This is a genomic window from Pseudomonas sp. efr-133-TYG-23 (assembly GCF_030209215.1).
GTDB lineage: Bacteria > Pseudomonadota > Gammaproteobacteria > Pseudomonadales > Pseudomonadaceae > Aquipseudomonas > Aquipseudomonas rhodesiae.
Genome location: NZ_JARVSL010000055.1, coordinates 1 through 47,221 on the forward strand (window position 1 = coordinate 1; position 47,221 = coordinate 47,221).

At 61.1% G+C, this 47,221-nt stretch carries 46 protein-coding genes; 24 read left to right on the forward strand and 22 right to left on the reverse strand.

Annotated elements, in window-relative coordinates; genetic code table 11:
• Window positions 1-200 precede the first annotated feature (200 nt).
• Genes QRN41_RS25860 through QRN41_RS25870 form a run of 3 tightly spaced genes read right to left on the reverse strand, consistent with a single transcriptional unit; the run spans window position 201 to window position 2,274 of the window.
• On the reverse strand, window positions 201-800 hold the full coding sequence (locus tag QRN41_RS25860) for an HAD family hydrolase (protein ID WP_167418210.1): 600 nt from the start codon (window positions 798-800) through the stop codon (window positions 201-203).
• Window positions 797-1,666: an acyl-CoA thioesterase II gene (tesB, locus tag QRN41_RS25865; RefSeq protein WP_034100868.1), complete on the reverse strand. Its 870-nt coding sequence runs from the start codon at window positions 1,664-1,666 to the stop codon at window positions 797-799. The genes QRN41_RS25860 and tesB overlap by 4 nt, the downstream gene beginning before the upstream one ends.
• Before the next feature lie 38 nt (window positions 1,667-1,704).
• Entirely contained in the window at window positions 1,705-2,274 is a 570-nt protein-coding gene (locus QRN41_RS25870) for a GNAT family N-acetyltransferase (protein WP_034100869.1), read from the reverse strand.
• A gap of 76 nt (window positions 2,275-2,350) precedes the next feature.
• Between QRN41_RS25870 and QRN41_RS25875 the strand changes: the two genes are divergently transcribed.
• Together QRN41_RS25875 and QRN41_RS25880 are read left to right on the forward strand one after the other, a co-directional pair.
• Window positions 2,351-3,271 carry a histone deacetylase family protein gene (locus QRN41_RS25875; RefSeq protein ID WP_167418209.1) on the forward strand — a complete coding sequence of 307 codons (921 nt, stop codon included), beginning with the start codon at window positions 2,351-2,353 and terminating at the stop codon, window positions 3,269-3,271.
• 173 nt (window positions 3,272-3,444) lie between these two features.
• Window positions 3,445-4,671 carry a TIGR03862 family flavoprotein gene (locus QRN41_RS25880; protein ID WP_167418208.1) on the forward strand — a complete coding sequence of 409 codons (1,227 nt, stop codon included), beginning with the start codon at window positions 3,445-3,447 and terminating at the stop codon, window positions 4,669-4,671.
• A gap of 122 nt (window positions 4,672-4,793) precedes the next feature.
• Here QRN41_RS25880 and rhlE1 read toward each other — a convergent pair whose 3' ends face one another.
• Window positions 4,794-6,128 carry an RNA helicase RhlE1 gene (gene rhlE1, locus QRN41_RS25885; protein WP_167418207.1) on the reverse strand — a complete coding sequence of 445 codons (1,335 nt, stop codon included), beginning with the start codon at window positions 6,126-6,128 and terminating at the stop codon, window positions 4,794-4,796.
• A 47-nt stretch (window positions 6,129-6,175) separates the two neighbouring features.
• On the reverse strand, window positions 6,176-7,072 hold the full coding sequence (gene yedA / locus QRN41_RS25890; protein WP_034100873.1) for a drug/metabolite exporter YedA: 897 nt from the start codon (window positions 7,070-7,072) through the stop codon (window positions 6,176-6,178).
• A 159-nt stretch (window positions 7,073-7,231) separates the two neighbouring features.
• Here yedA and QRN41_RS25895 point away from each other — a divergent pair, with 159 nt between their 5' ends.
• Window positions 7,232-7,693: an Lrp/AsnC family transcriptional regulator gene (locus QRN41_RS25895; protein ID WP_034100874.1), complete on the forward strand. Its 462-nt coding sequence runs from the start codon at window positions 7,232-7,234 to the stop codon at window positions 7,691-7,693.
• Window positions 7,694-7,878: 185 nt separating this feature from the next.
• On the opposite strand, the gene QRN41_RS25900 is transcribed toward QRN41_RS25895, so the two are convergent.
• Together QRN41_RS25900 and QRN41_RS25905 are read right to left on the reverse strand one after the other, a co-directional pair.
• Window positions 7,879-8,151 carry an acyl carrier protein gene (locus QRN41_RS25900; RefSeq protein WP_243269841.1) on the reverse strand — a complete coding sequence of 91 codons (273 nt, stop codon included), beginning with the start codon at window positions 8,149-8,151 and terminating at the stop codon, window positions 7,879-7,881.
• On the reverse strand, window positions 8,141-8,707 hold the full coding sequence (locus tag QRN41_RS25905) for a hypothetical protein (protein WP_285422285.1): 567 nt from the start codon (window positions 8,705-8,707) through the stop codon (window positions 8,141-8,143). Before QRN41_RS25905 ends, QRN41_RS25900 begins: the two co-directional genes overlap by 11 nt.
• Window positions 8,708-9,202: 495 nt before the next feature.
• Here QRN41_RS25905 and QRN41_RS25910 point away from each other — a divergent pair, with 495 nt between their 5' ends.
• Window positions 9,203-9,499 (forward strand): DUF6124 family protein, encoded by a 297-nt coding sequence (locus QRN41_RS25910; protein ID WP_123479405.1) that lies wholly within the window; start codon window positions 9,203-9,205, stop codon window positions 9,497-9,499.
• Between the two features lie 123 nt (window positions 9,500-9,622).
• Here the strand turns inward: QRN41_RS25910 and QRN41_RS25915 are convergent, their stop codons facing one another.
• From QRN41_RS25915 to QRN41_RS25925, 3 genes are all read right to left on the reverse strand, one after another.
• On the reverse strand, window positions 9,623-10,234 hold the full coding sequence (locus tag QRN41_RS25915) for a 3'-5' exonuclease (RefSeq protein WP_034139400.1): 612 nt from the start codon (window positions 10,232-10,234) through the stop codon (window positions 9,623-9,625).
• Window positions 10,235-10,259: 25 nt separating this feature from the next.
• On the reverse strand, window positions 10,260-10,736 hold the full coding sequence (locus tag QRN41_RS25920; protein ID WP_034100876.1) for a LabA-like NYN domain-containing protein: 477 nt from the start codon (window positions 10,734-10,736) through the stop codon (window positions 10,260-10,262).
• A 129-nt stretch (window positions 10,737-10,865) separates the two neighbouring features.
• Window positions 10,866-11,600: a DUF2076 domain-containing protein gene (locus QRN41_RS25925; protein WP_123479406.1), complete on the reverse strand. Its 735-nt coding sequence runs from the start codon at window positions 11,598-11,600 to the stop codon at window positions 10,866-10,868.
• 179 nt (window positions 11,601-11,779) lie between these two features.
• On the opposite strand from QRN41_RS25925, the gene QRN41_RS25930 reads away from it, so the two are divergent.
• Together QRN41_RS25930 and QRN41_RS25935 are read left to right on the forward strand one after the other, a co-directional pair.
• On the forward strand, window positions 11,780-12,439 hold the full coding sequence (locus tag QRN41_RS25930; protein ID WP_034139403.1) for a YciC family protein: 660 nt from the start codon (window positions 11,780-11,782) through the stop codon (window positions 12,437-12,439).
• Window positions 12,440-12,479: 40 nt separating this feature from the next.
• The gene (locus QRN41_RS25935; RefSeq protein ID WP_034100878.1) at window positions 12,480-13,568 is read left to right on the forward strand and encodes an endonuclease/exonuclease/phosphatase family protein; all 1,089 of its coding nucleotides are present in this window, start codon (window positions 12,480-12,482) and stop codon (window positions 13,566-13,568) included.
• A gap of 105 nt (window positions 13,569-13,673) precedes the next feature.
• On the opposite strand, the gene hrpB is transcribed toward QRN41_RS25935, so the two are convergent.
• Window positions 13,674-16,184, reverse strand: a complete 2,511-nt coding sequence (gene hrpB / locus QRN41_RS25940; protein WP_285422286.1) for an ATP-dependent helicase HrpB — start codon at window positions 16,182-16,184, stop codon at window positions 13,674-13,676.
• A gap of 110 nt (window positions 16,185-16,294) precedes the next feature.
• Here hrpB and pmcY point away from each other — a divergent pair, with 110 nt between their 5' ends.
• Entirely contained in the window at window positions 16,295-16,714 is a 420-nt protein-coding gene (pmcY, locus tag QRN41_RS25945; RefSeq protein WP_285422287.1) for a periplasmic Zn2+ metallochaperone PmcY, read from the forward strand.
• 9 nt (window positions 16,715-16,723) lie between these two features.
• Window positions 16,724-17,617 carry a cation diffusion facilitator family transporter gene (locus QRN41_RS25950; RefSeq protein WP_285422288.1) on the forward strand — a complete coding sequence of 298 codons (894 nt, stop codon included), beginning with the start codon at window positions 16,724-16,726 and terminating at the stop codon, window positions 17,615-17,617.
• Here the strand turns inward: QRN41_RS25950 and QRN41_RS25955 are convergent.
• Complete coding sequence (locus tag QRN41_RS25955; protein WP_285422289.1) at window positions 17,614-18,642, reverse strand: DUF6515 family protein; 1,029 nt, start codon at window positions 18,640-18,642, stop codon at window positions 17,614-17,616. The two genes, QRN41_RS25950 and QRN41_RS25955, sit on opposite strands and share 4 nt — an antisense overlap.
• A 416-nt stretch (window positions 18,643-19,058) precedes the next feature.
• On the opposite strand from QRN41_RS25955, the gene QRN41_RS25960 reads away from it, so the two are divergent.
• Complete coding sequence (locus tag QRN41_RS25960) at window positions 19,059-19,538, forward strand: Lrp/AsnC family transcriptional regulator (protein WP_003194418.1); 480 nt, start codon at window positions 19,059-19,061, stop codon at window positions 19,536-19,538.
• 174 nt (window positions 19,539-19,712) lie between these two features.
• Window positions 19,713-19,922 (forward strand): DUF2788 domain-containing protein, encoded by a 210-nt coding sequence (locus tag QRN41_RS25965; protein WP_025999909.1) that lies wholly within the window; start codon window positions 19,713-19,715, stop codon window positions 19,920-19,922.
• Here QRN41_RS25965 and QRN41_RS25970 read toward each other — a convergent pair.
• The 4 genes from QRN41_RS25970 to QRN41_RS25985 form a co-directional block, all read right to left on the reverse strand.
• Window positions 19,917-20,552, reverse strand: a complete 636-nt coding sequence (locus QRN41_RS25970) for a pseudouridine synthase (RefSeq protein WP_034100884.1) — start codon at window positions 20,550-20,552, stop codon at window positions 19,917-19,919. The two genes, QRN41_RS25965 and QRN41_RS25970, sit on opposite strands and share 6 nt — an antisense overlap.
• 71 nt (window positions 20,553-20,623) lie before the next feature.
• On the reverse strand, window positions 20,624-22,096 hold the full coding sequence (gene amn, locus QRN41_RS25975) for an AMP nucleosidase (protein WP_162276694.1): 1,473 nt from the start codon (window positions 22,094-22,096) through the stop codon (window positions 20,624-20,626).
• Between the two features lie 119 nt (window positions 22,097-22,215).
• Window positions 22,216-23,871: an acyl-CoA dehydrogenase family protein gene (locus QRN41_RS25980; RefSeq protein ID WP_285422290.1), complete on the reverse strand. Its 1,656-nt coding sequence runs from the start codon at window positions 23,869-23,871 to the stop codon at window positions 22,216-22,218.
• A 70-nt stretch (window positions 23,872-23,941) separates the two neighbouring features.
• Window positions 23,942-26,332 (reverse strand): hybrid sensor histidine kinase/response regulator, encoded by a 2,391-nt coding sequence (locus QRN41_RS25985; protein WP_285422291.1) that lies wholly within the window; start codon window positions 26,330-26,332, stop codon window positions 23,942-23,944.
• Between the two features lie 277 nt (window positions 26,333-26,609).
• Here QRN41_RS25985 and QRN41_RS25990 point away from each other — a divergent pair, with 277 nt between their 5' ends.
• From QRN41_RS25990 to QRN41_RS26005, 4 genes are all read left to right on the forward strand, one after another.
• Window positions 26,610-27,407 (forward strand): hydroxymethylpyrimidine/phosphomethylpyrimidine kinase, encoded by a 798-nt coding sequence (locus QRN41_RS25990; RefSeq protein WP_034100888.1) that lies wholly within the window; start codon window positions 26,610-26,612, stop codon window positions 27,405-27,407.
• Between the two features lie 32 nt (window positions 27,408-27,439).
• On the forward strand, window positions 27,440-28,069 hold the full coding sequence (gene thiE / locus QRN41_RS25995) for a thiamine phosphate synthase (RefSeq protein ID WP_167418197.1): 630 nt from the start codon (window positions 27,440-27,442) through the stop codon (window positions 28,067-28,069).
• Window positions 28,070-28,080: 11 nt separating this feature from the next.
• A complete protein-coding gene (hemL, locus tag QRN41_RS26000; RefSeq protein ID WP_285422292.1) occupies window positions 28,081-29,364 on the forward strand; it encodes a glutamate-1-semialdehyde 2,1-aminomutase in 1,284 nt (427 codons plus the stop codon).
• Between the two features lie 225 nt (window positions 29,365-29,589).
• The gene (locus tag QRN41_RS26005; RefSeq protein ID WP_034100891.1) at window positions 29,590-30,144 is read left to right on the forward strand and encodes a tetratricopeptide repeat protein; all 555 of its coding nucleotides are present in this window, start codon (window positions 29,590-29,592) and stop codon (window positions 30,142-30,144) included.
• Between the two features lie 44 nt (window positions 30,145-30,188).
• On the opposite strand, the gene QRN41_RS26010 is transcribed toward QRN41_RS26005, so the two are convergent.
• Window positions 30,189-30,515, reverse strand: coding sequence for a DUF1820 family protein (locus QRN41_RS26010; RefSeq protein ID WP_003215457.1), 327 nt, complete (start codon window positions 30,513-30,515; stop codon window positions 30,189-30,191).
• A 131-nt stretch (window positions 30,516-30,646) separates the two neighbouring features.
• Between QRN41_RS26010 and miaB the strand changes: the two genes are divergently transcribed.
• From miaB to lnt, 5 genes are all read left to right on the forward strand, one after another.
• On the forward strand, window positions 30,647-31,975 hold the full coding sequence (miaB, locus tag QRN41_RS26015) for a tRNA (N6-isopentenyl adenosine(37)-C2)-methylthiotransferase MiaB (RefSeq protein ID WP_034100897.1): 1,329 nt from the start codon (window positions 30,647-30,649) through the stop codon (window positions 31,973-31,975).
• 133 nt (window positions 31,976-32,108) lie between these two features.
• Complete coding sequence (locus QRN41_RS26020) at window positions 32,109-33,113, forward strand: PhoH family protein (protein WP_285422294.1); 1,005 nt, start codon at window positions 32,109-32,111, stop codon at window positions 33,111-33,113.
• Window positions 33,106-33,564 carry an rRNA maturation RNase YbeY gene (gene ybeY / locus QRN41_RS26025; RefSeq protein ID WP_034100899.1) on the forward strand — a complete coding sequence of 153 codons (459 nt, stop codon included), beginning with the start codon at window positions 33,106-33,108 and terminating at the stop codon, window positions 33,562-33,564. The genes QRN41_RS26020 and ybeY overlap by 8 nt, the downstream gene beginning before the upstream one ends.
• Window positions 33,565-33,606: 42 nt before the next feature.
• Entirely contained in the window at window positions 33,607-34,446 is an 840-nt protein-coding gene (locus QRN41_RS26030; protein WP_010206772.1) for a CorC family transporter, read from the forward strand.
• An 8-nt stretch (window positions 34,447-34,454) separates the two neighbouring features.
• A complete protein-coding gene (gene lnt, locus QRN41_RS26035; protein ID WP_285422295.1) occupies window positions 34,455-35,978 on the forward strand; it encodes an apolipoprotein N-acyltransferase in 1,524 nt (507 codons plus the stop codon).
• 51 nt (window positions 35,979-36,029) lie between these two features.
• Here the strand turns inward: lnt and QRN41_RS26040 are convergent, their stop codons facing one another.
• From QRN41_RS26040 to QRN41_RS26060, 5 genes are all read right to left on the reverse strand, one after another.
• A complete protein-coding gene (locus QRN41_RS26040) occupies window positions 36,030-36,812 on the reverse strand; it encodes a hypothetical protein (RefSeq protein ID WP_285422296.1) in 783 nt (260 codons plus the stop codon).
• A 29-nt stretch (window positions 36,813-36,841) separates the two neighbouring features.
• Window positions 36,842-37,831, reverse strand: coding sequence for a hypothetical protein (locus QRN41_RS26045; protein ID WP_285422297.1), 990 nt, complete (start codon window positions 37,829-37,831; stop codon window positions 36,842-36,844).
• A gap of 105 nt (window positions 37,832-37,936) precedes the next feature.
• Window positions 37,937-39,019, reverse strand: coding sequence for a hypothetical protein (locus QRN41_RS26050; protein ID WP_285422298.1), 1,083 nt, complete (start codon window positions 39,017-39,019; stop codon window positions 37,937-37,939).
• A 507-nt stretch (window positions 39,020-39,526) separates the two neighbouring features.
• A complete protein-coding gene (locus tag QRN41_RS26055; protein ID WP_285422299.1) occupies window positions 39,527-40,288 on the reverse strand; it encodes a YdcF family protein in 762 nt (253 codons plus the stop codon).
• 99 nt (window positions 40,289-40,387) lie between these two features.
• Entirely contained in the window at window positions 40,388-40,705 is a 318-nt protein-coding gene (locus QRN41_RS26060) for a hypothetical protein (RefSeq protein WP_094065985.1), read from the reverse strand.
• A 262-nt stretch (window positions 40,706-40,967) separates the two neighbouring features.
• On the opposite strand from QRN41_RS26060, the gene leuS reads away from it, so the two are divergent.
• The 5 genes from leuS to QRN41_RS26085 all read left to right on the forward strand — a co-directional run bounded on the left by leuS (window position 40,968) and on the right by QRN41_RS26085 (window position 47,015).
• Window positions 40,968-43,574, forward strand: coding sequence for a leucine--tRNA ligase (leuS, locus tag QRN41_RS26065; RefSeq protein ID WP_285422301.1), 2,607 nt, complete (start codon window positions 40,968-40,970; stop codon window positions 43,572-43,574).
• Between the two features lie 88 nt (window positions 43,575-43,662).
• A complete protein-coding gene (locus tag QRN41_RS26070) occupies window positions 43,663-44,274 on the forward strand; it encodes an LPS-assembly lipoprotein LptE (protein ID WP_094065983.1) in 612 nt (203 codons plus the stop codon).
• A 39-nt stretch (window positions 44,275-44,313) separates the two neighbouring features.
• On the forward strand, window positions 44,314-45,351 hold the full coding sequence (gene holA, locus QRN41_RS26075) for a DNA polymerase III subunit delta (RefSeq protein WP_034139418.1): 1,038 nt from the start codon (window positions 44,314-44,316) through the stop codon (window positions 45,349-45,351).
• A gap of 112 nt (window positions 45,352-45,463) precedes the next feature.
• Window positions 45,464-45,628: an alternative ribosome rescue factor ArfA gene (arfA, locus tag QRN41_RS26080; protein WP_003176285.1), complete on the forward strand. Its 165-nt coding sequence runs from the start codon at window positions 45,464-45,466 to the stop codon at window positions 45,626-45,628.
• 61 nt (window positions 45,629-45,689) lie between these two features.
• A complete protein-coding gene (locus QRN41_RS26085; protein WP_167418189.1) occupies window positions 45,690-47,015 on the forward strand; it encodes a lytic murein transglycosylase in 1,326 nt (441 codons plus the stop codon).
• The last annotated feature ends 206 nt before the right edge of the window (window positions 47,016-47,221 follow it).

A 47,221-nucleotide genomic window follows, 5' to 3' on the forward strand; every position in this document is an offset into this window, starting at 1 on the left:
TTAACTTTGGCACATAGATGCCGTTAGGAAGGGGGCGTCCATTCCATTACCACAAGAGCCGCATCTACTGAGGTGATGGTTCACTGAAGGTGGGTAGGGAGCCATGCCCCGTTAGCAGTGGGTCAGTCAACCCAGCTGTTGCTGACTTACCGTCATCGGGGCAAGTCGAATCGGCACACCGCCCCTCCCACCGTTGATAGTCATTGCCTGGGCTGGATCATCCGGTGCAGTGCCGCGCAGTCTGCGGCATGCCAGTCCGTCAACTCGGGCCACGGGTTCTCCGGCAGGTTTACCAACACGGTCCGCGTTCCCGCCGCACGGCCGCAATCGAGGTCGAAGCGGTAATCCCCAACCATCACCATCTCGTCCGGCGCTACCTGCCATGCCGCTGCCAGCTTCAGCAGGCCCCCCGGTTCCGGTTTGGGCGGTGCGTCTTCACGGCCCAGCACATCTTCGGCGGCGAAGCAGTCGGCCAGGCCGATGGCCTGCAACGTAACGTGGGCCAGTTCCCGTGCGTTGCGGGTCAGGATGCCCAGGCGATAACCGCGCGCAGCCAACTCGCGCACCAGTTCCACCGCACCGTCCGCTGCCACCGAGCCCAGCGCCAGTTCACGCTCATGCTCCAGTAACCAGGCATGTTTGGTCGCCGCCACCTCGGCGGGCAATGCCGCCAGGTGGGTGAGGATGTCGTCCTCGGGTGGAATCTCCAGGGCTACGCGGATGGCCGCGAAATCATGCACAGCCACCGTGAGGGTGCCGTCCATATCGAAGACCCAGTGCTTAACGTCCGTCAGGCTCATGCCCAATCCTTGCGATGGCGGATCAGCCCTTCCTGGGTCACCGACGCCACCAACTGCCCGGCGCGGTTGAACACGCTGCCACGGGAGAAGCCTCGGGAGTTGCCGGCCCACGGGCTATCCATGGCGTAGAGCAGCCAGTCGTCGGCGCGCAGATCGGCGTGGAACCACAGCGCATGATCGAGGCTGGCGACCTGCATGTCTTTCTGCCACACGGTCTTGCCGTGGGGCAGCAACGAGGTGGTCAACAGGCCGAAGTCCGACGCGTAGGCCAGCAGGTATTTATGCAGCGCCGGCGCATCGGCCAGGGCGCCGTCGGCACGAAACCACACGTACTTGACCGGGTCGGACGGCTGCGGGTTGTAGGGATCTTTTTCAGTGACGGGGCGCACCTCGATCGGCTTGGCGCACAGCAGTTTGTCGCGCATGGGCTCGGGGATCAGGTGCGCACGCTGGCGTGTCAGCTCCAGCTCCGATGGCAGGTTTTCCGGGCCCACCACTACGGGCATGGTGCTCTGGTGCTCGAAGCCTGCTTCGTCGTACTGGAACGAGGCGCTGCATGTAAAAATCGGCTGCCCCTTCTGGATTGCCGTGACCCGGCGTGTACTGAAGCTGCCGCCGTCGCGCACGCGGTCCACCGAGTACACCACCGGCAACCCCGCATCGCCGGGGCGCAGGAAGTAACCGTGCAGGGAGTGCACATGCCGCGCTTCTTCGACGGTCTGGCTGGCCGCCGACAACGACTGGCCGAGCACCTGGCCACCGAACAACTGGCGAAAACCCAGGTCCTGGCTGCGGCCGCGAAAGAGGTTTTCCTCAATCGGCTCCAGCGTCAGCAGGTCCACCAGATCTTCCAATACTTGGCTCATTGAGCAACTCCTAAAAACGATAGGGCATTCCGGGCTGCTTATCCGTGCAGCGTGTCCAACCATTGGGCGCGGGTGATGCGGTACAAAACATGATGACGCAGCGGGTCGTCGGCCGCGACTTTGGGGTGCTCGAAATCCGCTTGCGGATCGTAATGCATACCGATGGCCTGCATGACTTTTTGTGAAGGCAGATTGGCCTCGGTGGTGAAGGCGACGATTTCATCCAACTGCAATCGATCGAAGCCACACCGCAGCGCAGTCCAGGCCGCTTCACTGGCGTAGCCCAGGCCCCAGTGCTCGCGCGCCAGACGCCAGCCAATCTCCACCGCCGGGGTGAAGCCGGTTTCAAAGCTGACGTTCTGCAACCCGGTGAGGCCGATAAACTCGCCAGTGTCCTTGCGCTGCAAGGCCCAGAAACCAAAACCATATTCGGCGAAATGCCCACGGATGCGCCCGATCAACGCGGCGCTTTCCAGATGGCTCAGCCGGGCCGGAAAATAGCGCATCACCTGAGGGTCGTCGCACATACTCGCAAACGCCTTGAGGTCTTTGTCGCGCCACTGGCGCAGCACCAGCCGCGCGCTTTCCAATTCCAGTATCGGCTCCATGGGGCCCCCTCCCTTGCCATGTGCGTGAGTGTACAGCGCTGTTAAGATCCGTCGCAGGTTCCCGTCAGAAAATTCCATGCCATTGCCACTGATTTACCACGATGACTACAGCCCCGAGTTCCCGGCAGACCACCGGTTCCCGATGGATAAATTCCGCCTGCTGCGTGACCACCTGGTGGCCAGCGGCCTGACCGAGGACAGCCAACTGCTGCGCCCGTCATTGTGCCCGCCGCAGATTCTGGCCCTGGCCCATGAACCTGGGTATATCGAACGCTACATGAGCGGCGAGTTGTCCCGCGAAGACCAACGGCGCCTCGGCCTGCCCTGGAGCGAAGCCCTGGCCCGGCGCACGGTGCGCGCGGTCGGCGGCTCGATTCTGACCGCCGAAAAAGCCCTGGAACACGGCCTGGCCTGCCACTTGGCGGGCGGCACCCACCATGCCCATTACGATTACCCGGCTGGCTTTTGCATTTTCAATGACCTGGCGGTGATCAGCCGTTACCTGCTGGAAAGCGGCCGGGTCAACCGCGTGCTGATATTCGACTGCGACGTGCACCAGGGCGACGGCACTGCACGCATCCTGCACGACACACCGGAAGCGATCACCGTGTCGCTGCACTGCGAAAAAAACTTCCCGGCACGCAAGGCCCATAGCGACTGGGACATCCCGTTGCCCATGGGCATGGGCGATGCCGACTACCTCAAGGTGGTCGATGACGCCCTCAACTACCTGCTGCCGCTGTATCAGCCCGACCTGGTGCTGTACGACGCCGGCGTGGATGTGCATAAGGACGACGCCCTCGGTTACCTCAAGCTGACAGACCAGGGCCTGGCCGACCGCGATGAACTAGTGATGCGGCACTGCCTGGGCCGTGACATCCCGGTGATGGGCGTGATCGGCGGCGGCTACAGCAAAGACCGCGCCGCCCTGGCCCGCCGCCACGGCATCCTGCACCACAGTGCGCAGCGGGTATGGACGTCATCAGGCTGTCATTGAACCGTGGGCCGTTACCCACAAAGCCTGTGGAACGGCCTGTGGATAACTTGAGCGTAAGCGTCTACGAACCAGTAGCTGTATAGCGTGTAGGAAGCTGTACATTTTTTGATCAGGCAAGGCTGCGGCGCTCGGGTAGAATGCTCGGCTTATTTCCGCGACCGTAGCCTCTGCCCATGTCCGACCTTTCTGCTCATCACGTCACCATTATCGGCGGCGGCCCTGCCGGCTTGATGGCCGCCGAAGTCCTGAGCCTGGCGGGCGTGCGGGTCGATCTGTACGACGGCATGCCATCGGTGGGGCGCAAATTCCTGCTGGCCGGCGTGGGCGGCATGAACATCACCCATTCCGAAGCGTACCCGGCATTTATCGCCCGCTACGCCGAGCGCGCGCCGCAGATGGCGCCGTTACTGCGAGGGTTTGGCGCTGACGACTTGTGCAACTGGATACACGGCCTGGGCATCCAGACGTTTGTCGGTACCTCCGGCCGCGTGTTTCCCACCGACATGAAAGCCGCCCCGCTGCTACGCGCCTGGCTCAAGCGTCTGCGCGAACAAGGCGTGGTTATCCACACCCGGCATCGCTGGACCGGCTGGACTGCCGAGGGTGATTTACTTATCCACAGCCCGGACGGCGATAAAACCCTGCGCAGCGACGCGGTGTTGCTGGCCCTGGGCGGCGGCAGTTGGTCGCGCCTGGGCTCCGACGGCGCATGGCTCAAGCTGCTGGAAGATCGGGGTGTACCCTACGTGCCGCTGCAACCGAGCAACTGTGGCTTTGAAGTGTCGGCCTGGAGCAATTTGATGGTCAGCAAATTCGCCGGCGCGCCGTTGAAAAACGTCGCCATCGGCTTGGCGGGCGAAAAACCGCGGCTGGGCGAATGCGTGATCACCGCCACCGGCATCGAAGGCAGCCTGATCTACGCACTGTCGGCGCCGATTCGGGAAGCGATCAACCGCGACGGCGCGGCCACCGTGCATATCGATTTGCTGCCAAGCAAACCGCTGGATAAGGTCCAGGCCGCCCTGGCCAAGCCGCGCGGTTCACGCTCGATAAGCAAACATTTGCACAGCCAACTGGGCTTGGATGGAGTAAAAGCTGCGCTGCTGCGCGAGTTGACGCCAGCCGAGCATTTCCAGGATCCCGCGCAATTGGCGGTGGATATCAAGGCGTTGCCGCTGACGCTGGTGAAAACCCGGCCCATGGATGAAGCGATCAGCACAGCCGGCGGCGTGCCGTTCGAAGCACTGGACGAACGCTTGATGCTCAAGCAATTGCCGGGGGTGTTTTGTGCCGGTGAGATGCTCGATTGGGAGGCACCGACGGGCGGGTATTTGCTGACGGGGTGCTTTGCCAGTGGTCGGGCGGCTGGGCGGGGCGTGCTGGAATGGCTTAATCGTTGAGATGTGTGGTGGGTTTGAGACCACCATCGGGGGCAAGCCCCCTCCCACAGTTTGATTTGTGAATACAGTCAAAATGTGGGAGGGGGCTTGCCCCCGATAAGGCCATCAACCACACCGCAAAGTCACTTCTTCTTACGCGGCCCGGTATTGAACACCGGCACCTTACGCACCGGCTTGATCGAAGGCTCCGACGGTGCGACATCACCACTGTCCACCCACTTGCCCAAATTGCGCTTGCCGCCACCACCGGACGCCTTGGGCTTCTTCGGTTTTTTCGGCTTCTTCACCACCTGACCGCTGGCGTCGGTTTCGGGTACGCGGTGCTCGGGCTCGAACTCCGGCTCGGTTTTGCGCGTGAGGGTCTGACGGGTCAGCATCTCGATGGCCGACAGCATGTTCACTTCATCGGCGCACACCAGGGAAATCGCCTCGCCGGTGTTGCCCGCGCGACCGGTGCGGCCGATGCGGTGGATGTAGTCCTCGGCCACGATCGGCAAGTCGAAGTTGACCACCAGCGGCAGGTCTTCGATGTCCAGGCCACGGGCCGCCACATCGGTGGCCACCAGGATCTGCACATCGCTGGACTTGAAGCGGTCCAACGCGCGTTGGCGCGTAGCCTGGGGTTTGTCGCCATGGATGCCATCGGCGTTCACGCCCAGGCCCTGCAACTTGTCCACCAGTGCGTCCACGCCGTTGCGGGTCTTGGCAAACACCAGCACCTGCTTCCAGCGGCCTTTGCGCATCAGGTGCACAAACAGCTCCGGCTTGCGCTTCTTGTCCACCGGCACCACCCACTGCTTGACGGTGTTGGCTGCCACGTTGCGCGGGCTGACTTCGATGCTCAGCGGGTCGTTAAGCATTTGCCCGGCCAGCAGACGGATGTCATCGGAGAAAGTCGCCGAGAACAGCAGGGTCTGGCGCTTTTTCGGCAGCATGCGGTAGATGTTCGCCAGTTCTTCGGAGAAGCCCAGGTCGAGCATGCGGTCGGCCTCATCCAGCACCAGGGTTTGCAACTGGTTGAGTTTCAGCGCGTTCTGGCGGAACAGGTCGATCAGGCGGCCCGGTGTGGCGACCAGGATGTCGACGCCCTTGCGCAGCTTCATCATTTGCGGGTTGATGCTCACGCCGCCGTACACCGCATAGGTGGTCAGCGGCAGGTGTTGCGCATATTCGGCGACGCTGGCGTGAACTTGCTCGGCCAGCTCGCGGGTCGGGCACAGGATCAGCGCGCGCGCCGAGTTGGCGGCGACTTTCGGCCCTTCCATGGTCAGCAATTGCAGCAACGGCACGGCGAAACCAGCGGTCTTGCCGGTGCCGGTCTGGGCGGCGGCCATCAAGTCGCGACCGGCCAGCACCGCCGGAATGGCTTGCGCCTGCACCGGCGTCGGGGTGTGGTAGCCGAGCGTCTCAAGGGCGCGCAGCAAGGGTTCGATCAGGCCAAGGGAGGCGAAAGTCATGTAGTTACCGTAGGAAAAATCAACGCAAGGTCGCAATGCGCGGCAGTTTACCTTATTTCCGGCTTGGGCTTGCGCCACTGGGGCAGGCTGATCAACAGCACCGCGCTGATAATCACCAGCATCGCCAAGGCTTCTTCCAGGCCGATGCTCTCACCGACGAACACAATCCCCAGCAACACCGCCACCGCCGGGTTGACGTAGGCGTAACTGGTCGCCGCCGCCGGGCGTACGTGCTTGAGCAGGTACATGTAGGCGTTGAACGCGATGATCGAGCCGAACACGGTCAGGTAGGCCAGGGCCAGCCAGCCTTCCAGCGGCGGCAGGGCTTGCAGGTGTTCGCCGGACAGCGCACTGCCGAGCAGCAGCGCTACACCGGCCACCAGCATTTCCGCGGCACTGGCCATGGCGCCCTGGGGCAATGGCAACTGCCGGCTCCACACCGAACCGAACGCCCACGAAGCCGCCGCAAACAGCAACAACGCGGCCCCTATCGGACTCGATTGCAGGGTGCTGCCCATGTTGAGCATGGCGATGCCGACGATCCCCAGGATCACCCCGGCCCATTCCAGCCGCGTATTGCGCGCGCCCCAGAAGTACCCGCACAGCAGGGTGAACAGCGGCACCGTCGCCACCGCCAGCGCCGCCACCCCGGACGACACGCCGGTGTGCTCGGCCACGCTGACGCCGCCATTGCCGAAGGTGAGCAGCAAAATGCCGATCATCCCGGCGGCTTTCCATTGCTTCCAAGTCGGCGCCGGCACCCCACGCCATCTGAGGTAGCCATACATCAACGCCCCCGCCGTGCAAAACCGAATCCCCGCTAGCAACAGCGGCGGCCAATATTCGACGCCGATGCGGATCACCAGGTAGGTGGAACCCCAGATCACATATAAGGCAAAGAAGGCAGCGATCAACGGTAAGGGAAAGCGACGTGGGCCAGGCATGGGGCGGCTCTATGACGGAAACGGGAGGCTTATTCTAGAAAGGCGGACGGATAAAAATAAGTTACAAAACCTGTTTAAACGGCCCATACACTTTTCAAAATAGGGTTATGGGGGCTATAAGCTTTGTTTTCGAAAGCAACCGGTGATTGGAGCCTTTCTATGGACAAATACGACCGCATGCTCCTCAACGCCCTGCTTGAAGACGGCCGCGCGTCCTACGCACAACTGGCGCGCATCGTTAACCTCTCTGCCCCCGCCGTGGCCGAACGCGTGGCCAAGCTGGAGGCCAGCGGGGTAATCACCGGCTATCAAGCCAAGGTGGACCTGTCCAAAGTGGGCTTACCGATTCAATGCGTGATTGAACTGCGCCTGACCCACCACGGTAATCAAAAGGTCTACGACGCCCTCGCCGAAATCCCCGAACTGACCGAGTGCCACCGCGTCACCGGCGACCCCTGCGTGATCATGCAGGCGGCGGTGGGGTCGATGCAGGAGCTGGAAAACCTGATCAACCGGATTGCAAAGTTTGGGTTCAGCAAGACCTCGATCATCCTATCGAGCGCGATAGAACGGCGAGTGCCGTTGGGGCAATTGGAAGGCAATGGGAAAACGCTTGGCTGATAGATCGCCATCGGGGGCAAGCCCCCTCCCACAGTTTTGACCGCGTTGACTGCGCCAATCCGAAGGTAAACACAGATCCAATGTGGGAGGGTGCTTGCCCCCCCCCACAGTTTTGACCGCGTTGACTGCGCCAATCCGAAGGTAAACACAGATCCAATGTGGAAGGGGGTTTCCCCCCGATGGCATCAGTGGCCGCACTGCAAATTCGCGCGTTCAACGATCAAGTCGACTATCTGCTTGATGGTAGTGATGTGATCCCAATCCTCCTGCGTCGCCTGCAAGTTGAATTGCCACTTGATCTGCATGACAAAGCAGGTCAAATCATCATCAATAATCTTGAAGTCATGGATGAAGTCCGTTTGCTCCGTGACCTGGCTTCGGTCGACAAAGCCGATGATATCGACGAATAGCTGAATTACCTTTTCGCTGATCTCGGTTCTAGTCGGGCTACCTTCCATTTCTGGCCTCATAGGCGCACTTACCAATACTGATTAGATCAAAAATAGCTAACCCCGCAGCTACGAACGGAATGCCCCGTCCAATAATGCCAAATACCCGGACGGTGCCAAACGTTGCTTTCGCCATTCTGGCCACCGTGGGTTGCCTGATCAATGTACGGGGGAAAAAGCGCATGCCAATAAGACTCGCCAAGTTCGTCGTTTTGCTGGAGCCAACATGAACCCAAGTGCCCACGGCTATTTTGCTTATAGGTATGCCCGCGGCACCAGTGAGAACCGTTGCGGCCGTCAAGCCGTAGTGTTGCTGTGTGCATTTCCAGAGTTCGTCAAACGTGGTGCTCGGCACCGAGGAGTCAGCATGAACGGGCTTTAGGAACTGGTAACTGGCGCCATGGGTCCAGCTTGGCGAACCAGGTAAAACCATGACTGCCGGGCAGCTTGTCATCGCGTTTCCCAAATGAAACGCCACGTTTGAAGTTGAGCCGAAATCGATGCCGTTACGCTGGAGTTCAAACTGGCTTCGCATGATTGCTGTGTGAAGATCGCTTTCGTGCATGACGTAGTCCCTGTACGTAAATGACAGCCGAGATCTTAGGTCGCAGCGAAGGGCTATAGACGGGAGAAGGGAGAATCCAGAAACGTCTGACAGCACATCAAGGCTAAGCTTACTGACTATTCAGAAAGCAAATAAACGCCCCCCAAAAAGAGCTGTTGTTTCAAAGGCCAGCAAGACTGATCCCTTTCATTTGCGGGACGTTTCCGAGAGAATCCAACCGTCTTGTTTCCGTCGGATCAGGTAGCTAGTCTCGCCCAGTCATCAAGTTTTCGGTGACCGGACGTGCAAGTCCGATGGCAAGCGAGATCACAAATCAACCTACAGCTTTACGCCTAGCCTCAGGCTTTCAATATGCCCGTTATGGCGGCTGTGCGTGGGAGACCTTCGGGTCTGCTGGGTTTACTTCTTGCCCCGGTCTTGCACACCTACGTACAGTTGCCACCCTATTCGCGTGCAAGCGAACGGTGTCGACTTCTTCCAGCAAGGAGTTCAACCATGGTCAAAGTCACGCCCGATCCACCCCACTTCCCCAGCGAAGACGCCCTGCTCCACCGCCGCGCCATCGATTACTACCTCAAAGCCTGCGCCCCGGATGCGCCCACTTTCACCCTGAACGACAACCTGAGCCTCGAAGAGGCCCTCGCCCACGCGGCGGATCTGTTGCACTGCGCAGTGGGCACTGCACATTCGTCGGGGGGAGCGATGGATGTGCAGCAACGCGCGGTGATGCATTTGGTGGAGATGGCAAAGGGCGTGGTGGATCAGGCCCTGGAGTGTGTGCAGCCTCGATGAACGACACATAACTAGTGTGGGAGGGGGCTTGCCCCCGATAGCGGTAGACCGGTCAGCTAATCCGTGACTGACACACCACAATCGGGGCAAGCCCTCTCCCACATTTCCAGCGGAGTTGTTCTGTCAGAACCCGCGATGTTTCTTCAGGTGCTCATTGATCTTCGCCGCCGGCACTTTCTGCAAGGTGCATAGCAGGTCGTGGGACAGTTCGCGCAAGCCGTGAGTCCCGCGCAACTCCTTGGCCAAATGCGCCGTCAGGTTGGCGGCCATTTCCGCGTCCGCCAATGCCCGGTGAGCCTTGCCGGTGTGAGGCAGTTGAGCGAAAGCATTCAAGGTGCCGAGCTTGTGGTTGGGGGCCGAGGGCATCAGGCGACGGGCCAGTAGCAGGGAGCAGGCGAATTTCTGCAGGCGGGTGCGGCGGATCAGGCCCAGTTCGAAGTCCCAGAACTTCTGGTCGAACGCGGCGTTGTGCGCCAGCAGCGGCGTGGTGCCGACGAACTCGTTGACTTCGTTCATCACCCGCTCGGCCGGTGGCGCGCTGCGCAACATAGCGTTGCTGATGCCGGTCAGTTGTTCGATAAAGCCCGGCACGCGCACGCCAGCATTCATCAGGCTCTGGTAGCGGTCGACGATCTGCCCACGCTCAAGGATGACCACGGCAATTTCCGTGGCCCGGCATTGGCTGCTCGGGGTGATGCCGGTGGTTTCAAAGTCGATGACCGCTATACGTTCCAAACCTGTTCCTACTCCGTCAAAACAACTATTTGAGCAGCAACGCGCCTTCGATCGGCACGTAGCGGCTGGCGGCGCGTATCAATGAATTGGCCGTGAGCCCCGGTACGCCATAAGCCACGGCTTCAACGCCATGTTTGTGGATGATGCGTTCGAGCAGCATGTCGAAATCGCCGTCGCCGGAGGCCAGCACCACTTCGTCGACGTGGTCGGCGGCGTCCATGATGTCGAGGGTGATGCCCACGTCCCAGTCGCCCTTGGCCGAGCCGTCGCTGCGCTGGATATACGGCTTGAGTTTTACCGTGAACCCCAGGTTGCGCAGGATCTGCTGGAACTGCTGCTGCTTGCTGTCGCCCCGGTCGATGGCATAGGCGTACGCCTCGACGATCTGCCCGCGCGAGCTGATATCAGCCCACAGGGCGGCGTAATTGAAGTGGCAGCCATAAGCCTGGCGCACGGTGTAATAGAGGTTTTGTACATCGGCGAACACTGCAATTTTCTTCACCGCACTTCCCCATGACAGCCATTTGGACCCGGCATACGGGGGTCCGCAAAGGCGCCAGTATGCCAGCCAGCGGGAAGTTTCCGGGAAAAAATCAGACCGGGGCGCTATGCCGCCCCGGTCTGGCTATGTTCAGACGAAGGAATCGTCGTCGCCGAAGGAGGAAGAATCGTCGGAATAATCGCTGTCGGCAAAGCTGTCGGCATTGTTGCTGCCCCAACTGTCATCGCCGGCGTATTTCTGGTCATCGTTGCCCCAACCGCCTTGATCGCTGGCCGGCGCCGGTTGTTCGATGATTTCCTCCACCACCTGCGGTTGCGAGTTGTGGTGGAACAGGCTGCTGATGCCCTCGGCCAGTAACACACCACCGGCCACGCCGGCGGCGGTTTTCATGGCGCCGCCAAGGAAGCCGCTGCCCATGGGCGCGGCAGGCGCTTGGGGTGGTTGCTGATAGTTCTGTTGTGGCGCGGGCTGGCTAAAGGAAGGCCGCGCCGGTTCGCGCCAACCGCCGCCCGTGGAGGCCGGAGCGCTCTGGGTCGGTTGTGCGTCGCGGGAGCCGCCGCCAAAGATGCTCGACAGGAAACCGCCACCGCTGGAGGCCGTAGGTTGCGCGGATTTGGCACGCTGCAACTCTTCCTGCAACTGCTGGATCTGCTGCGCCTGTTGCTTGTTCTGCGCGTCGAGGCTCTGGAGTGCGTGTTCCTGCACCAGAATCGACTGGGTCATGTAGTACCCGGCGGCCGGTTGGCGAGTCATGTGCTCCTTGATCCGCGCTTCGGCCTGGGCGTCGCGGGGGGCTGAGTCCGTTTCGGCTTGCTGCAACCGTGAAAACAGTCCATCGATCAGGGTTTGCTCTTCGCTGTTCATGGCGACCTCGTTAGATTGCCGGTAGAAATCATGGTCCTGCCAGGGTTAAGGCAGGTGCGTGCTAGTTATGGGGCTGTTACCAATTGTTTCAATGGTCTTTACTCAAGGTTTACGTTTGCGCCCCTGCGATGCTGATCGGTTAAAGTGTCGCCCTTGTTTACAGGCCTGCGATGAACCTGATGAATCCGTTAGACGTACTGCGCGACTCCTTCCGTTTTACCCAGCGCAATCTGGGCGCCATCGTTCAGTTGTGCCTGCCCTTGGTGATTCTTGAAGCGGTGCTGCAACAGGTGCTCGACCATACGCTGGGGGCGGATGCCTTCCCCGGTTACAGCGTGGTGGTGGGGCTGCTGGTGTACCCGTTGTACACCGGCGCCCTGATCCTGTTCCTCGATGCCCGCACCCGTGGCGAGGCGCCGCGTACCCGCGATGTGTGGGCGATGGCGCTGACCCTGTGGCCGCGTTTCGCGCTGCTGACGGCGATGAGTACGCTGCTGATTCTGCTGGGGCTGTCACTGTATTTTCTGCCAGGGCTGTGGCTGATGGTGGTGCTGGCGTTCGCCGAATACCTGTTGGTGCTGCGCGACATGCCGGCACTGGAGGCGATGAAAGAAAGTTTTCGTCTGACGCGCGGCCACTTCTGGCGCATCCTGGTGTGCCTGCTGTGCGTGATGACGCCGCTGTGGCTGCTCAAGGGCGCAAGCGTCGCGGCGTATCCCGAACCCGCGCCATTGCTGGGAGTGTTGATCGACAGCGCCCACAGCTTCCTGCAATTGTTCACCAGTGTGGTGCTGTTCCGTTTATTCATGCTGATCGGTGGCGACGCCGACGCACGGTGATATGCTCCCCGCCATTCCTGACACGCCATAAGCCGAGCCGATGACCCGTTTATTGCGCATCACCTTGCTGGGCCTGTTGTTGATCGCGGGCCTGTTGACCGCGTTGATCTACAGCCTGACCTGGCGCCCCGAGCCCAAGCAGACCCTGCCCGTCAGCTGCGTGGCGCCACGTGCGCCGACCCTGTTGCCCGGGCAGGCGCTCAAAGTGATGACGTGGAACGTGCAATACCTGGCCGGCAAGAACTACGTGTTCTGGTATGACACCCCCGACGGCAGCGGCCCGGACGAGCGCCCCACCGTAGAAGACATGGCCGCCAGCCTCGACGAAGTGGCGCGGGTGATCCGCGACGAACAACCCGACATCCTGCTGTTGCAGGAACTCGACGAAAACGCCAAGCCCTCCCATTACCAGGATCAACTCGCGTTGCTGCAAGAGCGCTTGGTGGACCTCTACCCGTGCAGCGCCCAGACGTTCGACTGGAAGGCCGATTTCGTGCCCGACCGGCATATCTTCGGCAGTGTCGGCCGCAAGCTCGCCACCCTCAGCCGCTACCAGATCGAACACGCCGAGCGCCTGCAACTGCCGGCGCCCGATGCTGGCTTGATCAGCCGCCAGTTCCAACCCAAGCCGGCTCTGCTGCTGACGTATTTACCCCTAAGCGACGGCGGCCAACTGGCGGTACTGAACACGCGCCTTAGCGCCGACATGCCGGGACGCAGCGTCGCACAGGAACAGGTGCAGGCCACGGTCAAGCTGCTGGATAAATTCGAGGGGCGTGGCACGCCGTGGTTGATCGGCGGCGATTTCAATCTGCTGCCGCTGGGGCAATTCCTGCGCCTGGACGCCAGCAAACGCGGGCAATATTCGCCGGACAGCGAACTGCATCTGCTGTGGGATAAATACCCGATGATCCCCAGCAACAGCCAGTCCAGCGGCATCGACCGCGAGAAGTGGCTGACCTACTTCCCCAACGACCCAAGCATCGATGGCCCGGATCGCACCGTCGATTACCTGTTCTACAGCCCTCGTATCAAGCGGGTGGAGGCCAAGGTGCGGCAGGAGGATACGTTGCGCATTTCCAACCATTTGCCGGTGATTGCCCGCTTCCTGCTGCCCGCCGCGCAATAACTGTGGGAGGGGGCTTGCCCCCGATGGCGGTATGTCAGTCAGCTCATCTCTAACTGGTCCACCGCTATCGGGGGCAAGCCCCCTCCTACATTTGGAGGCTTAGGGTTACGGCTTTCGGGGTTTGATCCGCGCGGTCGGCTCGGCTATCAGCGGATCATCCGGCCAGTAATGCTTGGGATAACGCCCCTTCAGATCCTTTTTCACCTCGGCATAGGTACTGCGCCAGAAGTTCGCCAGGTCCTGAGTCACTTGCACCGGGCGTCTTGCCGGGGACAACAGGTGCAGCTTCACCACTTGGCGCCCGCCGGCGATGCGCGGGGTGTCGGCCAGGCCGAATAATTCCTGCAAACGCACCGCCAGAATCGGCGGCTGCTCGCTGTAGTCCAAGCGCACCGATGAGCCCGAGGGGACTTTGATGTGCTGCGGCGCCAGTTCGTCGAGGCGCTGGGGCAGCGGCCAGGGCAGCAGGTTGTGCAGGTAGCTGGAGATATCCAGGTTAGCGAAGTGGCTCAGGCGCGAGACTTTACCCAGGTAGGGCATCAGCCAGTGCTCCAGGCCGGCCAGCAACGCGCTGTCACTGAGGTCGGGCCATTCGCTGGTTTTGCCGGCGTCCAACTGGCGCAGCAGCATCACGCGGGATTGCCATTGGCGCAGTTCCGGGGTCCAGGGTAATAGCTCCAGACCTTTGCGCCGCAGCAGGTTGACCAGGGCCTGGCTGCGCGCGGCTTCGTCGAGGCCGGCCAGCGGTTCGCGGCTGAGTACCAACTCACCGACTTTGCGCTGACGCTCGGCGCGCAATACGCCTTCGCGTTCGTCCCAATCCAGTTGATCGACGTTGCGGACTTGTTCGGCGAGCACGGTGTCGAACAACGTCGGATCGAAATCCGCCGCCAGGTAGATGCGTTCTTCGCGCTGGCCCTGACGGCTACCCAGGTCGGCGATTACCAACCACGGCTGTTTCATCAGGCTATCAGCCTCCGCGAACAGCGCCGCGCGACCGTTGGCCAAGCGGTATTCGGCTCCGCCTGGGCGGCGTTGCTGAGCCACGCGATCCGGGTAAGCCAGCGCCAGCAAGGCGCCGAGCCAGCGCGGGTGATCGGGATCGGCCACCGCTTGGGTCGGCTTGCCGCGCAGATACCCACGATATTGCCGCGCCAGTTGCTTGGCCCGCTGCACGCCACCTTGGCTGCCGCGCGCGCGCTCTTCGCCGGACAACAACGCCAGACGGCTATGCAGGTCCGCACCGCCACCGCGCAAGATATCGCGCTCGCCCAACAGCGCAGCGACGTCGCAGGCGGTCGCCGCCAGCCCCAGGTCCTGCCCGCGCAGCAGCAAATGGGCGATGCGCGGATGGGCCGGCAATTCGGCCATTTTCTGGCCGTGGGCGGTAAGCGTGTCGTCATTCAATGCCCCCAGGCGCACCAGCAAGTCCTGGGCCTGGGCATAGGCCGCGCTCGGCGGCGCATCCAGCCACACCAGTTGGTTCGGCGTCACGCCCCAGCGCGCCAACTGCAGGGCCAGACCGGCGAGGTCGGCGGCGAGAATTTCTGCGCTGCCATACGCGGCCAGGCCTTCATGCTGGTCTTCGGACCACAACCGATAACACACCCCCGGTTCCAGGCGCCCGGCCCGGCCGGCGCGCTGGGTCGCACTGGCGCGGGAGATGCGTTGGGTGTCGAGGCGGGTCATGCCGCTGCCGGGGTCGAAACGCGGCACTCGCGCCAACCCGGCGTCAATTACTACACGCACGCCATTGATGGTCAGGCTGGTCTCGGCGATGTTGGTGGCCAGGACCACCTTGCGTTTGCCGGGCGGCGCGGGGTCGATAGCGGCGCGCTGGGCGTTGAGGTCCAGCTCGCCGTGCAGCGGGCATAACAGCACGTCAGGGCGATCACCCAGGGCGTCGGCGAGTTGCTGGTTGACCCGACGAATCTCCGCCTGGCCCGGCAAGAACACCAGCACGCTGCCGGTTTCGTCATGCAGGGCTTCAAGGATGGTTTGCACCACGCGCGGTTCGATAAATTCACCGGGCTGGTACGGCCGCCCCCAGCGCATCTGCACCGGGAACATGCGCCCTTCGCTGCGCAGGATCGGAGCGTCGTCCAGCAAACCGGCCAGGCGCTCGCCTTCGAGGGTGGCGGACATCAACAGGATTTTCAGCGGCTGCTCATCGCGAAACAGCTCACGACCGTTCAGGCTCAGAGCCAAGGCCAGGTCGGCGTCGAGACTGCGCTCGTGGAATTCATCGAAGATCAGCAGGCCCACGCCCTCCAGCGCCGGGTCGTCCTGCAAGCGCCGCGTGAGAATACCTTCGGTGACCACTTCGATACGCGTGTTGGGGCCGACCTTGCTGTCGAGGCGGATGCGATAGCCGACGGTGTCGCCAACCTTTTCCCCCAGTTCGCTGGCCAGGCGTTCGGCGGCGGCGCGGGCGGCCAAGCGCCGCGGTTCGAGCATCAGGATGGTCTGCCCGGCCAGCCACGTTTCATTCAATAAGGCCAAGGGCACGCGGGTGGTTTTACCGGCGCCGGGCGGTGCTTCGAGCACGGCTTCATGGCGATTGGCCAAAGCGTCACGCAGGGCGGGTAAAACATCATCGATGGGCAACGAATTCATACTGGCTCCAAAGCAGAGCGGCGAGTATAACGGCGAACTGCCGGATGCCGACGCTGGTCTCAAGGCCGGTGTTATATAGTCGCGTATCAACCCTGTTGAGGAGATTGTCCATGCGTATCGCTTCCCGTGTCATCGGCGGTGTTTTAGCCGTCACCCTGCTCAGCCAATTGACCGCCTGCGGTTCGATCTTCTACCCCGACCGCCGTGGTCAGATCGACGGCAAGATCGACCCGACCATTGCCGTGCTCGACGCCGTGGGCCTGCTGTTTTACGTGATCCCCGGCCTGATCGCCTTCGGCGTCGACTTCGCCACGGGCGCGATCTATTTCGAACCGGGCAAGACTGCCCAGGTCGCCCCGGAAAAACTCCACGAAGCCATCGGCGTCGACGGCCAGGTCGACAACGCCAAGCTGCAAAGCATCATCCAGAAAGAAACCGGCCACAGCCTGCCGCTGGACGACCCGCGCCTGATCCAGTTCAAGGGCAGCGTGCAGCAACTTGCCGCCCTCGGCCTGCAACCCGCCGCATAAGGACTGCCCATGATCAGCAGTCCCGAACACGCCCGCCTGTTGCGCCTGGCGACCCGCGCGTCTGTGGCGGTCGCCTGTGTATTGATTGTTACCAAGGCCATCGCCTGGTGGTTCAGCGGCTCGGTGAGCATGCTTGCCGGCTTGACCGACTCGTTGCTGGACGGCGTGACGTCGCTGCTGAACCTACTCGCAGTGCATTACGCGCTGCGGCCGGCCGACGACGATCACCGCTATGGGCATGGCAAGGCGGAATCGCTGTCGGGTATGGCCCAGGCGCTGTTTATCAGTGGCAGTGCGGTGCTGATTGCATTGCAGGCTTATGAACGCTTGCAGCATCCGGAACCGGTAGGGGCGCCATGGCTGAGCATCGGTGTGATCGTGTTCTCTCTGCTGCTGACCGTGGGGTTGTTGACGTTGCAACACCGGGTGGTCCGCGAAACCGGCTCCAACGCGGTGCGCGCCGACTCATTGCACTACCGCTCGGACTTGCTGCTCAACGGCAGCATCCTGCTGGCGTTGGTGCTGGCGGCCATGGGCTGGCATCAGGTGGATGCCTGGTTCGGCTTGGGGATTGCGGCCTACATTTTGTGGAGCGCGATCCATATCGCCCGGGAAAGTTTTGCGGTGCTGATGGACGAGGAATTGCCGCCGGAGGTCAGCCAGCACATGCTGGAACTGGCCCATGGCGTGCCCGGCGTGCTGGGCGCCCATGACCTGCGCACGCGGGTATCGGGCAACCATTGGTTTGTGCAGTTGCACCTGGAACTGCCGGGGGATCTGAGCCTGTCAGTAGCTCACGGCATCAGCGACCAGGCCGCCGACGCCATTCACGCCGCCTACCCGCGCGCCGAAGTGTTGGTACACGCCGACCCGCAGGAAGTGGTCACAGGCGCCAAGGATTAGTACTGCACCTGATAGCCGCGACTGCTCAGGCAGTTGCCTTGGGCCTGGCGGTAGGTCTGCACCACCGCCGGGTCGGGGGCGTAGGTGACGGCCTGGGGGTCGAAGCCGCTTTGCTGCACCGCCCAGCGATAACAGTCATAACCGTCCTGTTGCACCTGGGCCGGTGATTGGCCATTGGCGGGATAGGCCACCACGTCATAACCATTGCCCTGGGGCGCAGGCTGCGGCGCGGGAACCGCTGCCGGCGGCTGCACCACCACGTATTGCTGGGTGCTTTCTTCGTAGGCGTAATAAGCGCCGGCGGCGAGGAACAGCAGCGAACCGCCGACCCACACTTCGCGCGCATAGTCCGGCAGGTAATGCACGCGGATGCCATACGGCGGCGCAACCACCACATAGCGCGGGCCCTGGGGGCGATACCAGTAACCGCCGGAGAAGAAGTAGTCCTGGCCGCGATAGGGCACGCGGTAGTTGCGGTCGGGAAAGCGGTCCACCACATAACCCGGACGGTACTGCGGGCCGGGGCCCCAGCCATTACCGTGGCCATCGGGGCGGCCAGGCCAGCGATGGTCATCCGGATGCCCGTTGTAGCCGGGGCGCGAACCGGGGCCGCCGGCCTCCCAATGGCGGTTGTCGTCGCTGCGTCGAGGTATGTCACGGTAGTAACCCTGGCGCGGCTCCTGGGTCTGGCGCACGGTATCGGGGCGACCCTGGATCGGCAGGTTATTCGACGGCTGCGGCGCCGGGCGCGCCTGCTCGTTGCCTTGTGGCCGCGCCTGCCATTGACCGCCGCCATTCGGGCCGCCGCGGTCAAAATGCTCGTTCTGCGGGCGTGGTTGAGGGTTCTCGGGACGCGGTGGACTGTTCTGCGGCCGCCGCCCGCCCTCAGGGCCTCGCTCATGCTGCCCACCGCCCTGCGGCCCTTGGCCTTCGCGAGGTACGTTATCGCGCTCGTCGGCCAATACCTGCGTGCCGACACTGACCACCAGCAAACCAACACCTGCCAAACGCCAGATGCGCTTCATGCTTTTCCTCACTGCGATTCAGGGCTTGAACATGAGACTGGGAAAGCCTCGCCCGGTTCTGAGACAGGTTATCAGTCACGAGAACAATTTTCTTAAGGCAAAAGAAAAGGGGCGACCCGTCGGCCACCCCTTGAGAATTTCGTCCTGGCTCAACGCTTTTGACGTTGGCTCACCTCACGCCGTCTTGTGGACAGTGTGCAGCCTGGAGGCCGGCTCAACCCTGCTGGGGTGGCGGCCGCAGCGGGCCTGATTGGGCGAGCTGCAGTGGACTATTGTCCAGGCGGTGATTCTGTTGCTAACGATACGCGCCAGCGCCCGACAGATGATTGCGAAGATTGCGTCAATAAACAGTGCTTGCGCAATTTTTAACCCTTCATAGATAATTCGCCGCAATAGTTACGACAAAGGCCAACCCAATGAGCAAGCTTGACCGATATGACCTGAGTATTTTGGCTGAATTGCAGCGCGATGCGCGGATCTCCAACCAGGAGTTGGCCGAACGCATCGGCCTGTCGCCGTCGCCGTGCTCGCGCCGGGTCAAGCAGTTGGAAGACGACGGCTACATCGCGCGCCAGGTCGCCCTGCTCGACCGCAAGATGCTCGGCCTGAGCCTGACCGCGTACGTGCTGATCGGCATGGACCGCCACACCCCCGAACGTTTCGAAAACTTCGAAGCCGCCATCCGCACACTGCCCCAGGTACTGGAATGCAGCCTGGTCACCGGCATGGATGCGGACTATCAGTTGAAGGTGGTGGTGCCGGACATGGATCACTATCAAAAACTGCTACTGGGCCACCTCACCCGGATCGAAGGCGTAACCAGCGTGCGTTCAAGCTTTGTACTCAACCAAGTGCTCAACAGCACAGAGCTGCCACTGACCCACCTACGCACTTAAAATCGATAAAGGTCAATGTGGGAGGGGGCTTGCCCCCGATAGCAATACTTCAGTCAGCTTATCCATAGCTGACCCCCGCCCAAATTTTGATTGCACTTCGATCCAGGTCAATGTTGCGCTTGTGACACTGCCCTATACTCGCCGCCTGCCCCGTTGGAAGAGCCCATGAACAACATCGACCCCGCCCTGTTTGAAGAATGGATGATGACCGGCCTGGTCACGATTCTGATTATTTTCATGGGCTTTATCGTCTGGGACCTGGCGAAGAAATCCAAGGCCGGACGCTTCGGCTCGTTCATCCTGTTCTTCGTGCTGGGCCTGGGCGTAGCGGCGTTTATCATCAAGAGCGTGGTGATTGGCCTGATCGAATCCGGCGCTTTATAAACGCGCCGGGACTTCCTTCCATTGGCCTTGGTCCAGCCCGTCGATTGTCCAATCGCCAATGCGCACCCGCACCAGCCGCAGGGTCGGCAAGCCCACGGCGGCGGTCATGCGCCGCACTTGGCGGTTACGCCCTTCTCGAATCACCAGTTCAAGCCAATACGTCGGAATGTTTTTGCGAAAGCGTACCGGTGGGTTGCGTGGCCATAATGCGGGCTCGTCCAAGCGCCGAGCCTCGGCGGGCAAGGTTTTGCCGTCATTGAGTTCTACCCCATCGCGCAGGCGTTGCAGCAATTCTTCCGTGGGTTCGCCCTCCACCTGCACCCAGTAGGTTTTCGCCAGCTTGTGCTTAGGGTCGGCAATGCGCGCCTGCAACTGGCCATCGTTGGTCAGCAGCAGCAAGCCTTCGCTGTCACGGTCCAGACGGCCCGCCGGGTAGATGCCGGGAATGTCAATGAAGTCCTTGAGCGTCGCGCGCCCGCCTTCGTCGCTGAACTGGGTCAGTACGTCGAATGGTTTATTGAACAGGATCAACTTCGGCTCGGCCGGCGGCGCCTTGGCAACGCGACGCGCAGCGGAATACGGAGGTTTCACGCCAGGGCGGCGCGAATCGGGACGGGTGGGACGAGACATGGCAGAACAACATCTAACGGTCAGGACCGACAATGCTAGTGGCCTGACCGTTAAATGACCATCCCAACCGCTTAGCGGAACGGCGGCTCGTCGAAGCTGCGCAGTTTGCGCGAGTGCAGCGAGTTGAGTTCGTTGCGCAGCAGGTCCACCGCTTCGATGCCGATCTTCAAGTGCTGGCTCACCGCGCGCTCATAGAACGCGTTGGCCGAACCGGGCAATTTGATTTCACTGTGCAGCGGTTTATCCGATACACACAGCAACGTGCCGTACGGCACCCGCAAGCGATAGCCCTGGGCGGCGATGGTGCCGCTTTCCATGTCCACGGCCACGGCGCGGGACAGGTTTATCAGCGGTCGCTCCTGGGCCCAGCGCAGCTCCCAGTTGCGATCGTCGTAAGTCAGCACGGTGCCGGTGCGCAGGCGTTTTTTCAGCTGTTCGCCTTTTTCACCGGTAACGTGGGCCGCCGCTTGCTGGAGCGCCAGTTGCACTTCGGCCAGGGCCGGGATCGGGATATTCGGCGGCACCACACGGTCGAGGATGCCATCGCGACGCATATAAGCGTGGGCCAGGACGTAGTCACCGATGGTCTGGGATTGGCGCAGGCCGCCACAGTGGCCAATCATCAGCCAGCAATGCGGACGCAGCACCGCCAGGTGATCGGTGATGTTCTTGGCGTTGGACGGGCCCACACCGATATTGACCAGGGTCACACCGTGGCCGTCGCTGGCCTGCAGGTGATACGCCGGCATCTGGTAGCGGTGCCAGACCACCCCGGCGGCAATGGCCGAGGCTTCGCCGTGATCCATGCTCTTGTCGATCACCACGTTGCCCGGCAGCACCATGCGGATAAAACGCGGGTCGCTGCGCAATTGTTCCAGGCCATGCAGGATGAACTGGTCGACATAGCGGTGATAGTTGGTCAGCAGAATCCAGGGTTGTACGTGGCGCCAGTCGCTGCCGGTGTAATGCACCAGGCGACGCAGGGAAAAGTCCACGCGGGCCGCATCGAACAGCGCCAGGGGCAGTGGGTTGGTGTTTTCCCAGTCATACAGGCCATCGGCGATACCGTCGGTGGCGGCCGACAGGTCGGTGCTCGGGAATACGCGGGCCAGGGTGGCGGCAGTCACGCCGGAGCCGGCGAGTTCATCGCCCTGCTCGACCACATACGGGTAAGGAATATTCTGTTGGCTGACGCCCACTTCCACCGTCACGGTGAAGTCGTGCATCAACGGCACCAGTTGCTCCAGCAGGTACTTACGGAACGCCGCAGGATGGGTGACGGTCACGCTGTAGGTGCCCGGCAGTTGCACCTTGGCATAGGCGCGGGTGGTCTGTGGGACTTCGCCGTGGCAGTGGTAGGTCAGGCGCAGCTCGGGGTAGCGGAACAGCGCGCGTTGCTCGGCGTCGGGTTCGACGCGGTCCTTGAGGTATTGCTTGAGGGCCTGATTGAGCGCGCCGGTAGCTCGCTCATGCAGAGCCGCCAGCCGGTCCACGGCTTCTTCGGCGGTTTTAACGACAACAAAAGCTTCGGTCACGGTAAGCATCCTGTGTTCTGACATGCAGGCCTGTATCTTGCCTGCATCCCAGCCGCACCGAAACAGTGGCGTTGGAATGCACTCAATAATGTGGGAGAAGCTTGCCCCCTCCCACCTTTGGACCGGGCTTATTCAGAAACAGAAGGCGTTGAGCGGGCGCCAATCGCCGCCACATCCACACCACGCGGCAAGGCGCCATAAGCGCGGCCGGAGGAATCGCTCAAGCGGCTGGCAATAAAGCCGTCGCTGACCGCAGCATTCCCCGCTTCCAACAACAGTTTGGCCTGCAAGGCCACGGCAATGTCCTCGGTTAACTGCCGCGCGCGGTATTGGATGTCCTGGGTATCCATAAAAGCTGACTTCAGCTGTTCGATATGCCGCGCCAAATGCCGGTCGCCGTGGCCATTGCCCAGTTCGATAAACAGCGCCTCCAATACGCCCGGTTCCTTGGACAGCGCACGCAGCACATCCAGGCATTGCACGTTGCCGGAGCCTTCCCACGTTGAATTCACCGGCGCCTCACGGTACAGGCGCGGCAGGATGCTGTCCTCCACATAACCGGCGCCGCCCATGCACTCGGCGGCCTCGTTGATCATGGCCGGCGCGCGTTTGCAGATCCAATACTTGCCCACCGCCGTCACCAGCCGTGCGAATTTACTCTCCTGCTCGTCATCCAAATGATCCAACGCCCTCCCCATGCGCAGACTCAAGGCCAGGGATGCTTCACTTTCCAGGGCAAGGTCGGCCAGCACGTTTTGCATCAGCGGTTGCTCGCTGAGCAAGCGGCCGCTCACCGAGCGATGGGCGCAATGATGGCTGGCCTGGGTCAGGGCCTGGCGCATCAGGGCGCTGGAGCCGACCATGCAATCGAAGCGGGTCATGGCCACCATCTCGATGATGGTCGGCACACCACGGCCTTCTTCGCCGACCATCCAGGCCAGGGCGCCGCGAAACTCCACTTCGCTGGAGGCGTTGGAACAATTGCCGAGTTTGTTTTTCAGGCGCTGGATGTAGAACTCGTTGCGGGTGTCATCCGGGCGGTGCCTGGGCAGTAGGAAACAGCTCAGGCCCTTGTCAGTCTGGGCTAGCGTGAGGAACCCATCGCACATGGGCGCAGAACAGAACCACTTGTGGCCCACCAGCTCATACGCCTGCCCAGGGCCGCCAGCGCCCACCGGATAAGCCCGGGTGGTGTTGGCGCGCACGTCGGTGCCGCCTTGCTTCTCGGTCATGGCCATGCCAAGGGTGGCACCGGCCTTGTGGGCGATGCCGACGTTGCGCGGGTCGTATTGGGTGCTGAGGATTTTCGGCAGCCAAGTCTTGGCCAGGTCCGGCTGCAACCGCAACGCCGGTACGCAGGCAAAGGTCATGGTCAATGGGCAGCCGCTGCCGGCTTCGGCCTGGCTGTGCAGGTAGGTCATGGCGGCGCGGGCCACATGGGCGCCGGCCTGCGGATGAGCCCAGGGCAGCGAAGGTAGGCCATGTTCGACGGCGGTGCGCATCAGCTCGTGATAGGCGGGGTGAAACTCAACCAGATCAATGCGGTGACCGTAACGGTCGTGGCTGTTGAACACCGGTTTGTGTTGATTGGCCAGAAACCCAGCCGCCATCAACGGCCCGCCGGCCAATGCGCCATAGGTATCGATGCGCGAGTGCGCCCAACCGGCGCCGAAACGTCGCGACCACTCTTGCAGGGGCAGGTCGATGCGGTACAGGTTGACGCCGTCCAGGGACGGCGGTTGGTTGGTCACGTCGTGGGTTTCGGCAAATTGATGCAGGTTCATCACGGGCGTCCTGGAAAAAAGGCCACGCTCAGTTGAGGCCGGTTTTTTCAGTTAAGCACCGCTACCGCGCTTAAAAAAGTGACATACGCGCCGAATGCGCGGCGCTTTCACCCTCTAAAACCCCTAGCACGCAGCGCTCCATCACCGCTTGCAGCGCCTCGAAACGCACCGGTTTGGTCAAACGCTCAGTGACACCTACGCCCAGGCACCGCTCTCGCTCAGGCACATTCGACGATGTACCCAGGGCGATCACCGGCAATTCTCCCCCACCAGGCAGCGCGCGGATCTGACAGCACACAGAGAAGCTTCCTTCGGGAAGGTCCAACAGAACCGCGTCAAACGTCTGCGCTTGCAGCGCCTCCAGCGCCGCAGGGCCACTGTCCACGGTTTTGACCCGATAGCCGAGCTTGAGCAGCATGCCGCGCACGGCCAGTTGACCGACGCTGTTGTCATCCACCAACAACACCGCGCAATCCTGCGGCGCTCGTTGCCGGGCCGGCGCCGGCTTGGCTTCGGACGGCACCGATCGCACCTGCATTTCGAGCTGGAAGCGACTGCCCTTGCGGGGTTCGGAATGATGGGTGAGGCGCCCGCCGATCAGTTCGATCAATTGCCGGCAGATCGCCAGACCGATGCCCAACCCGCCGTATTCGCGGGTGGTCGAGCCATCCAGTTGGAAGAAGCGCTGATACAGCGTGGCCTCATCCAGAGAGGCAAAACCAATGCCGGTGTCAGTCACGATAAAACTCAGGTGCACGCCGCCGTCGCGGTGAGGCACTCCCACCACGCGCAGGCGTACCGAACCTTCGTGGGTGAATTTGAAGGCGTTGTCCAGCAGGCAATCCAGGCACTGAATAAGCTTGTCGACGTCCCCCTCCAGACGGTCCGGTAGTTCATCCGCCACGTCGATGGAAAACGCCAGGCCCTTGCCCTGGGCGCTGGTATTAAATTGCTGGCGCACGCTGTCGAGCACGCCACGCAGGCTGAACACGCGGTGTTGCGCACTCAGGCGACCGGCCTGCAATTCGGTGAGGGTGAGGATGCCATTGACCATGCGCATCATGTCCCGCGCGGAGCCGGCGGCGGTCTGATGGTATTGGGCCAGATCGTGACTCAGGGGCACCGTCTGCATGAGTTCCAGGGAACCGATCACGCCGTTCATCGGCGTGCGTAGTTCGTGGGTCAGGGTGGCGAGAAACTCATCCTTGAGCCGGTTGCTGCGGGCCAATTGGGAGTTAAGCACTTCGAGCTTTTGGCTGGCATCGAACAGAATCTGCGCCTGCTGCTCGCGCATGGCATTGATGCGGTCGGCCAGGGCCAGCGACAGCAGTGCCACTTCAATCGCCGAACCGATCTGACTGGCGTACATGGTCAGGAACATATTGGGCAGATAGCCCAGCACCATCAGGGTGTTGACCACCCCGCCCAGCAGGAACGCCGACCAGGCGATGATGAAGTAACGCGCCACCCTCTGCCCGCAGTACCAGGCCTTGATGGCGGCGACGAAGATGGTCACGGTGAACACCAGCGCCAGGCCCGTGGCCAGTCGCAACGCCAGCGCGTAGCTGGTCATCAACGACAGCAGCATGACCACTGCCCCGCACGCCACCAGCGCCAGCAACACACGGTTGATCCAGCGACTGTGTTGAGCGGTGTGCAAAAAGCTGCGCGCGAACAGACTGCCGAACAGCGCCGACGCGCCGATCAGAAACGGTGTCGCGGCGTTCGCCCACCAAGGGTTGTTGGGCCAGAAATATTCCACCGCCGCGCCGTTGACCGACAACTGGTACAGACCGAACGAGGCGATATAGAAGATGTAATACAGGTAGCTGGTGTCGCGCACGCTGAGGTAGATGAACAGGTTATAAACCAGCATCCCCAGCAACACGCCATAGATCAGACCCAGCACATACAGGCGCAGCGGCTGCTGTTCCAGATACGCGGTGCTCGACCAGAGGGTCAGCGGCGCCTGGATCGAACCCTCGCTCTGCACTCGCAGATAAACGGTTTTATCCTCGCCCGGGGTGAAATCCAACTTGAACAGGTAGTTGTTCTGACGGATCTCGCGACTGGCGAACGGCAACGCATCTCCAGTGCGCCTGACCAAACGATAGGTGCCCGTGCTGTCGGGCAGGTACAGGTCCAGATGGTCCAGCGGCGGGTACGCCAGCTCCAGCAGCCAGGTGCGTCGGGCCTCGGCGTTGTGGGGCACATAGTGCAGATTGAGCTTGAGCCAGAACACCGAGCGCGAATAGCCGGCGTTGAGGGTGTCCTTATCGTGGAGCTTGAATTGCGCGAGCGCGGAAGGCGCGCTGACATCGGCAATGGTGAGGGCGGCGCTCGGGTCTTCGAGCACTTGCAGGGCTCGGCCCAGGGGCAGACTTCGGGTGTCCTGGTTGAACTCAATGGCGCTGGCGAGCATCGGCAGCCCGCACAACAATAGAATCAGCAAATAGCGCATAGAGCCCCAGCGTGGCCTGTCCGGTTATATCAAAAGCCCCCCATTCCTTTTGAGAAGACGTACACCGGCGGTACAGATAAGTTGTTTGAATCCACTCTAGCATAGCCGTTGCAGGCCATTGGACACCATTGAAATAAATTTTTGAAAGGCTCTAGATCAAGGCTTTCAGCACTGTTTTTCAGGGTTTCAGGCAGCAAAAGAAACTCGGTGGGTGCGACAACATTCAGCCACCGCCCGAAGGCCACGCAAAAAGCGTTTGGTGGTAAGCTCGCCCACCATGAATATCTACAGCTCTCGCCCTGTTGTCCTCTGTCTCTCCGGCCATGATCCCAGTGGTGGCGCCGGCTTGCAGGCAGATATCGAAGCCCTGCTCGCCCAGGGTTGCCATGCGGCTCCGGCCGTTACCGCGCTGACCGTGCAGAACACGGTGAACGTCAGCGACTTCCGCGTGCTCGACCGCGAGTGGGTGCTGGCCCAGGCCAACGCCGTGCTCAGCGACTCCGAGGTGGCGGCGGTCAAGCTGGGCATGCTCGGCTCCACCGCGATGGTCGACACCGTGGTCGAGCTGCTGCAGGCGCACCCGCACCTGCCGGTGGTCTGCGACCCGGTGCTGCGCGCCGGCGGCGGCGGTAGCCTGGGCAAGGACGAAGTGGGCTACGCGATGCGTGAGCGGTTGTTGCCGCTGTCGCTGATCGCCACGCCGAACCTGCCCGAGGCACGTATCCTCGCCGAACTGCCCGAAGGCACGGCGGACGAGTGCGCCGACAAGCTGCTGCCGTTTATTAAACACCTGTTGATCACCGGTGGTCATGGCGACGAGCATGAAGTGCACAACCGCCTGTATAGCCGCGACGGCACGCGCCAGACCTTCACCTGTCAGCGCCTGCCGGGCAGCTATCACGGTTCGGGCTGCACGCTGGCCAGCGCTTTGGCCGGGCGTCTCGCCCAGGGCGAGGGCCTGGTCAGCGCCGTGCAATCGGCCCTCAACTACACTTGGCGCACGCTGCGTGACGCCGAACAACTCGGCCAGGGCCAGTTCGTACCGCGCCGGCTGCCGCTGGATTTCTGCTCGTAGGCGCCTGCTCGCCACTTCAAGGGACATGCCCGATGAAATTACGTGGCCTTTACGCCATAACCGACGGCCAACTGTTGGCCGGCAAATTCCTCGCCTACGTCGAAGCGGCGTTGGACGGTGGCGTGACCCTGCTGCAGTACCGCGACAAAAGCAGCGATGACGCGCGCCGCCTGCGCGAAGCCGAAAAGCTGCGAGAACTGTGCTCGCGCTACAAGACCCAACTGATCATCAACGACGACGCCGAACTGGCCGCGCGCCTGGGCGTCGGCGTGCACTTGGGCCAGACCGACGGCCCGCTCACCCCGGCCCGTGCGTTGCTCGGCCCCAAAGCCATTATCGGCGCCACCTGCCACAGCCAGATCGAACTGGCCGAACAGGCCGCCAAAGAAGGCGCCAGTTACGTGGCGTTTGGCCGCTTCTTCAATTCCAACACCAAGCCCGGCGCCCCGGCCGCCACGTTGCAGATGCTGGCCGAAGCGCATCAGCGCCTGCATGTGCCCATCTGCGTGATCGGCGGCATCACCCTGGAGAACGCCGAACCGCTGGTGGCCCAGGGCGCCGACCTGCTCGCCGTGGTCCACGGCCTGTTCGGTGCCGACAGCACCCAGGAAGTGACGCGCCGCGCCCGCGCCTTCAACGACCTTCTTAAATCTTCAGTTTAGAGAGCCCGCTCATGTCCCGTTCCGAAACCCTGTTTGCCAATGCCCAGAAACACATCCCCGGTGGTGTGAACTCCCCCGTGCGTGCGTTCAAAAGCGTGGGCGGCACGCCGTTGTTCTTCAAACATGCCGAAGGCGCCTACGTCACTGACGAAGACGACAAGCGCTACGTGGACTACGTGGGCTCGTGGGGCCCGATGATCCTCGGCCACAGCCATCCGGACGTGCTGGACGCCGTGCGCAAGCAGTTGGAACACGGCCTGTCCTATGGCGCGCCGACCACCATGGAAACCGAGATGGCTGACCTGGTGTGCTCCATCGTGCCGTCGATGGAGATGGTGCGCATGGTCAGTTCCGGCACCGAAGCCACCATGAGTGCGATCCGCCTGGCTCGCGGCTTTACCGGGCGCGACAGCATCATCAAGTTCGAAGGCTGCTACCACGGCCACTCCGACAGCCTGCTGGTCAAGGCCGGGTCGGGCGCGCTGACCCAAGGCGTACCGAGCTCGGCCGGTGTGCCGGCGGCGTTCGCCAAACACACCCTGACCCTGCCCTTCAACGACATCGCCGCCGTGGAGCACATGCTCAGTGAAGTCGGCCAGGACGTGGCGTGCATCATCGTCGAGCCGGTGGCGGGCAACATGAACTGCGTACCGCCGGCGCCGGGCTTTCTCGAAGGCCTGCGCGAGCAATGCGACAAACATGGCGTGGTGCTGATCTTCGACGAGGTGATGACCGGTTTCCGCGTCGCCTTGGGCGGCGCGCAGGCGTACTACGGCGTCACGCCGGACCTGAGCACCTTCGGCAAGATCATCGGCGGCGGTATGCCGGTGGGCTGCTTCGGCGGCAAGCGCGAAATCATGCAGCACATCGCCCCACTGGGCCCGGTGTACCAGGCCGGCACGCTGTCGGGTAACCCGCTGGCCATGGCCGCCGGCCTGACCACCCTGCGGTTGATCAGCCGTCCGGGCTTCCACGCCGAACTGACCGACTACACCACCCGTCTGCTCGACGGCCTGCAACAGCGTGCCGATGCGGCCGGTATCCCATTCGTCACCACCCAGGCCGGCGGTATGTTCGGCCTGTATTTCAGCGGCGCCGACGATATCGTCACCTTCGACGACGTGATGGGCAGCGATGCGGACCTGTTCAAGCGCTTCTTCCACCTGATGCTCGAGGGCGGCGTTTACCTGGCGCCAAGCGCGTTCGAAGCCGGTTTCACCTCCATCGCTCATGGCGACGCCGAGTTGAAACTGACCCTGGATGCCGCTGAACGCGCCTTCGCCGCTCTGAAATAAACATTTGAAACCGGTAGGCGCCACCCCAGTGGCGCCTGATGGACTACTTTGCCTACGGATATTTCCGAGTTTTTTCGAGAAATAACCTGTAATCCGGCAGATAACTTGCCCAACCAGCAGAAAAACGAGTAAAGACTTTGTAAGCAGGGGCCTGCTTATTTCATAATGCGCGCTTATTGGATCCCACGAGGGTCCGCGCGCCCCGTCAGAGGTAAGTCGATTCCCATGAAACGCACCGGCCGCACCCTGGTTCTGGGCTGCCTGTTGCTCCTTCAGCCGCTGCTGGCACATGCACAAGCAGGCGGCAACTCGTTGTTAATCCCAGCGATGGGTCGTTGCACCCTCAATACCCAGCCAGACAGCCAGGCCGAAGCGCTGAGCGCGTGCCAGAAACAGGCCGACGACGGGGATGCCCAGGCGCAATACGAGTTGGGCGAGTACTACCATGACAGCAAAAACCCCGCTCGCGACCTCAACAAAGCCCTGAGCTATTTCGAAAAAGCGTCGTTACAGGGCCACGCGCAGGCGCAATTCGAGCTGGGCAACATGTTCTTCCACGGTGAAGGTGTGCCGGCCAATAACGTCCAGGCTTACATCGTGTTGAAAATGGCGGCGGTCAACGGCGCCGAAGACGCGCTGGACACCGCCGACGAAGTCGCCGAACACATGCAGCGCGATGAACTGGAAGTGGCTACCCAGGTACTGGGACAGATCTTCCGCAAGTACCTGCTGGAATTGCAAAGCGCCGACGGGCGCTCGCCCTTCTCGCCCCTGCCTTGATTCCATTCTCGGGCAAGGGAACTTGCTCCCTCCCCGCAACAGCCTTACTTCTCAGGCATCGGCATCGGAAACGGCATGACATTGCTCATGCCCCGTGCTTCGCTGATCTTCGGTGTACCCAGGCGCTCGACTTCATCGATGCGCACGATCGAGTGCATCGGCACAAAGCTGCGCACCACACCTTCGAACTGCGCCTTGAGCTTTTCCTCGCCCGGATCGACGACCAACTGGGTGCGCTCGCCAAAGACGAACTCTTCCACTTCCAGGAAGCCCCACAGATCACTTTGATAGATCTGCTTGGCGTACATCTCGAACACCTGGCCCTGGTTGAGGAAAATCACCTTGTAGATTGGAGCTTCACGTTTGGTCATGGTGGGCGAATAACACATCGGGGATATAAAAGAGGGCGCGAACTATAGCATGGCACCCGATGCACAGCGCTAGGAACCAATGGGCATGCCCCCTATAATGCGCGGTTCTTTACCACCAGTTGACGATTCCCATGGCCAAGAAGCTTTACATCGAAACCCACGGTTGCCAGATGAACGAGTACGACAGCTCGCGCATGGTGGACCTGCTGGGCGAACACCAGGCCCTGGAAGTCACCGCCCGCGCCGAAGATGCCGACGTGATCCTGCTCAATACCTGCTCGATCCGCGAACGGGCCCAGGACCGTGTGTACTCGCAGCTGGGTCGCTGGCGCGAATTGAAACTGGCCAACCCGGATATGGTGATCGCCGTCGGCGGTTGCGTGGCCAGTCAGGAAGGCGCTGCGATTCGCGATCGCGCGCCCTATGTCGACGTGGTTTTCGGCCCGCAGACCCTGCATCGCCTACCCGAGATGATCGACGCCGCGCGCACCAGCAAGCTGCCGCAGGTTGACGTGTCATTTCCTGAAATCGAAAAATTCGACCACTTGCCCGAGCCGCGCATCGACGGGCCCAGCGCCTATGTGTCGGTGATGGAAGGTTGCAGCAAGTACTGCACGTTCTGCGTGGTGCCCTACACCCGTGGCGAAGAAGTCAGCCGTCCATTTGACGATGTGCTGTCGGAAATCATCCACCTGGCCGAGAACGGCGTGCGCGAAGTGACCCTGCTGGGTCAGAACGTCAACGGTTATCGCGGCCAGACCCACGACGGGCGGCTGGCGGACCTTGCCGAACTGATCCGCGTGGTCGCGGCGGTGGACGGCATCGAGCGCATCCGCTACACCACTTCGCACCCACTGGAATTCTCCGACAGCCTGATCCAGGCCCACGCCGAAGTGCCGGAACTGGTCAAACACCTGCACTTGCCGGTGCAATCGGGCTCGGACCGCATTCTGGCAGCCATGAAGCGCAACCACACGGCCCTGGAATACAAATCCAAGCTGCGCAAATTGCGCGCGGCTGTACCGGGGATCTGCATCAGCTCGGACTTTATCGTCGGTTTCCCCGGCGAAACCGAGAAAGATTTCCAGCAAACCATGAAACTGATCGAAGACGTCGGCTTCGACTTCTCCTACTCGTTCGTCTACAGCCAACGCCCCGGCACCCCGGCGGCGGACCTGGTGGACGAAACCCCGGAGACCGTGAAAAAAGAACGCCTGAATGCCCTGCAACATCGCCTGAATCAGCAGGGCTTCGAGATCAGCCGACAAATGGTCGGTTCGATCCAGCGCATCCTGGTCACCGACTATTCCAAGAAAGACCCCGGCGAACTGCAAGGCCGCACCGAGAACAACCGGATCGTCAATTTCCGTTGTGATAATCCAACATTGATCGGTCAGTTTGCCGACGTGCACATCGATGCGGCCCAACCGCATTCGTTGCGCGGCTCGCTGGTGCAATAAACGTGGGAGGGGGCGAGCCCCCCACCCACATTGGAACCGTGCAACATTCCAATGACGTAAGTGCTTTCGTACCTGCGTCACTGGCGTTATCCTCTCTTTCACTTAAACAGCCAAAGGGCGGCTAAAAGCAACCTTGAACGCACCCATAGCAGAACCCCATCGTTTTTTCCTCGAGCCGTTTGAGGCTCGCCGTTTCGCCAATCTGTGCGGACAGTTCGACGAGCACCTGCGCCTGATCGAACAACGCCTGAGCATCGAGATCCGCAACCGCGGCAATCAGTTCGAACTCATTGGCGACCCCCAGCACACCACGTCCGCAGAAAACCTGTTGCGCCGTCTCTACCGCGAGACGAAGGGCAGCGAGTTGTCACCGGAAACCGTGCACCTGTACCTGCAGGAATCGGCCGTGGAAGACCTGGCCAACAACCCTGTAGCCGAAGCCAGCGTGGCCCTGCGCACCAAGAAAGGCATGATTCGCCCACGCGGCTTGAATCAGCAGCGCTACGTCAAGGAAATCCTCGGCAACGACATCAACTTCGGCATCGGCCCGGCCGGTACCGGCAAGACCTACCTGGCCGTGGCCTGCGCGGTGGATGCTCTGGAACGCGAGCAAGTACGCCGCATTCTGCTGGTACGCCCAGCGGTCGAGGCCGGTGAAAAGCTCGGTTTCCTGCCCGGTGACCTGGCCCAGAAGATCGACCCGTACCTGCGCCCGCTCTACGACGCGCTCTACGAGATGCTCGGCTTCGAGTACGTGGCCAAGCTGATCGAGCGCCAGGTGATCGAGATCGCTCCGCTGGCCTACATGCGCGGCCGTACCTTGAACAACAGTTTCATCATCCTCGACGAAAGCCAGAACACCACCGTCGAGCAGATGAAGATGTTCCTCACCCGTATCGGTTTCGGCTCCACGGCCGTGATTACCGGCGACGTCACCCAGGTCGACCTGCCCAAGGGCACCAAGTCCGGCCTCGCCCAGGTGATCGAGGTACTCAAGGACGTTCCGGGTATCAGCTTCACGCACTTTATGCCCAAGGACGTGGTGCGCCACCCGCTGGTGCAGCGCATTGTCGAAGCCTACGAGCGCTTCGACCATCGCGATGGTGCCCCGGCCAAGGACGTTCGCGGCGATGCTTGAACTGGATCTACAGCTGGCCACCGACGCGCCAGCCCCCAGCGAGGAGCAGTTTCGCCAATGGTGTGCACTGGCACTGCGCCAGCGCAGCGCCGACTCGGAGCTGACCATCCGTCTGGTGGGCGAGGCCGAGGGCCGCGAGCTGAACCACACCTGGCGCCACAAGGACTACGCGACCAACGTGTTGTCCTTCCCCGCCGATGTTCCCGACGAGTTGCTGGACATTCCATTGCTGGGCGACCTGGTGATCTGCGTCGAAGTCGTCGAGCGTGAAGCCAGGGAACAAGGCAAGGAACTTGAGGCGCACTGGGCCCATCTAGTCATCCACGGCTGCTTGCATCTCTTGGGTTACGACCATATAGACGATGACGAAGCCGAGGAAATGGAAGCGCTGGAACGAACGTTGCTTGCGCAATTGGGTCATCCCGACCCTTATGCCGATGACGAAGCTTAAAAAACACTCAACTGTAACAACAAAGGATTCAGAGTAATCGCTATGAGCGAAGACCGATCGAGCAACGGGCAGAAGTCATGGCTGGGTAAACTGACCCAGGCTTTTGCCCACGAGCCGAAAAACCGCCAGGAGCTGCTGGAGCTGCTGCGCGAGGCCCATCAGAACAAGTTGCTGGACAGCGAAGCGCTGGCCATCGTCGAAGGCGCGATCCAGGTGGCTGACCTGCAGGTCCGGGACATCATGGTCCCGCGCTCGCAGATGATCAGCATCAAGGCGACCCAGACCCCACGGGAGTTCCTCCCGGCCGTGATCGACTCGGCGCACTCGCGCTACCCGGTGATCGGCGAAAGCCATGACGACGTCATGGGCGTGCTGCTGGCCAAGGATCTGCTGCCGCTGATCCTCAAAGAGAACGGCGACAGCTTCAACATCAAGGATCTGCTGCGCCCGGCCACCTTCGTGCCCGAGTCCAAGCGCCTGAACGTGCTGCTGCGCGAATTCCGCGCCAACCACAACCACATGGCCATCGTGATTGACGAATACGGCGGCGTAGCGGGCCTGGTGACCATCGAAGACGTACTGGAACAGATCGTCGGCGACATCGAAGACGAACACGACGTCGAAGAAGACAGCTACATCAAGCCCCTGCCCAGCGGCGACTTCCTGATCAAGGCGTTGACGCCGATCGAGAACTTCAACGAGTTCTTCGACAGCGAATTCTCCGACGACGAGTTCGACACAGTGGGCGGTTTGGTGATGAGCGCGTTTGGCCACCTGCCCAAGCGCAACGAAACCACCGAAATCGGCGCCTATCGCTTCCGCATCCTGAATGCCGACAGCCGTCGTATCCACTTGATTCGCCTGACACCTATCGCCCGCTAAGGACTGACATGCGCCGTCTTATCGCACCCGGCTGGCCCGGTAACCTGCTGGCCGTGGTGGCCGGCGCCATCACTACCCTGGCGCTGGCGCCGTTCGATTTGTGGCCATTTGCGCTGGTGGCCGTCGGGCTGTTCTATATCGGCCTGCGAGAGCTGACACCGCGCCAGGCCTTGGGGCGTGGCTGGTGCTTCGGTTTCGGCCTGTTCGGTGCCGGCACCAGCTGGATCTACTACAGCATCCACCACTTCGGCGGCGCTTCGGTGCTGCTGGCGGGGTTCCTGATGCTGTTGTTCACGGCCGCCATTGCCTGGTTCTTCGCCCTGCCCGCCTGGCTGTGGGCACGCTGGCTGCGCCGCAACGAAGCGCCGCTGGCCGACGCCCTGACATTCGCCGCGCTATGGGTGGGTCAAGAGGCCTTTCGCGGCTGGTTCCTCACCGGTTTCCCATGGCTCTATTCCGGCTACAGTCAACTCGATGGCCCACTGGCAGGGCTGGCCCCGCTCGGCGGGATGTGGCTGATTTCCTATGCCCTGGCGCTTACGGCTGCGGTGCTGTGCAACCTGCCGCGCCTGCTGGCCGCCAAACGCAATGGCTTTGTCGCCGCGGGCCTGGTGCTGCTGGTCGCGCCATGGGGCATCGGGCTGGCGCTCAAACATCATGCCTGGACCGAGCCATCCGGCGCTCCGCTGAAGGTGGCCGCGATCCAGGGCAACATCGAACAGAGCATGAAGTGGGACCCGCAGCAGCTCAATGCGCAATTGGCGCTGTACCGCGACATGAGTTTCAGCTCCAAGCCTGTGGACCTGCTGGTCTGGCCCGAAACAGCGGTGCCGGTGCTCAAGGAGTCGGTGGAGGGTTACCTGGGGATGATGGGGCGGTTCGCGGCCGACCGGCATACCGCGCTGATTACCGGCGTGCCGATTCGTCAGGAAGTGCACCACCAGAAGCGTTACTTCAACGGCATCACCGTAGTAGGCGAAGGCGAAGGCACCTACCTGAAGCAAAAACTGGTGCCTTTCGGTGAGTACGTACCGTTGCAGGACATATTGCGTGGGCTGATTGCGTTCTTCGACCTGCCGATGTCGGACTTTGCCCGTGGCCCCTCCGACCAGGCCATGCTGCAAGCCAAGGGCTATCAGATCGCCCCGTTCATCTGCTACGAAGTGGTTTACCCCGAGTTTGCCGCTGGCCTTTCAGCCCAGAGCGACCTGTTGCTGACCATCAGCAACGACACCTGGTTCGGGCGCTCCATCGGCCCTCTGCAACACCTGCAAATGGCGCAGATGCGTGCGCTGGAAGCGGGGCGCTGGATGATCCGCGCCACCAACAACGGCGTGACCGGGCTGATCAACCCGTTCGGACAGATCACCGTGCAGATCCCGCAGTTCGAACGCGGCATCCTGTATGGCGAAGTGGTGCCCATGCATAACCTGACGCCGTACCTGCAATGGCGTTCGTGGCCGTTGATCATCGTGTGTCTGGGGCTGTTTGGCTGGGCGCTGCTGGCGGGCCGCCTGTCGAAAATCGGCTGACAAGAGCCCCACCCGCAGGCAGGGCTTTCTCCGAGGAGAAAGCCCTTGCACCTACCTTAGCGTCATGGCGATTCTGCCGGTGATTGCCATGCCCGACCCAGCCAGTTTCACGCGTCGCCCGTAATAATCCATGTGACCGTCGACAACGGCCAGCATATGGCCGGGGGTATACATCGAGCCCGTTCCGCCCTTTCGTAGCTCGCGCATCGAGGCGGCGACCATCTGGTGCTTCAGCCCCAGCCGCCGTAATGCTTCACCTGGATAATCACCTGAACTGAGCATCTGTAGCGCCGAGGCAAAGGTTTCACTGCTGCGCTCGTAAAACTTATCGAGCTGCATGCGTTTAGCGCTGACCGCATATAAAAACTGGGCGTTAACCAGCACATCATTGGAACCGTCGCCTATAAATCCCGAAGCGGCGGCAGCCTGCCGAATTTCGTCATGAGTAATGAAGAGCTTATAGCCGTCCCTCATCCTCACATTGAACCCGTCAGCCGTTGCCTCGATTTCTTTATAGATATGGTGAGGGTTGTGGCCGAACTTCATCATGGCCAGTTTAATCGCCGAAATGACCACCGAATTTCCACTGCCGCCCTGGTAGAAATCGCGAAAGATATTCGTGGGGATAACGCTGGGTGAATCCGCATCGCCCTTGATCAATGAATCGCCGGGCTCTGCTCCGTTGTCGAGGCTGGCATACGCCTGGTTTGCGGACGGTCTATTGAGAGGCGACCGGTACGATGAATAGGTGTTTTCGTTATTGTTGCGCTGGGCGGTGACAGGCTGACCGTAACGCCCTTCGTAAAAACTGTTAGCGACTCTGGACACGCTCATCAGCAGTATTCCTTACTCACTTGATTGGTTTAGATGAGTTTGGCGCCATAACGCCAATGAAAGTCCTTATAGACGCTGGTCTTGGTGCCCCACATATCAAGCGCGCCATCGACTACCGCCATTTGGTGCGGCCCATTGCAGAGAACTCCGATGGCACCCTCGGCCAGTTCCCTCACGGTGGTAGGCGCCATGTGCGCCCGCAATCCCAGGCGAATAAGCCCCTCGCCCGCAAGCTCTCCATCGGCCAGCGTCACCATGGCATCCTCGAAGCTGTCCTCAGCGTCTCCATCATTGTTTTCAAGCTGCGCTCGTTTGGCACTGACGGCGTATAAAAACTGCGCATTGATCAGAACATCCTCCGAGTGACCCGGCCGAAGTCCGGCACCTTCTTGAGCCTCTTCCAATTCCTCAAAGGAAATATGCAACTTGAAAGAGTCCCGCATGGTGACTTCAAAACCGTCCTTAACTTCGGTGATTTGCTTGTAGATGCCATGAGGGTTATGGCCGAACTTAGCCATGGCGGCCTTGATTGCACTGACGGTGACGCAGTTACCCACCCCTTCCTGAGAGAACGCCCCCCAAATATGGGTCGGTTTTATGCCGGCATTCTCTGCGTTGCCCCGGATGAATTTTCGATGCGGCGTCTCGGGAACATCTGAACGCGAATCTACGCCGAGCGCCGAGCGTTCCAAAGGCGGGCTATGGGGCTGAAGCACTGATCGTGTTTGATCAGGGGTCAACGTAGCAGCGGGTAATGGCCTGTGCTGCTGCCCACCCATGCGTGCGGACAGCGTAGTGATCATGTTATTTAACTCGCGCAACATGTCAGTGATCGCGGAGAACGAAGCCTGGGCATGGGGGGCCGCACTATTGGCTGCTGCGGCATCGGGGCTTGCAGCCCTGTCGAACGCCCCTGCCCCGTGCGGCCTTTCAGGCGCCGTACCCACATAACTTTTATGCACCTCAGCCTGATAACGCCCGTAGTAACCATTTACGGGGCTGGCAACCGAATGACTCATACCTTTTCCTCCCTGGTTTTCATTAACAGCCACGGCCAGCCAAGACTAACCGGCACTCATCAACAGCTAGCTCTAATAACCCTTGAAATGTCTTCCATCAGAGGCTCAGTAATTATGTTGCCGTACCTTTCTTTCACGAGGACCTTTGGCCAATTCAGTGGTGCTGATCGCGTCGCGTAATCCAAGCGCCGCCAGAATTTCATGTTTGTTCGTATTAAATGGCGTGAGCGCTAATACACCGGCATAGGTGCGCATTTTCGGAACTTTTTCAGCCGATGGGCGCGTCCAAATTTCATTGTCCGCGAAGTGCTTCGCTTGCTCAGTCAAATAGATGCGCTTGCACAGAACCCCAAATAAAAATGAAGCATCGTTCACCATGCCTTCGTCGAACCCCACAAACCCACAGGCCTTGGACGCCAAGTGCAACTCTTTATGAGTGATGTTCAACGCGACACCATCTTTCATAATGATGTGGTACCCGCCAGGCACGGCCGTTACTTTTTCCAGGACACTGTCCACACTCTGGCCATACTTCGACATGGCCAACTTAATGACTTCCAAATAAGGAACACGGCTGTCATGGCCCAACCACGGGTACGGCTTGTATTGCCAGGACACCCCCGCTTTCAGATCAGCCGGTTTTTGCCCCTTGGGTTTTCCAGACAACTCCATCGCCCAATCGTCTTCATTGATCACTTCGCTCCATATCCGCCGCCATTCATAATCCTCAAGTGCAACGCCCGCGCCGCCATGCTTGCCATCAGCGAAGTCCAGCGCATCAAACGGATCAAGCTCCTCGTCAGCCACAGGCAAGCGGTCCACGAGGTGCCTGACCTTGATATCAACTGCTGGTCGCGCTTCGAGTTCGCGCGGTTTGGGCGGGATAATCGAGGCTGGCTTGGGCGCTACGTCGTTTGCGGGCGCCGGCAATATCGCGTCGGCATCCAAAAACTGTTTCAAGCTGTCGGTGACGTTTTTCAATAACAAAAGCAACGTCGTCAGCGTTTGACCTAATTGCGCGTCGTCCTGTTTTAAAGGGCCAAGAACGTCAGGGCTGTAAGCCGTGAAATGCTCACCTGGTTTCGCTGACCAGTTTCCCGCTCCAGCTGTAGCAGGAGCCTCTTCACCGACAAAGGCATTACCCAAACGGCTTATTCGGTGATTATTTGCTGCTGATAATATATTCACACAACTCCGCCTCTCTAGCTCAGTTAGCACATAGCTCGCCACGGAAACACCTGCGACAACTTAATGCACGAGGGGAGCGATTAATTCACCCCGCAAGTTTAATTTGTCGCACTGCGCAGCGTCAGTGTTCGCACAGACTAGTGGTAGCCAACTTATTAAAAATTCCACGTTATCAACGCACAAAAAATTACGGCGCGCAGCGAACCCGCACAAGCAAAAACAACTTACTCATACAACAGCTTTTAAATGACCATGCATTAATCTAAAACTTACATAACCAAGGGTTACGAATCGCCATAAACAGTCAATCAACATAACAACGAAAAGTTATTAGCTCATATTCATCACACAGTACCTAAGGCACTACGCACACCAGAGCGGCCTACATATCTTACAAACAAAAAGACGTCTGACTGCTTGCGCCATAAGGCCAGTTAGAACATTGCGTTCATACCGAAAACTGACCTTCCCTAAATCCGCCCAACGGCTGATTTCTTATGACGCAATTCAGCGATAAAACAATCGATACCCCACCTGCCCGACCGCTTCGTTAATCAACTGCCCGCTCTGCCACACCGATTTGAATTCCGGCATCCAACCGCCCAGAGGACGGGCATTATCCACCCCCAAAAAACCGACCGGGGCCGGTACGACGGTGAAACCGGCCTTTTCAAAGCTCCACACCGAGCGCGGCATATGCCAGGCCTGGGTGACCACGACCACGCGCTTGATACCCTCGGGCAATAGAATCTCGGCACTCATCTGCGCGTTCTCCCAAGTGGTACGGCTGCGTTCTTCCTTCCAACGCACCGTGACGCCAAAGTCATCCTGCATCGACACCGCCATCAACTGCGCTTCGCTGGGGGGCGTGCCGTAATGCAAACCTCCGGTGGTCAGTACCGGCAACCCTGACGCTTTGGCCAAGCGCGCGGCGTAACGCTGGCGTTCCAGCCCAATGCCCGTAGGCTGATCGGCGCCCCAGGCGGGGTCGCCTCGCTCTCGCCCGGAACCCAATACGACGATGGCGTCGGCGCGTTGGGCCAGGGTGGACCAGTCCTCACGAGCCAATGGCGGCTCGGTCTCAAGCGCACGGGCGCACCACTCCACCATCACGGGCAGGCTGATCAACCACATACCGCCCAGGCCCAGGGCAAAGCAGCAACCGGCCAACCTCGGGCGGCTACGGCGAAACCACCAGGCAAGCGCCAGCAGCAGCAAGAGAATGCCGGGCGGTAGGAGCAGTTGTTTGATGAAATAACGAATAGGCATCGGGCATCTCCACAGATGCCCGAAGCCTAAGGTGTAACGGGGTCTAGCGGCAATCTAGAAAGTTGCACGGTGAAATGGTGCTGTTCAGGGGGGAGCGAACTACTTGCAGCGGGCGGACCGGAATCTCTCCGGGCCACGACCGGCCGGCAAATCCTTGAGCCACACCACCTTGGCAGACTGCGTGGGCTCCTTGACTGGCGGGGTTACCGCCATGGGAGGCGCACTGCACTTGTTGCGTTCCAGATAAGCCTTGATCAGTTCCAATTCCGCGCGGCTCAAACCGCGCAGTTCCAACTCCACAGGCCGCTCATCACGCAATCGGCCCGCAGTTCTCGCTGCATCCAATGCACGACCCAATCGGTCGATCAGTCCTTCGTAGATTTCCGGTTTCGTTGCGATTCGCTGCGATTCAACCATCCCCTCACCTCATTGAAGAAAGACTTGCTCCCCAATAAACAGCGTAGCCCCCGTGGCTGCGCCTGCCCGGCGCCGCGACAGACGGCCTTGGCCGCGCAATCAGGGTTTCCCTCGATAGAGTGGGGTCATGTATGCTACGGCGCTTCCTGTAACTCCACTTCCCGCAGGGTTTGGGCACGGATGCGGCGCTTTTGGGTGTCGATCTACCCGGACAATGCACCGAAGAGGATTAGGCCACCCCTATTCAGTTCAAAAAGTAGCCATGCACGAACAATATCAGCCCCGTGAAATAGAAAATGCCGCCCAAGCCTTCTGGGACGAGCAGAAGTCCTTTGAAGTCAGTGAACAGCCAGGCAAGGAGACCTTCTACTGCCTGTCGATGTTCCCTTACCCCAGCGGCAAGCTACACATGGGGCATGTGCGTAACTACACCATCGGCGACGTGATCTCCCGTTACCAGCGCATGCAAGGCAAAAACGTCCTGCAACCCATGGGTTGGGACGCCTTTGGCATGCCGGCGGAAAACGCCGCGATGAAAAACAATGTAGCGCCCGCCAAGTGGACCTACGAAAACATCGCCTATATGAAGACCCAGCTGCGCAGCCTGGGCCTGGCCGTGGACTGGTCCCGTGAAGTGACCACCTGCAAGCCGGACTACTACCGCTGGGAGCAATGGCTGTTCACGCGCCTGTTCGAAAAAGGTGTGATCTACAAAAAGAGCGGCACCGTGAACTGGGACCCGGTCGACCAGACCGTACTGGCCAACGAGCAGGTGATCGACGGTCGCGGCTGGCGTTCCGGCGCGCTGATCGAAAAGCGCGAAATCCCGATGTACTACTTCAAGATCACCGCCTACGCCGATGAGCTGTTGTCGAGCCTGGATGATCTGCCGGGCTGGCCGGAACAGGTCAAGACCATGCAGCGCAACTGGATCGGCAAATCCAAGGGCATGGAAGTGCAGTTCCCGTACAACGTCGACTCCATCGGCGAAGCGGGCACCCTCAAAGTGTTCACCACCCGTCCCGACACCCTCATGGGCGCGACCTACGTCGCCGTGGCCGCCGAACACCAGCTGGCCACCCAGGCCGCGCAGAATAACCCTGAGCTGCAGGCATTCATCGCCGAATGCAAAGGCGGTAGCGTGGCCGAAGCCGACGTCGCCACCCAAGAGAAGAAAGGCCTGCCGACCGGATTGTTCGTCGAGCACCCGCTGACCGGCGAGAAGTTGCCAGTATGGGTCGCCAACTACGTGCTGATGCACTACGGCGATGGCGCGGTAATGGCCGTGCCGGCGCACGATGAGCGCGATTTCGAATTTGCGACCCAGTACAACCTGCCGATCAAAACCGTAGTGCGCACCAGCTCGGGCGACAGCAACCCGGCACCATGGCAAGACGCGTATGGCGAGCACGGCACCCTGATCAACTCCGGCGAGTTCGACGGCCTGGACTTCGCCGGTGCCTTCGACGCCATCGAAGTGGCGCTGATCAAGAAAAACCTCGGCGCCTCGCGCACCCAGTTCCGCCTGCGCGACTGGGGCATCAGCCGTCAGCGCTACTGGGGCTGCCCGATCCCGATCATCCACTGCGCCAGCTGCGGCGACGTGCCGGTGCCCGAAGATCAACTGCCCGTGGTGCTGCCGGAAGACGTGGTGCCGGACGGCGCCGGTTCGCCCCTGGCGCGCATGCCCGAGTTCTATGAGTGCAGCTGCCCGAAATGCGGCCAGCCGGCCAAGCGTGAAACCGACACCATGGACACCTTCGTCGAGTCCTCGTGGTACTACGCGCGCTACGCCTCGCCTCACTACGAAGGCGGCCTGGTAGAAAAAACCGCAGCCGACCATTGGTTGCCGGTCGACCAGTACATCGGCGGTATCGAACACGCCATTCTTCACCTGCTGTACGCGCGCTTCTTCCACAAGCTGATGCGCGACGAAGGCCTGGTCACCTCCAACGAGCCGTTCAAGAACCTGCTGACACAAGGCATGGTAATCGCCGAGACCTACTATCGCCGCGAAGCCAATGGCGCCTACACCTGGTTCAACCCGGCGGATGTAGAGCTGGAACGCGACAGCAAAGCCAAGGTCATCAGCGCCAAACTGATCGCCGACGGCCTGCCGGTGGAAATCGGCGGCACCGAGAAGATGGCCAAGTCGAAGAACAACGGCGTCGACCCGCAATCGATGATCGACCAGTTCGGCGCCGACACCTGCCGTCTGTTCATGATGTTCGCCTCGCCGCCCGACATGAGCGCCGAGTGGTCCGACTCTGGCGTGGAAGGTTCGCATCGCTTCCTCAAGCGCGTCTGGCGTCTGGCCCATGCCCATGTCAGCCAGGGTCTGCCGGCCAAGCTGGACGTGGCCGCGCTGAACGACGAGCAGAAAGCCATTCGCCGCAGCATCCACCTGGCCATCAAGCAAGCCAGCCAGGACGTGGGCCAGAACCACAAGTTCAACACCGCCATCGCCCAGGTGATGACCCTGATGAACGTGCTGGAAAAAGCCCCGCAGGCTACCGAGCAGGATCGCGCGCTGGTACAGGAAGGCCTGGAAACGGTCACCCTGCTGCTGGCCCCGATCACGCCGCACATCAGTCACGAACTGTGGAGCCGCCTGGGCCACAGCGACGCGGTCATCGATGCGCGCTGGCCGGTACAGGATGACAGCGCCCTGGTGCAGGACACGTTGCAACTGGTCATCCAAGTCAACGGCAAACTGCGTGGTCAGATCGACATGCCAGCCAGCGCCAGCCGCGAAGAAGTCGAAGCGGCCGCGCGCAGCAACGAGAATGTGCTGCGCTTTACCGAAGGCCTGACGATCCGCAAAGTGATCGTTGTGCCAGGCAAACTGGTCAATATCGTCGCCAGCTAATCGGATCGGGCGCAGGGCTTGAGCCCTGCGCCGAACTAAACCTTCAGGGCCGCGATAAGGCCCGCCTGGTTTCAAGGGGAGCAACAAAATGATCAAACGCAACTTGCTGGTTATGGGCCTTGCCGTGCTGCTGAGCGCTTGCGGCTTCCAGCTGCGCGGCACGGGCACCAATGACCTGTCCATCAAAGAATTGGACGTCAGCGCCCGTAACGCTTATGGCGAAACCGTGACGCAACTGCGTCAGGTCTTGGAAAACAGCGGCGTGCATGTCTACACCGGCGCGCCCTACAAGCTGGTACTGGTGGACGAGAAAGAAACCCAACGTAACCTGAGCTACGCCAGCGCAGGCCGTGCGTCGGACATCGAACTGAGCACCGTGCTCAGCTTTGAAGTGCAGGGCCGTGACCACCTGCCGTTGATGGATGACAAGATTCAGATCCAGAAGGTAGTGAGCCACGACGGCAACAACCTGGTGGGTTCGGATTCGGAAGTCGTTCAAGTGCGCAAGGAAATGCGTCGCGACCTGGTTCAACGCATGATGTTGCGCCTGCAACTGCTCACACCTGAACAGCTGGAAGTGCTGCAACGCACCGCTGACGACAAGGCCAAGGCAGAAGCCGACGCGCTTAAAGCGGCACAAGAGTACGAAGACAACACGCCGAAACAATCGCCTGTCGAAGTACCGGTACCAGTTGAGTAAGCCAGACGGGGCGCCCCTGGCGCCCCGTTCGCCCTGCCTATGAAACTCGCTCCCGCCCAACTCGCCAAACACCTGCAAGGTGGCCTCGCGCCTGTCTACATTGTCAGCGGTGACGACCCGCTACTGTGCCAGGAAGCCGCCGACGCCATTCGCACGGCTGCCCGCCAGCAAGGTTTCGATGAACGCCAGGTCTTCAGCGCGGATGCCAGCTTCGACTGGGGCACCTTGCTGCAAGCCGGTGCGAGCATGTCGCTGTTCGCCGAAAAACGCCTGCTGGAACTGCGCCTGCCTTCAGGCAAGCCCGGCGACAAAGGTGCCTCTGCCCTGATGGAATACTGCGCACGCCCCGCCGAGGATACGGTGTTGCTGATCAGCCTGCCCAAACTCGACGGCAGTGCGCAGAAAACCAAATGGGGCAAGGCGTTGGTGGAAGGCGCGCAGACCCAGTTCATCCAGATCTGGCCGGTGGACAGTAACCAATTGCCGCAATGGATTCGTCAGCGCCTGTCCCAATCGGGCCTGGCGGCGACTCAAGACGCGGTCGAGCTGATCGCGGCCCGGGTTGAAGGTAACTTGCTTGCCGCCGCCCAGGAAATCGAGAAGCTCAAGCTGATGGCCGAAGACGGGCAGATCACTGTCGAAACCGTGCAAAGCGCCGTGGCCGATAGCGCGCGCTTTGATGTGTTCGGGCTGGTGGATGCGATTCTCAACGGCGAACCTGCCCATGCCCTTCGCATGCTCGAAGGGCTGCGCGGCGAAGGGGTGGAGCCGCCGGTGATTCTTTGGGCCCTGGCCCGTGAGTTGCGGGTACTGGCCAATATTTCCCTGCAATACAGCCAAGGTACGCCGCTGGACAAATGTTTCAGCCAGGCACGACCACCGGTATGGGACAAACGCAAACCCCTGATGAGCAAAGCCCTGCAACGGCACTCGGCGCAACGTTGGGCGCAGCTTCTGCTCGAAGCACAGCGCATCGATGCGCAAATCAAGGGACAAGCGGCCGGTTCGCCATGGATGAGCCTGAGTCGCTTGGCGCTGCTGATGTCCGGGCAACGCCTGACACTCCCCGCCGAATAGCCCTCCCATCTGTTGACCGCGTTAACATTTCAAAAACCTTGTCGGGCTTTACAGCGGCCAAACTTCGGCAGATGATTTGCGCCGTTGTAACCACCTACCGAGAGTCCCGACCATGAGCAAAAAGCCATCCAAGCATGGCCCCAATAAGGCCAAATCCATCATCGCCCAGCCACTGTTCCGCAGCCGTCAGGAACGCGCCGGCAAGGGCAAAGGCAGCTACCGCCGCGAAGCCTTCCAGTCTAATAGCTGGGAGGCTTCTTACTTTCTGGCTGCCTGAAGGCAAGCGCCCCTCTGGCATGATAAGGTCTGCACCTGATTTGTAATCCCTGGACCTGTGCATGCCCTCTAGCCTTTCCCGTCGTTGGCACCTGCGCCAATTGATCGCTGCCTCCAGCCTCATTCTGCTCGTCGCCTGCGCGGAAAAACCTACCGCCGCCGACGCCCAGCCCTTGCAGACGCTTCAGCCCGCCCCTGTGGTAGCGCCCGCCGTTGTGGCTCCGCTGGCCGTGGACAACCTGGATATCCAACCGACCCAGACCTTCGCCGAATGGCAGGCTGGCTTCCGTGCAGAGGCGCTAAAGGCCGGTATCACCCCCGCTGTTTTCGATACTGCCTTTGCCAACGTCACGCCTGATATGGCGGTGATTCGCGCCGACCGCAGCCAGCCGGAATTTTCTCGCCCGGTGTGGGAATATCTCGACGGTGCCCTGTCGCCGGTGCGCGTGCGCAATGGCCAGGCGCTGCTGATCAAGTACGCCGATATTCTGCAACGCATCGAGCAACGCTACGGTGTCGACCGTCAGGCGCTGGTCTCGGTGTGGGGCATGGAGAGCAACTTCGGCCAGTTCCAGGGTAACAACTCGGTGATCCGCTCCCTGGCGACCCTGGCTTACGAAGGCCGCCGACCGGCGTTTGCCCAGGCACAATTGCTGGCGGCCCTGCAGATCATCCAGCATGGCGATATCGCAGCCGACCAGATGAAAGGCTCCTGGGCCGGGGCCATGGGCCAGACCCAGTTCATTCCCACCACCTACAACACCCACGCCGTGGACTTCGACGGCGACGGCCGCCGCGATATCTGGAACAGCCCGGCCGACGCCCTCGCCTCCACCGCGCACTACTTGCAAAGCTCCGGATGGCAGAAAGGGCAGCCGTGGGGCTTTGAGGTCAAACAACTGCCAAGCAACTTCGATTACGCCCTGGCCGACGGCGGCACGCGCAAGACCGTTGGCGAATGGCTGAAACTGGGCCTCCAGTTGCCGCCGGGCGCCAGCATGCCGCCCAATGTCGACCAACTGTCCGCCGCCCTGCTGCTACCTGCGGGCTACCGTGGGCCGGCGTTCCTGGTGCTGGACAACTTCCGCGCCATACTCAAGTACAACAACTCGTCGTCTTATGCACTGGCGGTTGGCCTGCTGTCCGAACGGTTCGGCGGTGGCGGTGTGATTCGTGGCGATTGGCCCAAGGATGAACTGCCCCTGAGCCGTTCACAGCGCATTGAGCTGCAAACGGTACTCAGCGCTAAAGGCTACGACGCGGGCAACCCGGACGGCATCATCGGCGCCAATACCCGCAAGGCCATTCGCGCGGCGCAACAGGCACTGGGCTGGCCGGCGGATGGGTATCCGACGGTGAAGTTGCTGGAGTCGCTGCAAAACCACTAGATCGGCTGATGGCGGCTAATGCTATCGGGGGCAAGCCCCCTCCCACAGTTGACCGAGTTGTCATGTCGATCACTGATCAATGTGAGAGGGAGCTTGCCCCCTCCCACAGCTGACCAAGTTGTCATGTCGATCACTGATCAATGTGAGAGGGGCTTGCCCCCTCCCACAGCTGACCAAGTTGTCATGTCGATCACTGATCAATGTGA

Excerpts from the sequence above, each read along its gene's own strand:
- QRN41_RS25860 (WP_167418210.1), bottom strand. The coding sequence starts at position 800 with ATGAGCCTGACGGACGTTAAGCACTGGGTCTTCGATATGGACGGCACC.
- tesB (WP_034100868.1), bottom strand. The coding sequence starts at position 1,666 with ATGAGCCAAGTATTGGAAGATCTGGTGGACCTGCTGACGCTGGAGCCG.
- QRN41_RS25870 (WP_034100869.1), bottom strand. The coding sequence starts at position 2,274 with ATGGAGCCGATACTGGAATTGGAAAGCGCGCGGCTGGTGCTGCGCCAG.
- QRN41_RS25875 (WP_167418209.1), top strand. The coding sequence starts at position 2,351 with ATGCCATTGCCACTGATTTACCACGATGACTACAGCCCCGAGTTCCCG.
- QRN41_RS25880 (WP_167418208.1), top strand. The coding sequence starts at position 3,445 with ATGTCCGACCTTTCTGCTCATCACGTCACCATTATCGGCGGCGGCCCT.
- rhlE1 (WP_167418207.1), bottom strand. The coding sequence starts at position 6,128 with ATGACTTTCGCCTCCCTTGGCCTGATCGAACCCTTGCTGCGCGCCCTT.
- yedA (WP_034100873.1), bottom strand. The coding sequence starts at position 7,072 with ATGCCTGGCCCACGTCGCTTTCCCTTACCGTTGATCGCTGCCTTCTTT.
- QRN41_RS25895 (WP_034100874.1), top strand. The coding sequence starts at position 7,232 with ATGGACAAATACGACCGCATGCTCCTCAACGCCCTGCTTGAAGACGGC.
- QRN41_RS25900 (WP_243269841.1), bottom strand. The coding sequence starts at position 8,151 with ATGGAAGGTAGCCCGACTAGAACCGAGATCAGCGAAAAGGTAATTCAG.
- QRN41_RS25905 (WP_285422285.1), bottom strand. The coding sequence starts at position 8,707 with ATGCACGAAAGCGATCTTCACACAGCAATCATGCGAAGCCAGTTTGAA.
- QRN41_RS25910 (WP_123479405.1), top strand. The coding sequence starts at position 9,203 with ATGGTCAAAGTCACGCCCGATCCACCCCACTTCCCCAGCGAAGACGCC.
- QRN41_RS25925 (WP_123479406.1), bottom strand. The coding sequence starts at position 11,600 with ATGAACAGCGAAGAGCAAACCCTGATCGATGGACTGTTTTCACGGTTG.
- QRN41_RS25930 (WP_034139403.1), top strand. The coding sequence starts at position 11,780 with ATGAATCCGTTAGACGTACTGCGCGACTCCTTCCGTTTTACCCAGCGC.
- QRN41_RS25935 (WP_034100878.1), top strand. The coding sequence starts at position 12,480 with ATGACCCGTTTATTGCGCATCACCTTGCTGGGCCTGTTGTTGATCGCG.
- hrpB (WP_285422286.1), bottom strand. The coding sequence starts at position 16,184 with ATGAATTCGTTGCCCATCGATGATGTTTTACCCGCCCTGCGTGACGCT.
- pmcY (WP_285422287.1), top strand. The coding sequence starts at position 16,295 with ATGCGTATCGCTTCCCGTGTCATCGGCGGTGTTTTAGCCGTCACCCTG.
- QRN41_RS25950 (WP_285422288.1), top strand. The coding sequence starts at position 16,724 with ATGATCAGCAGTCCCGAACACGCCCGCCTGTTGCGCCTGGCGACCCGC.
- QRN41_RS25955 (WP_285422289.1), bottom strand. The coding sequence starts at position 18,642 with ATGAAGCGCATCTGGCGTTTGGCAGGTGTTGGTTTGCTGGTGGTCAGT.
- QRN41_RS25960 (WP_003194418.1), top strand. The coding sequence starts at position 19,059 with ATGAGCAAGCTTGACCGATATGACCTGAGTATTTTGGCTGAATTGCAG.
- QRN41_RS25970 (WP_034100884.1), bottom strand. The coding sequence starts at position 20,552 with ATGTCTCGTCCCACCCGTCCCGATTCGCGCCGCCCTGGCGTGAAACCT.
- amn (WP_162276694.1), bottom strand. The coding sequence starts at position 22,096 with ATGCTTACCGTGACCGAAGCTTTTGTTGTCGTTAAAACCGCCGAAGAA.
- QRN41_RS25980 (WP_285422290.1), bottom strand. The coding sequence starts at position 23,871 with ATGAACCTGCATCAATTTGCCGAAACCCACGACGTGACCAACCAACCG.
- QRN41_RS25985 (WP_285422291.1), bottom strand. The coding sequence starts at position 26,332 with ATGCGCTATTTGCTGATTCTATTGTTGTGCGGGCTGCCGATGCTCGCC.
- QRN41_RS25990 (WP_034100888.1), top strand. The coding sequence starts at position 26,610 with ATGAATATCTACAGCTCTCGCCCTGTTGTCCTCTGTCTCTCCGGCCAT.
- thiE (WP_167418197.1), top strand. The coding sequence starts at position 27,440 with ATGAAATTACGTGGCCTTTACGCCATAACCGACGGCCAACTGTTGGCC.
- hemL (WP_285422292.1), top strand. The coding sequence starts at position 28,081 with ATGTCCCGTTCCGAAACCCTGTTTGCCAATGCCCAGAAACACATCCCC.
- QRN41_RS26005 (WP_034100891.1), top strand. The coding sequence starts at position 29,590 with ATGAAACGCACCGGCCGCACCCTGGTTCTGGGCTGCCTGTTGCTCCTT.
- QRN41_RS26010 (WP_003215457.1), bottom strand. The coding sequence starts at position 30,515 with ATGACCAAACGTGAAGCTCCAATCTACAAGGTGATTTTCCTCAACCAG.
- miaB (WP_034100897.1), top strand. The coding sequence starts at position 30,647 with ATGGCCAAGAAGCTTTACATCGAAACCCACGGTTGCCAGATGAACGAG.
- ybeY (WP_034100899.1), top strand. The coding sequence starts at position 33,106 with ATGCTTGAACTGGATCTACAGCTGGCCACCGACGCGCCAGCCCCCAGC.
- QRN41_RS26030 (WP_010206772.1), top strand. The coding sequence starts at position 33,607 with ATGAGCGAAGACCGATCGAGCAACGGGCAGAAGTCATGGCTGGGTAAA.
- lnt (WP_285422295.1), top strand. The coding sequence starts at position 34,455 with ATGCGCCGTCTTATCGCACCCGGCTGGCCCGGTAACCTGCTGGCCGTG.
- QRN41_RS26040 (WP_285422296.1), bottom strand. The coding sequence starts at position 36,812 with ATGAGCGTGTCCAGAGTCGCTAACAGTTTTTACGAAGGGCGTTACGGT.
- QRN41_RS26045 (WP_285422297.1), bottom strand. The coding sequence starts at position 37,831 with ATGAGTCATTCGGTTGCCAGCCCCGTAAATGGTTACTACGGGCGTTAT.
- QRN41_RS26055 (WP_285422299.1), bottom strand. The coding sequence starts at position 40,288 with ATGCCTATTCGTTATTTCATCAAACAACTGCTCCTACCGCCCGGCATT.
- QRN41_RS26060 (WP_094065985.1), bottom strand. The coding sequence starts at position 40,705 with ATGGTTGAATCGCAGCGAATCGCAACGAAACCGGAAATCTACGAAGGA.
- leuS (WP_285422301.1), top strand. The coding sequence starts at position 40,968 with ATGCACGAACAATATCAGCCCCGTGAAATAGAAAATGCCGCCCAAGCC.
- QRN41_RS26070 (WP_094065983.1), top strand. The coding sequence starts at position 43,663 with ATGATCAAACGCAACTTGCTGGTTATGGGCCTTGCCGTGCTGCTGAGC.
- holA (WP_034139418.1), top strand. The coding sequence starts at position 44,314 with ATGAAACTCGCTCCCGCCCAACTCGCCAAACACCTGCAAGGTGGCCTC.
- arfA (WP_003176285.1), top strand. The coding sequence starts at position 45,464 with ATGAGCAAAAAGCCATCCAAGCATGGCCCCAATAAGGCCAAATCCATC.
- QRN41_RS26085 (WP_167418189.1), top strand. The coding sequence starts at position 45,690 with ATGCCCTCTAGCCTTTCCCGTCGTTGGCACCTGCGCCAATTGATCGCT.